This window comes from Nostoc sp. GT001 (assembly GCF_030382115.1).
Classification (GTDB): Bacteria; Cyanobacteriota; Cyanobacteriia; order Cyanobacteriales; family Nostocaceae; genus Nostoc.
This window is the reverse complement of sequence record NZ_JAUDRJ010000003.1, coordinates 3,902,877-3,960,547: the sequence shown is the minus strand read 5'-3', so window position 1 is coordinate 3,960,547 and position 57,671 is coordinate 3,902,877. Positions and strand designations below refer to the sequence as shown.

Sequence of the window (57,671 nt, the reverse complement as noted above, 5' to 3'; positions counted from 1 at the left end):
TTCTAGGGCGTTTTCGGAAGTCAGACGAGTTTCGTATAAATCAACCTGACAATAGGGGTTAATCTCGTGAATGCGGTTTTTTGCCGATTCAATCTTGGGTTTACCCACCCAGGATGTCCCGTGAATTACTTGGCGTTGCAGATTAGAAGTATCGACAACATCAAAATCGACAATCCCGATGCGTCCAACACCCGCCGCCGCCAAATATAAAAGTAATGGTGAACCGAGTCCACCTGTACCGATACACATTACACTAGCGGCTTTCAGGCGCTTCTGTCCTTCTAGTCCTACTTCCGGTAAAATCAGGTGTCGGGAGTAGCGTTCGTAATCGTCTTTGGTCAACTGGATTTCGTCCAGATTGGGATTGAGCATAGCAGTTATGATGTGGGAAAGCGGAATATTAATCCTATCGAAAAACTGGATCTTATATAGAGATAGGAGTGGTAAAGACGAATTTTCATTTGTGGTGGCGGCGAAAACCGCGATGAATGACTGTCTTTAAACCAAGTCAGTTATTTTATATTTTCAATTGCCTCTATTTGAAACTGATGAGTATCATCAAGGCTCCAACTTTTTAGTTCTCCAGCTTTGCCGTTTTGGACGGAAACTATTATATACGAGTATCCCTGCCAAGCGTATAGGCGATCGCATTCTGAGGGTATAGCAGGATGATCTGGATGGGAGTGAAAAATGCCGATAATATTCAATGAGCGATCGCGAGCTTCCCTTTGTGTTTTTAACATAACTTCGGGTGCGATCGTATATTGCCGTCTTTTACTTTCTGTTGTGCGTCCCCCTGGAAACTCAGCAGCCGCTTCTGTATTCCAAGCATTTTCTGTTGGCATGACTTTTACCACAGTTTTGCCCTCATTAGCCAGATAGCCCAAAATTATACCACAGCACTCATCTGGGTAGGTGCTTTCGGCATGAGTGCGGATGGTTTGCAAGTGTTTTTGACTAAGTTGGATCATGTCTGCGTTCGGAATTTTAATCGCCTATAGTAAATACCGTCATGCGTGGGCGAGCATTTACCGCAGGCATCACAACTCATTAGCCTTAAAGTAGTAACAACAACTTTTTGTGGAATTGCGATCGCAAGACGATGAATGCTCTAATCAATTTACTGCTTTTTTTGCTGCCGATTCTGAGTAGCTTTTCCCGGATTTCTCACCACACCTCTTAAAGCCTGCGCAAGTGCCGGGGAAAACTAATGAGTAAGAAGTAATAAGTAATAAGTTTTTACTCATTACTCATTACTCATTACTCCTTACTCATTACTCATTACTCCTTACTCATTACTCATTACTCCTTACTCATTACTCATTACTCCTTACTCATTACTTTAAAGCATTGCGTGAAGCACAGGGCTTCTCTACGAGACGCTTCGCGAACAGACCCAAAGATGTGGTGAAAAATGCGATTGTCACTTACCGATATAGCGATCATCCGGCAAAAGTATTAGCCAAAATCTCAATTAGTCAGCCAGTTGATAAAGTACTTCCAAAGAAGGATCAACCTTTTTTAATATTGTGGCGGGATAATTTTGACAGCGATGTCTCGATTAAGTTGTACGATGGGAACAAACTTATCCAAAACATTTCTTCCCGTACTGCTAGCGATGGAGTTTATGAGTGGAAACCACCTATTTCCGTAAAAGAAGGCTATTTTATTCGTATTTTTAGCTGGAAAGACCGGAATATTTTTGGGCAGTTGCAATTGTAATAAAGATTAGCGCTATTTTTAGCGGTGCGGAATGAGAAAATGAAATGGATAACTAGCTAAACGCAAACCTCTCAATAAGGTTGACGGTGTGGCAGGGATCGGAATTGTTATCGTTTCTCACAGTAGACAACTAGCTTTGGGTGTGCGGGAACTCGCCGCGCAGATGGTTCAGAACCAAGTTCCCATTGCTGTTGCAGCAGGTATTGAAGATCCGGAAAATCCATTGGGTACAGATCCGATTCAGGTTTATGAGGCGATCGCTTCTGTTTTTTCTGATGATGGTGTCTTGGTGTTGATGGATTTGGGTAGTGCTTTGCTGAGTGCGGAAATGGCAATCGAGTTTCTGCCAGAAGCACAGCAGGAGAAAGTGTATTTGTGTGAAGCACCTCTAGTAGAAGGCGCGATCGCTGCTGTGGTGGCGGCGGCGGCTGGTAGAGATATTCATCAAGTTATGGCGGAAGCACGCGGGGCACTTCTCGCCAAAGCAACTCAATTGGGTGTAGTTAGTAGGCCGTTGTCTGTTGTCAGCCCAATAACAACCAATATAGAATCCCCAACGCGAGAAATCCGGCTGCTTGTGAGCAATCGCTTAGGATTACACGCCCGCCCCGCCGCCCAGTTTGTGGCAACCGCAGCCCGGTTTCAATCTCAAATTCTGGTACGGAATTTAACGAGAAATACTGAGCTAGTCAGGGGTGACAGTATTAACCAAGTCACAACTTTAGGGGTACGTCAAGGACACGAATTGGTGATTACTGCCACTGGTTCTGATGCAGATGAGGCGCTAGCGGCATTACAGGGATTATTCGCAAATAACTTTGGTGAGGCAGCCCAGTCTTATTGTTCCAACAAAGAGGGACTGCCGAACCCGGAGAGTGAAGATAATGTTACTTTGAATTCTCCACCAGCATTTCACCATGAAGTTACACCAACAACTCACGGCGAACTTTCGGGAATTGCAGCTTCCGCTGGAGTAGCGATCGCACCTGTTGTTCATTATCAACCTACCCACATTTCTATTACGGAATACCACGTAAACGATCCTGATGCAGAGTGGCAACGATTACAGGCAGCGATCAACACTGCCCGACAAGAAATTCAAGCAGTTTTTTCCCAAGCATCTCTGCAAATTGGTGATGCTGAAGCCGCCATCTTTGATGCCCAACTACTATTTTTAGAAGATCCAGTACTGTTGGAAGCGGCTCATCAGCGCATTTTAGACAACCATATAAATGCTGAAGCCGCTTGGCAAGCTGTAGTCGATGAAGTAGCGACTTCCTACCGCGCACTTGAGGATTCTTATCTGCAAGAGCGCGTTGACGATGTTGTGGATGTCGGGCGAAGAGTGCTGCGATTACTAGGTGGGAAGGCTCCGGCTAACCTGCATCTTGAGTCACCCGCCATTTTGGTGGCGACTGATTTAACCCCCTCAGATACCGCTGGACTAGATCCGACAAAGGTGTTGGGTATTTGTACGACTTTAGGCAGTGCCACATCTCACAGCGCAATTATCGCCCGGACATTGGGTATTCCCGCAGTTCTGGGAGTGGATGCCCAGGTGTTGCACTTGGTAGATGGTACACTAATGGCGCTTGATGGTGAAAGTGGCAAAGCTTGGGTAGAACCAGAATCACATATCCTGGATTTACTGGCAGCAAAGCAGTCAGCTTGGCAAACTGCCCAACAGGAAGCACGAGCTACGGCACATCAGCCAGCAATTACTCATGATGGTCGGCAAGTTAGCGTTTTTGCCAACATTGGTAGTATTAGTGATGTGCAAGTTGCGGTGGCTAGCGGTGCAGAAGGGGTGGGACTACTCCGCACAGAGTTTCTTTATCTTGATAGGACAAGTGCCCCCACTGAAGAAGAACAACTAGAAGTGTATCAGGCGATCGCTCAAGTTTTAGATAATCGTCCGCTAATTATTCGTACCCTCGATGTCGGTGGTGATAAGCCGCTTCCCTATATCAGAGTAGGGTTTCCAGAAGCTAACCCTTTTTTGGGTTGGCGGGGAATTCGTTTCTGTTTAGATCGTCCAGAACTCTTCAAAACTCAGTTACGGGCAATTTTGAGGGCTAGTGTGGGACACCAAATTAAGATCATGTTGCCGATGATTGCTACTGTAACTGAAATACGTGCAGCTAAGGTAATTTTGGGTGAAGTGCAAGCTGAATTAACTCAAGCTGGTATCGCATTTGATGCAGCGATGAAAGTGGGGATTATGGTGGAGGTTCCCTCAGCGGTTGCGATCGCCGATCAATTAGCTGCTGAAGTAGACTTCTTTAGTATAGGTACTAACGACCTGAGTCAGTACGTCATGGCTAGCGATCGCACTAATCCCCGCGTGGCAAATTTGGTTGATGCGCTAAATCCAGCCGTGTTACGAATGCTGCAACAAACTGTCCAAGCTGCCCATGCAGCGGGGATTTCGGTAGGATTATGTGGAGAATTGGCAGCAGATACTTTAGCAACACCAATTTTATTAGGTTTAGGGCTGGATGAATTGAGCGTCAATCCCCAAAGTATACCTGGAGTGAAGCAAGCGATCGCTCGCTTAAGTATAGTTGAAAGTGAAGCGATCGCGGCATCAGCATTACAACAAGATTCCGCAAAGGATGTTAGAGAACTAATCTCAACTTCAATTACTCCCCCTGCATAATTAATTTGTAATTAATAATGAAGTTGGGAGAACGTCATTAGGGACTTCCAACTAAAAAAATATCCCATCGCTGTCTAGGCAGGGGAGCATACTTCTCTACGAGAGGCTGCACTTCGACTACGCTCTGTTACCACGCCAACGACTACGCCCTTCGGCTACGCTCAGGACAAGCTCAGTAACCGGGGGGGCAGGGGGCAGGGGGAGAAAGAAAAATATTATCTGAGTAAATTGGATAATTTATTTTCTGGAAGTCCCTTACGAATTACGAATTACGAATTAATTAAAATCTTATTCCCAGTTGCCCATTAAAGCCACGAATAGAATTGTAACCAGCACCGACAAAAACGTTATTAGTAGCACCTACCTGAACGCCACCTGAAACTGCAACACCTTTATCCTCTGAATAAAGTCCAACTCCTACATAAGGTGAAATTACAGGCAAATTGATAAATTTTAAAACATCAACTCCCGTAGCACCATCAGGGCCAGTTCCCACTTCAACCCCGAAATTCAAAGCCCTCGCTCCGACAGCATAAGTTACATCACCATCTTTTCCACCGACTGAAACCCAAGGTTGCGGTATCAGTTGAGCCGATGCTTGACTGGGGGCAAACAAAGTTAGCAAACCTATAGATGTAATTAATGTTTTAGCAATAATCGCTATTTTCACGATGTTCTCCGATTAATTGTTTTTACGATTTATACCAATTCTTTATGAAGACGCATAAAAAGAACCCCAGTGCCGTAACATCTCCTTTTGGTAATACCATTTGCAAAAAAATCTACAGATGCAAAGCTGGAAATCCAGATTAAATATAACCCCTCTTAATTACGAATTACTAATTACGTAGCTTACTTCTTACCTTTGGCAAGTATTGCGAATTACAAATTGGTATTATTATCTCAACAATTTGCTAAAAACAATTTGAGTATTGGGAATTTGGAGGGGGTTGCAGAGTGGCTGATGAACGCATAGTCAATACACAACAGATTCATCCAAAGGATTTTTCCTGGGGATTATGGCCTGTTGTGCCACTCTACCCCTATGGTAGGCGGCAGACAATTCGTCAAGAAGTGCTTAAAGACACAATCTGGAATTTTGATCAGATTCAAGGCATTTTCTACGTTGTTGTCCCGATTCGCATGACTGTTGTGAAGCTGGAAACCGACGGACTGCTCGTCTATGCGCCTGTTGCACCAACCCCAGAGTGCATCAGACTTATGAATGAGTTGGTAGCGAAATATGGAAGCATTAAGTACATCATTCTGCCAACTATCTCTGGTATAGAACACAAAGTTTTTGTTGGCCCCTTCGCCAGATACTTTCCGACTGCACAGGTGTTTGTAGCTCCCCATCAGTGGAGTTTTCCGCTAAATCTTCCCCTTAGCTGGCTTGGCTTACCCCCAAAACGAACTCAAGTACTTCCAGAAGATAGTAGCAAAACACCCTTTGCTGACGAGTTTGATTATGCAATGCTGGGCCCCATCGTCTTGAGCCCTGGTAGGTTTGCGGAAGTTGCTTTTTTCCACAAGCGATCGCATACTCTATTAGTCACGGATTCTGTACTTTCGATCCCAGAAGATCCACCTGCGATCGTTCTCTTAGATTCATATCCTTTATTATTCCATGCCAAGGATTATGCTTCTGATATTGTTGTAGATAGTCAGGCAAATCGCCGTAAGGGTTGGCAGCGCATCTGTTTGTTTGCTTTGTATTTTCAACCAAGGGCATTAGATATACGCCAATGGAGTCAGGTATTGCAAGATGCCTTGAAAGCTCCAGAACGCTCAAGGAAAGCTTATTTTGGATTATATCCCTTTAAATGGCAGTCAGATTGGCAGCGATCGTTTGATGCCCTGCGAGGTGATGGGCGTTTGTTTGTCGCACCAATTTTACAAACGTTGATTCTCAACCGCGCACCACAAGAAACCATTGACTGGGCTGATAAAGTTGCAAGTTGGGACTTCGAGCGAATTATTTCTTGCCATTTTGATTCACCAATTAAAGCTAAACCGCATCAGTTTCGCCAAGCTTTCTCTTTTTTGGAAAAACAGCCTGCTGTCAGTGGGGGTTTGTTCGGTAGTAGCAGCTATCCTTTACCAGAAGAGGATTTTAAAGCACTTAGGGAAATCGATGCAGGTTTAAATAAGTTTGGCATTGTGCCAGCAGCCAAGGAGAAGGTGTAAGAGTAAAAATAAGGGACTTCCAAATAAAAAAATATCCAATTAACTCCTGTGGGGTGGGCGACACGAGAGCCCAGTTTATATGGCGCTCATGTTGCCCACCCCACAATATAGCGGTTTTCAGTTGAGTGAGGTACAAGAACCCCACCCCCAACCCCCTCCCCGCTCTTCGCTACGGTGTACACACAAGTCTTTAAGAGTTGCCCCATAAGCTTTTGATCCCCCCCAGCCCAACCCCCCTTAAAAAGGGGGGCAAAAACCTCTCAAAGTCCTCCTTTTTAAGGAGGATTTAGGAGGATCTACAACATTATGGTTTTGTAGAGAGATGTGTGTACACCGTAGCCGCTCTTCGAGAGGAGGCTAAGATGTACCTCATGTGATTAGGAAACGCTATATTGGATAATTGATTTCTTGGAGTTTCCTAAATAAGTCGGCAAGCTTAATTTACTGGGCTGCACCACTACTATACAGTTTTAGCATTCTCATCTGATGCTTGTTCTGCAACATTTTTCAAGCGGCTCGACCTGATTTTGCGGATGCGATCGCTATTGCGGACACCACCTGCCATCTCATATTCGCGGCTGTCTTTGCCGTACTTGATAGCAACCACCATCAGCATTTTCTCAGAAAGCTGACTCAAGTTTTTTTCCATCTCTTCAATTTCAGTTCTAGAAGAGTCAACCATAGAAAGAGCAGTATTATAAACATCAAGTTTGTTATGTAACTGCTCAATTGACTCAATCAATTTTTCCAGACTAGAATTTTCATCAAATTTGATGCTTGGAACAATTGATTTTAATCCGGCAGATCTTAACTGAGCTTTTTCTAAAATGCGGGATGTGCGTTTTAGACGAGACATAAATTTATTTCTTTAAGATACTTATAGAGCTAGCTTGCCTTATTTAAACTGCATTTCGGCTCAGGGTAACTCACAATTTTTTCTAATCAACTTTTGAGGTGATACCAGTAATTTTCCGGTATTTCATCACCACATATTTGGGTCTGTTCGCGAAGCGTCTCGTAGAGAAGCCCCGTGCTTCACACAATGCTTTAAAGTAATGAGTAAGGAGTAATGAGTAATGAGTGGATGAAAAATGGGTATTTACTCATTACTTATTACTTATTACTTATTACTCCAGAATCACCGCGCCTTTAGGTCGGTGAGAATGTCAATAGATGTTGATTTTTATAGTATCAGAATGGGTAAACCTTAGCTATCCGCTAACAGGAGTCAGAATCCTCCTGACTCCTGAATTCTGTTTCGATAAAAGTTTTAAGGGAGACTGCTCCCGTGAAGCCAAAGACCGTTCTGACTTTTCACGGGATCTGGAAAACCCCTCTCCAAACCTCTCCCCTACAAGGAGAGAGGCTTTGATTTCTCCCCCTTCCCTACAAGGGAAGGGGGCTGGGGGGTTAGGTTTTCCGTTGGCTTTTCCACATGACGTGAAAACTCAGGAAGACCGTTCCCGTAAACCCGGAGACTGCTCCCGTGAACCTGGAGACCGCTCCTGTGAACCCAAAAACCGCTCCCGTGAACCTGGAGACCGCTCCCGTGAACCCGGAGACCGCTCCCGTGAACCCGGAGACTGCTCCCGTGAACCCGGAGACTGCTCCCGTGAACCCGGAGACCGCTCCCGTGAACCCAAAAACCGCTCCCATGAACCCGGAGACCGTTCCCGTGAACCCGGAGACCGTTCCCGTGAACCCGAAGACCGCTCCCGTGAACCTAAAGATTGCTTCAGTTTGTTGGGGAGTGCGTAGACGCAAAACGGCATATTGATGGATATTGTTGCGTAGTCAAAGCTTCTGTAGGTGATCGCACTATTGGTAAGCTAAACACATCTAATTTGCAGATGAAAATTTTCTCAATATGTTGTGGGGTGGGCAACATGAGCGCCCAGATTATGCAACTTGAATGCTAATTAGCTTACTTGTTGTCCACATCCTGAATAGCACGGGCAATTTCTGCATTTCCAAGTTACGCCATGATTCGGCATTATACGTACTTTAGTAGGATGAAATTTTCACTGTACAACTAGGATCGGAAGCGAAGCTTTTATCAAAAACAAACCTAGCAGAGATACTACCACTACCTCGTGAATAGCTGCCACCCAAGTAATGCCATTTATTATCTCAATACCTTAGCCAAAATAAGAGGATGAGGAGAGAGGGCCGATGTAGTAGAGTTATTGTCTCTCACAACGACAACTCAAAAACTACAATCAGCCCATGTCCGATATCTTATCACTGCTACAATGCTTGCTACCGCAGATAAACGCTACGACGATGCGGCAATTGAACCAGATAATCCTGGCTATGTTAGCGATGAGCGGACGAGTCACGATGTTGGGAATTTCCCGTTGGGCAGGCATTGGTGGTAGTTATCGGACGATGTTGCGGTTTTTTCATACAGTAATACCTTGGGCTACATTGTTTTGGCTATTTTTCCGCAAGCATTTGTTCCGTGCGAATGAGGTATATTTGCTTGCAGGAGATGAAGTTGTAGTCAGTAAATCGGGTAAAAAGACTTATGGATTAGATAGATTCTTTTCTAGCCTAGCCAATAAACCGATATCAGGATTATCTTTCTTTGTATTATCATTAGTGAGTGTTGAACAGAGGCACTCGTTTCCGATTCAGATAGAACAGGTAATAAAGAAAGATACTCAAACAAAAAGTACCTCGACAATCGAAAAACCAAACAAAAAAGAAAAGCGTGGGCGTGGACGACCAAAAGGAAGTAAAAACAAAAATAAAAAGGAAGTGATATTAACATCTGAATTAATACTAATTCAGAAAATGATTGGTTCACTATTCAAGTTATTAGCTAACTCTATTTCCCTCACCTACTTGGTAGTAGATGGTCATTTTGGTAACAACAATGCTTTGCAGATGGCACGTCTTGTCAACTTGCAGATAATTTCCAAATTGCGCCATGATTCAGCATTATACTTCCCTTATGAAAATCCTGACTCCAGTAAGCGCTCTCGTCGTAAATACGGTGATAAGCTAGACTATCGTAATATACCTGACAAATACTTATGTAAAAGTGCTATTGAGGATGATATTCAAACTGATATTTATCAAGCCACTCTTATTCACAAAGAATTTGCCCAAGCTCTCAATGTAGTGATTTTGGTCAAAACCAATCTTAAAACTAATGCTTGCAGCCATGTAATTATTTTTTCTAGCGACCTAACTCTGTCATTTGAAAAAATTATCGACTATTACAAACTCCGTTTCCAAATCGAGTTTAATTTTAGGGATGCCAAGCAGTTTTGGGGATTGGAAGATTTTATGAACCTGAGCCAAACTGCCGTGACTAATGCTTCTAATTTAGCATTTTTTATGGTCAATTTATCCCACCATCTTCTCGCTGATTTCCAGCAACTCAATCCCGGTTCTGGCATTATTGACCTTAAGGCTTACCATCGTGGTTTTCGATATGTTCGTGAAATGTTAAAAATGCTTCCCGAAATCCCTGAGCCTATTTTATTAACCCAGATTTTTGCCAAGCTTACTTCTTTAGGACGTATTCATCCCGTTTCCACTGGCGTTGAACCCTCGTAAATTGGCAGAGGTATTGTTATCTTGGATACCTGCATCTCCAGTATAGAATTTTTTAATGGGTAGGGTTCCTCCGTCACTATAACCAACATTTGCTTTATTACCGCCCCTATTTTTTCCCTTGTTAATTTTATAGTTGATTCTGATTATTGAACCTATTCTTCCGCCTAAGCCTTGATTGTAATCGATTTCAATTGTGCCTGTAAAACCTCCTTTACTGCATGAATAATCACGAATAACGGCATTAGCATTAGCTGGAGTTAAAGCAATGCTACTGCAAGCAACAGCCATTGCCGCAGTACTAATAACAAAACGGTTTGTTGCCTTTTTAATTTGACAATCAGTCAAAGTATTAACCATTTCTGACTTCCTTTTTGATTCAGTTATACTTTGCATTAATTAAATTAAAATCAATAAATACCAGAAACATTCAACACTAATAAATAATGTAAGTCCTGAAAACTGAAAATATGATTAGCCACCGATATTGATTAAGGGGGGTAATTTGACTTGTGTGTACACCGTAGCCTTCAGATATTGTAATCACCCGAACCGGATTGCAACTCCTCCTAACGTTTAATTTCCTTAAACCTTTCTTGCGCTGCCTTAAATGCTTCTTGCATCACCAACTGAATTTTCTGGCGATCGGGTTTCTTACCTCCCATTAAATCGCCAAAGTAAACACAGGCTGCTTCGCCTAGTGCCCAAGTATAAGCGGCTGCCCAAGAAGCGGCGATCGCACTCCCAATACCTGGTATAAATTTAATTAACTCCCGTGCAATTGCCTGTGCTAAAAAACCACCTGCGATCGCACTCACAACGCCTCCCGCCTGAGATGGAGTAACTGTCTGTCCATATAATTTACCCAACAGTCCCACCATTGATACTTGCAAGGCAGTGAGTACGGGCATTGTCGCAAATGGCAGAGGTACAGCCGCTAGAGTTGCAGACATGATCGCAAATGGCAAAATATAACGGCGTGCAGCATCTCGGTAAAGATTGCCAATTTGCTTCCCAACTTCTTCTCGATCTAATAGCTGATAAATCGCTTGGGCTTCTGCTTGTGGGAGTAGTTCTGCTAAGGAATCTCGCAGTGCTTCTAAACCATAAAATACTTGAGTGTAGCCATCTTCTTCTAAGGTAAAGTCAATGAGTACAGAGCGATCGCTTATTCCGGCAAAGGCTTGTTGCATTGCCGCAAATGCGCGGTTGACTTCTTCATAATCTGGCGGATAAGTGGGATGATCGACGGTATTGCCAGGATAAACTTCGTGCAAGCAGGTGACTACCAGCAGACAGGGAATGTCTGGATACTTCTGGCGCAACTGTTGAGCAATTTGTCGTAGGGTATCAGTTGCAAAATCATTGATTTTAACGGTCAAAAGCAGGATTCTGGCGGAACGAGTTTCCTGTTGTAAATCGCCAACCAACTCTTGAATAATTGTTTGAGTATCTTGTTTTACATCACCCAATCCCACCGTATCCGTAAAAATCAGTAACGGCAGGTCATTGGATGGATAAGCATAGCGCTGGGTGTGTTGTGTGTGTGGGCGAAATCCTTGACCGACAATTTCAGCAGCAACTCCCGTCAATCCGCGGACAATAGAACTTTTTCCGGCTTGAGGTTTACCAATTAAGAGGGCTTCTGTGGTTGGCAGTTCGGCTCGGATTTTCTCTAAAATCTCTGCAACCTGAGTATCACTCACACTAAACCAGTCCACAACTGTCTGTGCCACTTGTTCTACGGGTAGGAGTTGGGTAAGACGTGTTGTTGCTTTGTTCCAGACACCACCAATCTGATTTGTCCAGGAATTATCGACCGACTTGGTAATCGTTTTGTCGGTCGGTTCGCTCAATTGCTGAGAATCAGTTGGCGGTAAGTCAGCATCACGTTGCTCAGTCATTTTCATCCCAATCTAGAAGACCCTTTTTGTCATCTTATAGCGATTCTCAAAGGGATAACTAGTACCTTTAGTAGGGGACTGACAAGAAATAAATTATCCATCTTGTGGGGTGGGCATCCTGCCCGCCCTAAATAGAGGACGGGTGGGGACACCCATCCCACAAGAGAATTTGGGATGTTTTTTTATTTGTCAGTCCCTAGTGTTATAAATATGAGCGAATGACTACTTTATCAAATCAGCGATCGCTTGTACCAATTCATCTGGATCGACTGGTTTGGAAATATGCATTTGAAATCCTGCGGCTAATGCTTGCTGCTGATTCATTTCCCCTGCATAGGCTGTCAGAGCGATCGCTGGTACGTTTCCTCCTTGCCCTGGCGATCGCGATCGCACTTCCCGCATCAGCATATAACCGTCTGTTTTTGGCATTCCAATATCACTAATTAAAACATCTGGTATCGACTCAGATAGTGCTTGTAGTGCTTCTTGTGCTGATGATACGGCAGTTACTTGCACGCCGTAGTCTTGCAATATAAAGGTAACTAAATCGCGGATATCTGGTTCATCGTCCACTACCAAAACTTGAGTGTCTGCAAGTAGTGAGGATTCCGGCTCAGAATATGAAGACTGATTCTCTTCACCCCGAACCTGTTCGCTTCTAACTAAAAGCGGTAACTCGACACTGAAGGTTGCACCCAGTCCTTCTCCAAGACTTTCGGCTTGAACATTTCCCCCATGCATTTCTACAACTTTACGCACGATCGCTAGTCCTAAACCTAGCCCACCAAATGTCCGTGTAGTTGTGCCATCAGCTTGGCGAAAGTAATCGAACACGTAAGGCAAAAAATCTAGGCTAATTCCCTTACCTGTATCGCTGACCTGAATTTGAGCCTGACTATCAGCTTCCATGAGTCGAATTTCCACTCGTCCTCCTGTTGGTGTAAATTTTACCGCATTAGAAAGCAAGTTCCACACAACTTGTTGCAGCCGATTTGGGTCGCCCATCACTTGTCCCAAATTGGTATCAAATAAGGTCTGAATTTGAATTGACTTGGCTTGTGCTGCTAGTTTTACTGTTTCTAGCGCTGCTTCAACTACCATTACCAAGCTGACTGGACAGATATTCAAGTTTAATTTTCCTTGGAGAATGCGCGATACATCCAACAAATCTTCAATTAGCTGGGTTTGTAACTTTGCATTGCGTTCAATGGTTTCTAAGGCGTGATGAGTAGTTTTTTCATCAAATTTGCGAGTCCGCAGCATTTTCGACCATCCCAGAATGGAGTTGAGTGGGGTTCGCAGTTCGTGAGAGAGAACCGCCAGAAATTCATCTTTAATTTTGTTGGCGATTTCTGCTTGTTGTCGTGCTGCCTTTTCGCACTCTAGTAGGCGATCGCATTCTTGTTCAGCTAATTTACGCTCGGTGATGTCCAGTACAAAAGCAACACCATGTTCTTGAGAGTCATTCAGCAAAGCTATCCCCAAAACAATCGGTACTCGCTTGCCGTTGCGATGGATATATTCTTTCTCGTAAATTTTAGAAATTCCAGTGGTTTGCACTTCCAAAATGGCGCGATCGTCTAAATCCTGATACTCAACAGGAGTAAGTTCTTTCCAATTAATTCTGCCTAAAGTAGCAAACTCATCACGAGTGTAACCAGCTAGTTGCAGAAAGGCATCATTGGCATCAATCACAAAACCATGCACATTCCAAAAAGCGACCCCAATCAAGTTAGATTCAAACAAACGCCGAAATCGTGCTTCACTTTCGCGTAATGATTTTTCTGCGCGTTTGTGTTCGGTAATATCGCGAGAAACAGTAATTACGCCTTCAATAGTTTGGTCAGCATTTCGTAATGGTGTGAGAATATATTCATAATAATGTACGCCATCACGAGAAACATATTTACACTCATCTTTGAGCGGCTGTCCAGTTTTCATCACAGCTTCTCGTTGATGATCTACCTGCGTGATTAGGTCTGCGGGTAAATCCAGTTGTGGCAACGTTTTGCCGATAATATCTTGGGGATTTAAACCTAGTATAGTTGCTCCATCACGGCTGACATACTCATAGCAACCTTGGCGATTAAAAATATAAATATGATCGACTGAGGCGGTGAGAATGGCATTTAAAATATTTGCCTGTTCTTGGACTTGTGTTGTGAGTTCGCGAGTACTTTCTTTTGCCTGTTTACACACAGTAGTTTCCATACAAACACCGATCATTCGCACCGCTTGTCCTTGAGCGTTATAGATAAATTTTCCGTTGGCAGAAATCCAATGTGTACTTTCGTCTGAGCGAACTATACGAAATTCATCATTGTAGTCAGTCTTTTGTGCCAAAGCGTGAGCGATCGCTTGCATTACAGATTGGCTATCTTCAGGATGAACGAACTTTTGAAACGTCTCATAAGGACTATCAGAACTACTTGGAAGTACACCAAAAAGCAGTTTATAATTTTCTGACCAGATGACTTGATTGGTAACAATATTCCAGTCCCATAAACCCATCTGAGATACATCTAGAGTTAGCCTCAGCCGTTCTTCACTCTCTCTGAGAAGTACTTCTAACTGCTGACGCACCGCACTTTCTTGTTGGAGTTGCTCTAAAATTACTGCTACCTCTGTTGGCAGATTGAGATGTACAGATGTTTCCTTAACTTCAATGTAAGGATTTTCTGCTTCTCCTGGCAGCTTTCTTTTGAGTTCTGTTAATTGTTCCTCAAGTGCTGCTTGCCTTTGTTGATAAAATCTTTCTGATTGCTCTAACTCAGCTACTCGCTGCTGCAAAACTACTAATTCATCAGTGAGTTGAAAGTTTATTTTATTAATATTTTGCATATTGTACACCGCTAATATTTCACAATATCGATTTGAAGAGTAAGTATCCCCTAGTTTAATCTATGATTTTTTTAACTATCAAATGTAATCTATCAAAGGTTACATAAAGATTAAAAAATAATTACAATTATCATTTTACTATTTGAATACTTTACTATTAAGCAAAAACAGTTGAGTAATTTCAGCCAAAAGGTATATATTAGTTTCGATAAATGTAGGGTAAGCACTATCAAAAAAATCAAAATTGAGCTTCATGACATCAGTTAGTTAATAGTGCCCACCCTAAAAAATAGCTAGATAGTTAAATAAAAAAGTTTATCTCTTAAATCGAATGAAAGCTGCACCAATTAATAATCCCACAACCTGACCTAAGAAGACAACACCCGATTGATTTACGCCAACAGGAGGAATATTTAAACTACCGATACCATAAAAAAATTGTTGAACAAACCACCAAAATATATATATAAAGGCTGGTAGTTGGATAGGGATATACAAGATTATTAGCGGCAAAACAGTATCAATTTTAGCTTTAGGAAACTTCATAACGTATATTCCTAAAATAGCTGCGATCGCACCATTGCCCCCAATCAATGGAACTGTCAAACTCGGTTCAAGCAGAATTTGTATTACCCCTGTCATTACACCAGCAGCCAGATAAAACCCTAGATAGCGTCCATGTCCTAGAATATTTTCGACAGTTTTCCCAAAAACCCACAAAAATAGTAAATTTCCTAATATTTGACTAAAACTGCCATGCAGAAATATACCAAAGAATAGAGTAAATACCCGCCAAATGACAACTATCCAAGCAGCAGAGTTGAAAAAGAGAGCATTGGTAACTGCTCCACTAATCTGCGCTGGAATCATACCCCAAGTATTCACAAAATAGCCTAATTGACCGCTAAACTCTAGTTGAAGTTCCCATAAAAATACAGCCAGGTTAATGGCAATCAACCAGTAATTAATAATTGGCTTACTTCGACAACGAATATTATCACTAATTGGAATCATATAAATTTGTCATTAATCATTGGTCATTGGTCATTGGTCATTTGTCATTTGTCAATAATTCTTCTTCCCCTGCTCCAACTCATTACTCATTACTCATTACTCATTACTCATTACTCCCCTGCTCCCCTGCCTCCTCTGCCTCCCCTGCTCCCCTGCCTCACTTCCCCTTAACCTGTGGCAAGATTGAAATCAGATCGCATCGCACTTAACTAGGCAAACAAGATGCTAGGAAACACACTTGTAGGAAGATACCAAATTATTAGTAACTTGGGAGGTGGGGGTTTTGGTGAAACTTTTGTGGCTTGTGATACCCAATTACCTGGTTCACCTCTATGTGTTGTTAAGAAACTCAAACCCCAGGCCAGCGATCCGGTAACTTTGGAAACAGCTAGGCGTTTATTTGATACGGAAGCACAAGTTCTGTATAAATTAGGAACTCACGATCGCATTCCCCAACTTCTAGCTTATTTTGAGGAAAATGCCGAATTCTATCTTGTACAGGAATTAATCGAAGGTCATAACCTGAGTCAAGAATTAACATCAGGTAAAATCCTCAGTCAAGAAGAAGTTATTTCACTTTTACAAGAACTTTTAGCAATCTTAGAATTTGTCCATCAACAGAATGTAATTCATCGTGATGTCAATCCCCACAATATCCTCAGACGCCAACCAGATGGCAAATTAATTTTAATTGATTTTGGTGCAGTTAAACAAATTGCAACTCAAGTTATTACTCCCCAAGGCCAAACTATCGCAACAGTAGCTATTGGTACGCCTGGATATATTCCTGGCGAACAAGCTCATGGTACGCCAAAATTAAGTAGTGATATCTATGCTGCGGGAATAATTGCTATTCAAGCTCTCACTGGATTATCACCAGAGGAAATAGTAAAAGATGCTGATACTAATGAAATTATCTGGCATGACAAAGCCACGGTAACACCAGAATTTGCTAAATTCTTAGATAGAATGGTCTGCTACGATTTTCGGCAACGCTATCCTTCGGCAACGGTGGCATTACAAGCGCTGAAAGAGTTAAGACAACCACCCACCCAAACAATAGCGTTAACTCCTCCTCCTCCACCAAAAAATATCAACAAACCTAAACCAAAAAAAGGTATTTTAAGTAAAGTTTTACTAACAATATTTTTTATTGCTATTGGGGGAGTAGCATCAATATTTATTTGGCATTACATTAATTCAAATAATGCTATAGAATTATCTAAACAAGGAAATACGCTTTTTGATTTACAACGCTATCAAGACGCGCTAGAAGTATATGAAAAAGCCGTTAATCTTAGACCAGATTATGCTCAAGGTTGGAATGGTCAAGGCAAAACACTAAATAAATTAAGAAAATACAAAGATGCATTAGTGGCGTATGATAAAGCAATTCAAATTCAGCCCGATTATTTAGATGCTTGGATTGGACGTGGTACTGTATTGGGAAATTTACAGCGATATCAAGAAGCGATCGCCTCTTTTGATAAAGCCTTAGAATTAAAGAATGACAACTCAGAAGTCTGGAATGCTAAAGGTGAAGCTTTCAGTAATTTAGACCAATACGATCAAGCAATTAAATCTTATGAAAAGGCAATTGAACTCAAACCAGATAATTACGAAGCTTGGTATAAAAAAGGATTAGCTTTGCAGAATTCTCGGCAATATGAAGAAGCGATCGCAGCCTATCAAAAAGTCGTCGATTTAAAACCAGACTACGAGCAAGCCTGGTATAATTTGGGGAATGCACTAGTCAATTTAAAACGCTATCAAGATGCATTTGCAGCTTATGATAAATCGGTGCAATATCAACCAGATTATTACCAAGCTTGGATGTCTAGAGGTAATATACTGCTGAATCTACAACGTTATCCAGAAGCGATTGAATCTTTTAATCAAGTAATTAAATACAGTCCGAGAAGTTATCAAGCATGGTATAATTTGGGATGGTCGCTGCATCAAAATAAACGCTATGAAGAAGCAATAAAAGCTTATAATAAAGCGGCAACACTTAAGCAAAATGACTATCAACTCTGGTATAATTTAGGGAATTCACAATACATATTACAGAAATACGAAGATGCGATCGCGTCTTATAATAAGGCAGTTCGTTATAAAGTAGACCATTCTGAAAGCTGGTATAGTAGAGGCAATGCCCTATTAAATTTGAAACGGTATCAGGATGCGATCGCTTCTTACGATCGAGCAATAAAATACAAGCCTAATTACCAACAAGCAATAGACGGTCGCAATCAAGCCAAAATTCAACTGCAAGGCGAAAAAGCAAAACCTGTACCTGTACCTGTAATTGTACCAACTCTTCCATTTCCTAATTCCACCAATCCACCGCAGACGACGCCCTAAACTGAACCTGGGTTTTCATCAAGGGAGATATCCTATAGGAGTTAAAAAGAATGGAGAGACGTAGCAGTGCTACATCTCTCCAAGGATTGTGGATAATGCATATTTAATTTCACCAGATGTTTAATCAATCCTGCGACTAGGTAACTTAGTCCCGCACCTCTGACAAAACCCAGCATTTACATCATGGAAAGCTAAACCACAACCTGAACAAACTATTTCTACCTGATTAGCAGTTTTCACCACTCGCTTAATTAAATCGCCTACTTGCCAAGGAATCAGTGCAATTCCGGTAAAAATCATCAATACTGTTAGCAAGCGTCCTGTTTCCGAAATTGGAATAACATCACCAAATCCTACAGTTGTCATTGTGACAACAGAAAAATAGAATGCATCCAAAAAAGTACCATAATTTTGAGGATTAACCGGATGCTCGACTTGATAAATTAAGCCAGAGTAAATAAAAACAATTGCAAATAATGTAAATAATATTCGCGCAAAAATCATTCCATCTTCGGTGCTGACACTGGCGAATAAAAATTTCCTATCTATAAATCTAATTAATCGTAAAATCCGAAACCATCGTAATAGTCGGATAAAGCTAATATCCACCATGCCTAGAAAAAATGGCAGAATTGCCATTAAGTCAATAATCGAATAAAAGCTAAAAATATACTTAATTTTGTTTTCCGCACTCCACAGGCGAAGCAAATATTCCACAGCGAAGATGATGACGATCGCAGTATCAGCTACATTTAACTGAAACCGCATATAATCAGGAATATTATATGTTTCTGCCACAAAAATTCCTGATGATATCAGCACCAAAGAGGCAAGGGTTAAATTAATTGCTTTACCTATTGGTGTTTCTAGGTCTTCTAAGTAAAACTCTGTTTCTTGTCTGCTCAGTAACATATTCGACTATTAATACATCTTAATTCCCAGTTATAACATTAGAAATACGATATTATTAACCATTATCCTTATGTTAATCTCAGCTTATATGAACCCAGAATCTTTTATGCGTTTAGCATTGGCAGAAGCGAAAGAAGGTGATGCACCCTACGGTGCAGTGATTGTTAAAGATAACGAAGTCGTTGCCGTAGCTCATAATACTGTGAGGAGAGACAACGATCCTTCAGCCCATGCAGAAATCAATGCTATTCGTAGTTTAACAGCTAAACTGAAAAATCCCTCTTTAGAAGGTTATAGCATATATACAACTGGCGAACCTTGTCCGATGTGTGCAACTGCTTGTGTCTGGAGTGGTTTATCAGAAATTATATATGGTGCTTCAATTCAAGATTTAATTTCAGTAAATCAATCACAAATTAATATATCTTGTGAAGAGGTAATCGATAAGTCATTTCGGAAAATAAAAGTAACAAAAGATGTTTTAAAAAATGAATGTTTGGAATTATTTAAATAAGCTGAATTTAGATTACTGACTTATTTTAAAATCGTGAATCTACGGGTTGTAATTCTCAACACTAAAGTAGAATTGCTATATAGCAATCCTAAATGAGTTGTGAAAATCGAGAGACTTAGATCCCCGACTTCTCAAAGAAGTCGGGGATCTTATTGTTCACGACTGATTTAGGACTGCTATAGAGCTTAAAATTACGAATTACGAATTATTTAACTTGGCTCATTCAAATACGATAAATATGTATTTGCCCAAATCGCAGCTTGAGTGCGATCGCGCAAATTTAATCTGTTTAAAATATTCGTAACATGATTTTTCACTGTTCCCTCAGAAATGTAGAGTCCGTGAGCAATTTCTCGGTTACTAGCGCCTGTAGCAATTAACCGCAAAACCTCTTTTTCTCTAGGAGTCAGTTCAGCTAAACTAGATGGTACAGGCGGTGAATGAGTTGGTGCAACAGGAGAAAATTGAGTCAACAGCTTTTTAACTATACCTGAGCCTAATTGCGTATATCCTTTATGAACGGCACGAATAGCAACAGCTAATTCTTCTGATGGTGTATCTTTCAATAAATAACCCATAGCCCCATTCTTTAAAGCTGCTGACACATATTCATCATCATCAAAAGTGGTTAATACTAAAATTTTAGTTTTGGCAAAACGTTTTTGAATCTCTTTTGTGGCTGCAACTCCATCCATAATTGGCATTCTGATATCTAGCAAAATTACATCTGGCTGAAATTCTGCAACAAAATTAATTGCTTGTTCGCCGTTTTCTGCTTCTCCAACTATTTCTAAATCTGGTTCTAGCTCCAATAATGCTCTTAATCCTTGACGAATTAAACTTTGGTCATCTACCAGCAATACTTTAATCATTATGTTAACCTTGTTAATGGAATATTAACTGTAATTTTGCAACCAGAGCCAAGAGCGCTATTAATATTAAACTTACCCCCAAGTGCTAAAGTGCGATCGCGCATACTATGAAGTCCAAAACCAGTAGTATTTTGCCCGACATCAAAACCTTTACCATTATCCTGAATTATCAATCGCAAATTGCCTTTAGTCGTAGTCAGTTCCAATTTCACCTCTGTGGCATAGGCATATTTAGATATATTAGTTAAAGATTCTTGAGTAATCCGGTAAATAGCAGTATTTATTTCAGGTGGTAGAGAATAATCCAGGTTGATTTGATAAATTGGTAATATCCCATTAAAGCGATGAAAATTTTCTGAAAGACTAGCGATCGCATCTTCTAAAGATTGTTCTTGTAATGGATTAGAACGCATAGTAGAAACAGATTGACGAACATCTTTTAGCGCTTTTGAACCTAATTCCTTTGCAGTTGCGAGAAATGTTTCAGCCTTACCTGGATTAGATTGCCATAGTTTTAAAGCAGTTTCTAATTGCAAATTTAAAGCAGTCAGAGAGTGTCCTAATGAATCATGAATTTCACGAGCAATGCGGTTACGTTCTTCTAAAGTAGCTTGATTTTCAATTTGCATGGCATATTGACGGAGTTTGTCGTTAGCAAGAGCTAGCTTTTCTCGACTTTGCCGTTCAGACAAAACTGCATTCATCATCAACAACACAAAAACTAAACTTAAGCCAAAGACTAGCGACGAATTCAAAATTAAAAATCGATATCGCTCTTGTGCCTGTGGCGATGCTTGAAAATTGAATAACTGATATTTTAGTTGTGTCGTAACTAAAAATAAGGCAAATGACAAAGCTGTAACGAATAAACGCCCCTTTAACTGAAAAATTAGACAACTGCGAGTCACTAAAATTATATAGAGAAAAGGAAAAAGTCGAGCAAATCTTTCCCCAAAAAGCCCAATTATTAAAATCAATAAAATTTCAATAGCTGTATATATTACCTTACTCGTCTGGCTCTTCCTGGGTAATCTTAAGCCCATTGCCGCAAAAATAATCAGACTATAAATTGACAGTTCTGGCAATATGCTACAAACCGACAAGTCTGGAAATGCACCACAAATTGATAGTTCTAGACGCTTGGGACGAAAACGCCGTAACGGAGGTGGTATAACAGCTGTCAATGCGGTGATCGCCAGTAATGTCCACTCCAGATAAAGCAGAGACGGAAAAGGATGTTTCTTAATTTCAATTGGACGACTCATGAGTCGCGTTGCTCCAGTTATGAGTTATGAGTTGTGAGTTATGAGTTATGAGTTATGAATTAAAAATTTAGCAGATATTTCACTGCTTACAATTTTCACTGAGTAAAAAATCAAAAGTAAATTCAAAGAACAAAACAGTTAGTTAATCAGCTAACTAATGACTTATAAAATCATCATAATCAAAATTTTCATAATTTATAACTCCTAACTCCTAACTCCTAACTTCTAACTTCTAACTTTTAACTATCTATTGTCAATCATGACTAAAGTCATGGGTATAACCATGACTTTCTCCTCATGTAACAGCTGAAGATAAGTTCTTATGATGGTGGCATCCAACCAGGAAAAACCCACAAGAAAAGTAATGAAACTCAAAGCATTATCGCTAGTTGCTTCCGCCATCGCTCTCACTTTAACCGCAACCTCCTTTGCTGTTCACGCTCAAACAGCCTCTCCTTCACCCCTGTTACTTGCACAAACTCCACAAAAAGAAAGAGGTCCGTGGAAAGAGTTGGGTCTAACAGATACCCAAAAAGCCCAAATTCAGACGATTCGCCGCGATAGCCGCGCCAAATTTGAAGCAGTTTTGACCCCAGAACAAAAAGCAAAATTAGAGGCAGCAAAACAAGCACGTCGGGCTGAGTGGCAAGCGCGTAAGGCTCAAGGGCAAACAGGTCAAGGTCAACGCCAACCCGGCCAACGTCGAGGAAAGGGTGGTTTTGGTGACTTAAATCTAACTGAAGCCCAAAAAACCCAAATGCGGCAAATCCGCGAGTCTGAGAAACAACAGATTCAAGCAGTCTTAACCCCGGAACAGCGTCAAAAATTGGAGCAATTTCGTCAAAATGCTCCATCACGCCGTCAACAAGGCAATCCTCAATAATCATCTTTCAAAAAATAATAATTCTGGGGTGGGCAGTACTCGCCCATCTCAATCCCAAAATAGATAGATTATGATGCAACCCTTTGCGGCTTCCCCAAATTCCGCTCCTCGTCTGCAACAGGTTTTAGATGTACTCGATCGCATCGCACAAGCGCAGGGGCGAGATGTTCCCCAAATTGTGGAAATAGAGAAATTGCGTTTCCTCCCTACTGGCACTTTTGGCAGAACTTGGGCAGACTTCCTCAATGAACACAATTTAAAACCCTTTACTACAGGTAGCCGCCGTAAACAACTCCATGACGGGGTTCACGTTCTCACAGGCTATGGCACAGACTTCATTGGTGAAGCAGAAGTACAGGCATTTTTATTAGGAACAAAATTTAGCATAACTAACTTGATGCTGGGACTAGGACTGTTGCGAGTCATCCATAAAAACTTAAATTCTCGACAACAATTTACCTGGGACAGACTTTGGCAAGCATACCAACGCGGTTGTCACTCTCACTTTGACCCAGATACTTGGCAACCAGAGTTACTTTGGCACTTACCCTTGACTGATGTTCAGGCATTGTTTTCTAGGCGTTGCTGAATTAAGGGATGATTCTTGTGGGTTGCGCATCCTGCCCGCCCGTAAATAGAAGAGACGGGCAAGATGCCCATCCCACAAAAATAGTAAAATCATCCCGCAAATATGCAACCCCGTTTTCTATAGTTAAAAATTAACAGACTTCTTGCAGAAGATGCGGAAAGGGGAAAAACTTCATCCCCTTTCCCTTTCCCTATTTTGAGTGCTGTTAGCGGATAGCTAGGGTTTAGCCCGTGCTGAGTTCTGAGTTCAATTTAGTAGACTTTCAAGATCGTTTTGAGTTATGAGTTAATCAAAACTCCTAGCTTGATTAACATGTCGAAAGAATTCGCAATTGGTAGTAAAGTCCGTGTTGTGGCGCTACCAGCCTACGTCAAAACTGCTGAACCTATGCCCATGTTGCGCCCTCCCAATGTAATTCACATTGGTGAAGAAGGTATAGTCATTGACCGCAGACCCGGTGGATATTGGGGGATTCGCTTTGCTAGGGGGGTCTTTCTCCTAGATAGTCAATATATCGAAAGCACAGATACCCCTGCCGAATCTCACTTAGAATAAGATTTCTCGCAACCAAGAATTGTAAACTTGTGTAAAGTTGTGATTCTGGTTTACACCATGATTTCCCGCCGCACTTTTTTAAGCATATTATTTGCCAGCTGTATTTCTGTCATCAGCTGGCTGAATTTTACCCCTACTGCTAATGCTATGGGTGGTACACTTCCGGCAATTAATCAACCCGCACCAGAGTTTACTTTGCCAACTAACACAGGTGATGGCAAAATTTCCCTCTCTGACTTGCGCGGTAAATGGCTAGTCCTGTACTTTTATCCTAAAGACTTCACGTCTGGTTGTACTATAGAGGCTCGTCGTTTTCAGCAAGACTTACCCCAATACCTTGAAAAAAATACTCAAATTATTGGTGTTAGTGCCGATGACATTGATTCTCACGCCAAATTTTGTGATTCAGAGGGACTAAAATTCCCGCTGTTGGCTGACACTGATGGTTCAGTGAGTAAAGCTTACGGTTCGTGGCTCGGCTTTTTATCTATGCGCCACAGTTTCATCATCGATCCTCAAGGCGTCTTGCGCGAGACTTTTGTCAAAGTAAACCCAACTATTCACAGTTCAGAAGTGCTGGCACGACTAGAAAAATTACAGTCCAGAACTTCTTAAACTTCAATTAATCAGATAAGGGGCGTAAGCCCCTTGTTTTAACGCACAATAAACCCATATTTTTTGAGTACAGTTTTGGCTTCACTGCCAGATAGAAACTGGACAAATTCTTTGGCAGCAGAAGGATTTTTACTGCTTTTAATTATTGCTAGCGGATAGACAATCGGCGAGTGAAATTTATCATCAGCGGCAACTGCGACTTTTACCTTGTTGGAAATTTTGGCATCAGTGGCATAAACTAAACCTGCTTCGGCGTTACCACTTTCTACTGCTGCTAAAACTTGACGCACATTGTTAGCAAAGACCAATTTTGACTTGAGGCGATCGTAAAGTTTCAATTTCTTCAAGACTTGCTCGCCATATTGACTAGCGGGTACGCTTCTGGGTTCACCGATCGCAATTTTTTTAATCTTACTATCTGTTAAATTGTAGAAGCTATTGATGCCAACAACATCCTGAGCCACAATCAAGACTAGACGGTTATTTGCCAGGTTAGTACGGCTACCTGATAGCAATAGTCCTTTTTGTTCCAAAGCATCCACTTGTTTTTTACCAGCAGAAATAAAGATATCCGCTGGCGCACCTTGCTCAATCTGTTGCTGCAATGCACCAGAGGCTCCAAAATTATAATTAATATTGATATTTGATTTACTTTGTTGGTATAAAGGCTTAATTTCTTCTAGTGCCTCTTTTAAGCTGGCGGCTGCGGACACGAGTATGCTGGTGTTCGACTGTGCTATTACAGGAGAAGGAGGAACCAACGGTAAACCAATTGCTAGCAGCAAGCTGGCGATCGCTATACCCAGGAAGCCAAAAATTTGTCTTCTTTTCATAGAAAAGGCGTTTGAAGGGTTTCTTCCATAAAATTGATGCTAGGTAAAATAGTACCAAAGATACCAACTTATAACCAACTATATCGGTAAAAAACTGCCTAAAAAAATTTCAGTAGGTAAACTGGGCTACGAACAGCGCAGCCCTTGTCTACCACTCTGTAGCTTATGAAAGCGCTGCTACTGCTTCTTGCTTCTCAGTTTTGTTCTTCAATACAGTTGGTAGTTCGCTATTGAACGCCTCACCTTCAACCACTTGCGATCGGAAACCATCGGGCCCAACTGGAACATCGCCCGTGATGGTGGTGCGATAGAGGACGCGCTCGACTTCCAGATGATCCAAGTCTTGAGGGGCCAAATGGGAGGTGGCGCGGTTGTCCCAGAAGGCAATGTCACCGTTATTCCAGCGGAAGCGGGTGGTGTAGGCGGGCTTGGTAATCTGGTTGAAGAATAACTCAAGCAGCAGATCGCTCTCTTGTCGTGATACGTCAAGAATGTGCGAGGTGAAGCCAGGGTTGACGTACAATGCGCGTTCACCAGTCTCAGGATGAACCCTTACTACTGGGTGGATTGAAACCAGGGGATTGGCTGCGATACGCTGGGCAATCTTGCTGTTGCTGGGGAAATTCAAACGCGCATTGAAGCGATGTTCGGCTTTTAATGTGTCTGCCAACGCCCGCAGGGGTGCTGATAGACCCTCATAAGCTGCAACTAAATTTGTCCATTGTGTGTCACCACCGAAACTAGGGACATTAACCGCACGTAAAATTGACGCCGCAGGTGGGTTGACAACTGCTGTGACATCGGTGTGCCAACGGCTCTCGTAGCTGGAACGGCGTAGACCATTGCGCCGCTCGTAACGGCTACGGTCAATGGGCAGGATTTCTGAGAAACCTGCAATCGGCTCATCTTCGTGGGGATGTGCGTAAGTCACTTCGCCGAAACGAGCCGTGAAGGCAATCTGCGCCGCATGATCGATGTTTTGACCGCGAAAGAACACGACTTTCCACTTCAATAGCGCTTGACGAATTTCTTTGACTGCATCATCGTGCAAAGGACGCGACAAATCTACGCCGCTGATTTCGGCACCGATGAAACCTGCTACCTGTTTGACTTCAATGTGTTTGTTGCTCATCTCAATTCTCCATAGTTTGATCGATCGGGCGGTGTTCGCATTCGTCCGTTTACTTTAGATATGTTGCTTGCGCTTAATGGCTACATACCAAAGGAAGCGATCGCAATTTCAAATATCATACTATAAATCAATCGATTTACCGTAGTATGCGCTCACCAGATTTTAGACTGCTGGAACAAGGTCGATTTAGTCCAGGCAAGGGCAAATTAAAATTCGCAACACAGATTAACAAGCTTCTTAACAGAGGTGACAAGCAAGCTACGGATGCCGGATACTGTGGGGCAACCATATTCTTTGCTACTCACAGACGTATTTATAATAATATTTTCTGAGGAGATTAAAAACTATATGAAAAAGCAATTATCACAGAAATGGACTATTTCTAAATATTGGTTACGCTTTTTAATTATCATCCTATTAGTAATAGGTGTGTTTTTTCGTTTCGTCAATATTGACAAAAAAATTTATTGGGGTGATGAAGTTTTGTCATCATTACGCATATCTGGCTATCAGCTGTTGGAAATAAAAACGCAATTAAGTAATGGTCGTTTGATTGGCATAGAAGATTTACATAAATACCAGTATCCTAATCCTGAAAAAAATGTAATTGATACAATTAAAGGGCTGATTTTAGAAGACTCACAGATATTGCCACTATATATCTTGATGACCAGGTTTTGGGTAGAGTGCTTTGGCAATTCTATAGCAGCGATCAGAAGTTTTTCGGCATTTATTAGTCTGCTTACCTTTCCTTGTCTTTATTGGCTATGTCAAGAATTATTTGAGTCTTCACTAGTTGGGTGGATAGCCATCGGGTTAGTAGCCATTTCACCTATTCATATCGTGTATGCACAAGAAGCGCGATCGTACAGTTTAGGGATAGTAGCCATCTTAATGTCGAGCGTAGCACTGCTGCGAGCCATACGCCTTCAAACAAAAGTTAGTTGGTGCATTTATGTAGCAACATTATCAATAGGGTTTTATACTCATCTATTTTTTACCTTGGTTGCTTTTGCACAGGGAATTTATGTAATTACAATCGAACGCTTTCGATTGAGTAAAACATCGATTTACTATCTGCTATCATTGCTTACGGGGTTTATAAGTTTTGTACCTTGGATTTGGATTATTATTACCAATCCTCAGCCAGAAGCAGTCACTTGGGCGAATACTAAACAAACATTATTTATGTCAGCTACAAGGTGGGCTGGCATCTTTAGTCGTGCTTTTCTTGATTTAGGTACTAGTCCTAACGATCCTGAAAAACTGAAGTTTATCTTAATTCCTTTTATTTTAATTATTTTAGCTTTAATCAGTTACTCAATTTATGTTGTGTGTCGAATAACCTCTAAAAAAGTTTGGTTATTTGTCTTAACCTTGATTGGATCTTTAGGGGTTCCTTTACTGATAACAGATTTCGTATTTCAAAAACGATTTGCGACTAGTCGATATACACTTCCTTCAGTTTTAGGTATACAGTTAGCTGTGGCTTACCTATTTACAACTAAGATCGCGTCTATTTCTACTAAAGCTTGGCAAAAAAAGTTTTGGTCGCTTGTAGCGTTTATGGTGATTATGGGCGAAGTTGTATCTTGCATGGTTCACTCTCAAGCGCAGATTTGGTGGAACCAATTCCCTGATAAATACCAAGAATATCCGAAAATCGCTAATATTGTTAATCAAGGAAAGAAACCGCTTTTAATTAGTGATGAGGATAATATTATTCCACCGCTACAAGTACTTAGTAACTTAATCGATCCAAAAGCGAAATTTCAAATTGTAGGAAAAAATCAGTTGCCAGAGATTACTAATGGCTTTAGCGACATATTTTTGTTCTTGTTCGAGCCGTCTGATTTCTTAAAAGCTGGAGTTGAAAAAGTTTATAACTCAAAGTTACAGCAGGTAGAAGACTTTCTCTGGAAAATAACAAAATCTAATTAAACTAAGTACACGGGCATATCTAGGGGTTGGGAGACTGCAAGCTGGAAACTCAAAGCAGACAGTTGGCATTTGAATATCGCTTGTAGGTCAAAAATCAATACATGATAAATCGCGTCTCTACATCAGGGTTTTGGGTTTATCTGAACTGTATTGGGTTAAAAATTAATATCAATTAGCCTTATAAGTTACACAGTGAGAGCAAAAATATACTTTAATTAAACAAATAATTTAAGTATATACTTGTACTGCTGCCGCTTATGTCATCGCCCCTTGAGCGCCCGCTAAAAATTGAAATCAGACTACCATCTTCCCATCCTCAGTTATTAGAAGGACTGGATATATGGCTGCGTTTAGGTCTAATATCTGATGCCCAAGTCAGGCAGTTATGCCGAGAGTTTCTGGTGTGTGCGGTGGTGTTGCAACCTCAAGCTGAAGCTCAAACAAAGGTAGTATTTGCAACTTCCGACCCCGTGCAGCAGTTGCCCATCGCAGCTTTACAATCTAGTAGCGGTAAACAACTACAACAAAAACCAGCTAAACCCAACTTCATCGGCACAATGTTGCAGTCCTTGGGAGCAGAACTTAGTGTCCGTTGGCTACTTTTTCTAGGGGTTTTCCTGGTAGTCGTATCTTCTGGGGTACTGGCTGCTAGTCAATGGGCAAGGTTTCCCGCTGCTGGACAGTACGGGGTTTTATTTGCTTATACTTTGAGTTTTTGGGGATTAAGCTTTTGGGCAACTAGGCAAAATAACCTCAGATTGACGGCTCAGACATTGCTGATTGCCACTCTTTTGTTGGTTCCAGTGAATTTTTGGGCAATGGATAGCTTTAAATTGTGGCAAAATCCTGTGGATTGGATTGTAGTTGCGATCGCCTGTCCTACCCTGACTGCTATAACTGTTTTACTCTCCAAAAATCGGACTATTTTTACCAATTTACATCCTGGCAAATTACCTCTGGTAAATATTCTAGGGCTGAGTTATTTGCATTGGGGTTGGCAGTTAAAAGGATTTCCTTTAATTGCTGTTTATCTGGCAACGATCGCCACAACTATCATTACTGTTTATCACAATCTTTTCCAACAGCCTCATACTGTCAGCGATGATCGCCGTAAGCTAAGTATTAGTTTACCTGCCGCTGTAATTATTTATTCTTTAATAATATTGTTGGTGCGGGCGATTTTTGTTACCAAGGTAGATATCGCACCGTTGGGGTTAGCTATTGGCATTTGCGGGTGGTTGATGACTTGGTTAGCACAGCAGGGAGGTAGGGGAGCGGGGAGCAGGGGAGCAGGGGAAGTAACATTAATATTCCCATCATCTCCCTCATCCCTCTTACTCTGGGAAAGACTCGGCGCAATTTTACTCTTCCTGGGTTGGGTGGTATCGGTAGTAAATTATCCTTGGCAAGCAATAGCTGTCAGTGGTTTGGGTTTGTGGTTTGTGGGGAGTCGCTTGCAACGGTACAGTTTAAAGCGAGACTTTGCAGGGGTTTTCGTCATCGGCTTAGAGACGATTTTGCTGGGTTGGCGATTAGTACCCGATAACTTACAGAAATTAGTGATCGCAACTAGTACTCAACTCACCAATTCTCAAAATCAACCTTGGGCGCTACTGGGTATAGCTTTATTTCCCTACGTAATTTTGATGGTGGCGCTTACAGATAATTTGTATCGCCGCCAAAAGCGAGAATTAGCTAAATTTGGCGAACTGCTCACCCTGTTATTTGGAACTGTTTTAACAACGATCGCTATCGTAAATCCCCCATTGCGATCGCTAAATCTGCTACTTTCTACCGCCACTCTGGCATTCGTTACTCAACGCCGCTCCCCCTCATCTCTTCCCCTGGTATACCTAACTCACATCATGGGGATGCTGACGTTTTGCTTTACCATTAATTGGTTATTCCCCAGCCTGAGTCAACAAGTTTGGGCAAGTATTTTATTGGCTCTCATGGTTGCAGAATGGCGATTTAGCTTGCAGGAAGGACTATGGCAACGTAGCGCATGGGATATCGGTTTAGGATTAGCCGCAGCGAGTTTTTTCCTCTTGTGGATGAATGCAGAATCATCTTGGTATGGCATTACTGATAACCGATCTGATTGGGGAGTTTTATGGCTAGTTACGCCTTTAGCTCTCACAGGTGTTGCCAATGCCGCAATTATAGAGCGGCGGATTACTAGCCGTTACTTGAGTGTCTTGGCTGTGATAATTGCCCAGCTACTAACTTTACAACTACCAGGAATCAGATTAATTGGTTTAGCTGTAGGTGCTGGATTGATGTTTGCAAATACGCGCTATTTGCGAAACCAAGTATCTGCGGTAATTACAGAAGGATTTGTTTTAAGTTTCATTGGGGCGCTGCTGTGGACAGGTGTGCCTGGTTTGCCTCGCCTAGCGGCAGCAGGTTGGTTTGTTGTAGGAGCGATCGCAACTCTAAGTTTATGGTTAGCGCGGACACTTCGGCGCCGCTCAGTGACCACTGTTTTAAATCGACGCGGTAACGAATTAGCAATTATCTATGCAGCCGCTAGCAATAAATGGGCGATCGCTTTGTGTAGTGTTGAATTATTAAGTTTGACGCTGCACTCAGTGCTGATTTACCAAGGGTTTACGACTTCAGGATTTTTGTTCTTAATTGCCACTGTAATCACCTTGGCAGCCATTGTTTATCGCAGTTGGCGCGAACCAACAAATTGGGCATTTTATAGTATCGGTTGGTGTTTAGAATTGTTGATTGCTCAGGTGTTAGGGTTGGGGGAACATTCAATTGTGAGAATTGCGTTCGCAAACATCGCTTTGGGTTTAATTACTCAACTTGTCGGCGAGTGGTGGCGGCGACGACATCAATTAGAAAGGTTGCCTAGCAGTCTTCATATTTTGCCATTAATTTATGGTGCATTCAGTGTGTTGCTGCGTTTGAACACCTTCACCGAGTGGACAGGTTTGTATTCCTTGGGTGTAGCTTTAATTATTATTGGCGTAGGGCGACGGCACGAGAGCTTCAAACCCTTGCTGTATTTAGGAATTATTGGCGTATCAATTTCTGCTTATGAACTTTTGTTCTATCAAATGTCACAAGCTTCAGGAGGAGCATTAGGTGATGGATTGATTGCCATGTCTACCCTTGGCGCGAGTATCATGTATGCTTACCGCATTTTGTCGCCAAGGCTTGTCAGCTACTTACACCTAACTCCTCAAGAATTGAAAAGAATTGCCCATATTCACTGGGTTTGGAGTAGCTGTTTATTAATGGCTGCTATTCCTCTTCCCATTGCAGTTAACCGTTTGGTGGGATTGGGAACTGGAGTATTTTTGATTCGCTACGCCATCTTTCAGGGACGCAATTTACGCACTTCCCCCAGCATCTTGGGAAGAATTACAATCGCCGAGATGTGGGTTTACCTTGGCTTATTAGAGGTAGCTAGCATGAGAATTTATTGGCGAGAGACAGCAGTAGGGCGATTTTGGGCTGGGCCATTAGTTCCTTGGAATGGTGCGATCGCTTGTGTGGTAGCCTACTTTTTGTACATTCTACCTTGGGAAAGTTGGGGTTGGTCTAAAAGACCTTGGCAACAAGCTGCATACATCACACCACTGATAATTTTATGGGAAACCAGACTGCAAACTTACCCCATTACCTTAGTACTCGCAGCTGGGTTTTACATCTTTTTAGCAAAAGTGGGTGAAAATATCCGTTTCACTTATATTAGTGTGGCGTTGATTGATTGGGCACTTTATCGCTGGTTTGATTCCTTACGCCTAACTGATACTTTGTGGTATGTAACACCAATTGGGTTCTCACTGCTTTATATTGCTCAAGTAGATACCCAACTGAAGTTACCACAGTACAAAACATCTCGTCATATTCTGAGAGTGCTAGGTAGTGGTTTAATTTGTGGATGGGCAATTTTATTTCATCAAAACGCAGCTTGGATACCGGGGATTTTGAGTCTCATCGCCATTTTTGCCGGATTAGCTTTGCGAGTACGAGCTTTTCTCTACATTGGTACAGCCACTTTTTTAATTACGACAATCTATCAATCGGTAATTTTCAGCTTACAGTACTCGTTTTTAAAATGGGTTGTTGGCTTGCTAGTTGGCATTTTATTGATTTACATCGCCGCTAATTTTGAAACCCGTCGCGCTCAAATAACTTCCTTAATTCGTAGCGCCATTGATGAATTTCAATCATGGGAATAGGTAAGCGAAAGATTAAACTAATTAGACAGGCGATCGCACTATCTAACTACTTATATCAATTCTGTATGAAGATGCACCAAAGTATATTAGGGAACTCTAAGAAATAAATTATCCAATATTGTGGGGTGGGCAACATGAGCGCCATATAAACTGGGTTCTCGTGTCGCCCACCCCACAGAAGTTAATCTGACTTTTCACGGGATCTGGAAAACCCCTCTCCAAACCTCTCCCCTACAAGGAGAGAGGCTTTGATTTCTCCCCCTTCCCTTGTAGGGAAGGGGGCTAGGGGGTTAGGTTTTCCGTTGGCTTTTCCACATGACGTGAAAACTCAGAGAAGTTAATTGGATATTTTTGTATTTGGAAGTCCCTTAGAAACAAAGCACCAAGGGCGCATACTCCTACGGATAAGCAAGCTACGCGCAGCGTCTCGTAAGAGTTGGACACAAAAAGAAAATTTGCTGCTGCTTCATAAAGAAATGGTATTAGGTATTAAGCCGATTGCCAACATCTCTAAGTTCTCTAACTAGATTGCCAATTGCAGCTACACCGCCGCTTACAATGGCATTTGAAACAGCTTCTCCTAATCTGATTAGTGGACTTAAAATATCAAAAAAATTCTGAAATTCTTGAATTTTTGCAGCCGCTTGATCAAGAGAATTAGTAGCCTCAATTATTTTTTGGGCTGGTTCATTTATATCAGTTAAAACTTTATTTAATTCTATGCTATTGAGCTTGGCAGCAAAATCCACAAATTTTTGGCAGTCATTATTAATTGATTCCAAGTCACTCTGACTAATTTTTTTAGCCTTGAAAAGCTCTGCTGCTCTTTTTTCAAGAGTGGCCCTTAATTCATTCATTTTATCTATTAAGGACATAAATAATAACTCTCCTTTTTTTAATCATGAATTGGTAATGGGAAAATTTTAGATAAAATCTAGTTAAAAAGCGCGATCAACTTCCTCTACTAGAGGTTTGACTGAGATGACATATTCATTTAGTATTCTTTGAATACGTTTCATTTTTTTATCATCAATTTTTTTGAATGAAACTTTAGCATTAAACTGACATAATTGATTAATGTCTTTGGATTTTAGCCCTTCTGCAAATTCTTTGCTTAGTCGATTATGAGTTTTAACTGTACTCACAAGAATTTGATTGTAAGCCCTAGCTGCTTGTTCTTTTTCAGTCACTATTTTCATGGCTTCATTATAATCTTCTGTTAATTTCTCACCTACTGTAATTCTGTCAAAAACTTGTTGATAATTACTTGGATTGATTTGATCTTTGCCTAGCTCATTTAAAGTAAGAAAGTAGGATTTATAGTAAGTATCAATTGCGTCTGCTTCTATACCTAAAGTTCCTTTTTTACTAAGGTAGTTGTTGTTTACAAGAAATATTAAGCCTCCTTTAGCAGGTTTATAAAGATCAACTCCATTCTCATCACTTGCGGGAACCAAATTACCAGTAATATATTTATGAATAGGTTCATTAGTACAAACAATCGCTTTTTGCAGAGCATCCTCTCGAATTTTTTTAGTCGCTAAATCAAATAAGACTTTAAGAATTTGACTGCCTCCATCCACTGCATCAGAATCTAGTTTATTGCTGTTAATAGATAAATTTTTAAGACTTTCACCTAAGTCATCTATTGATTTATCTAAAGATAAACTTTTTCCACGTGCTATAGCACCTAGAGCATCCATATAGTCAATTAAAATACTGACTCCTGTTTTGAAATTATCAGAATCAACTCGTTCAGTTGTCTCACAACTCTCTCGCCGATCATTGCGATAAGGAATTCCATTATCGGGAACTAATTTGATATATCTAGTACGTCGTAAACAAGATTGATAAATATCTTCAGCAAAATCATTAGAAGCTCGTTGAACTATTTTTTGGCTCTTGCTAAAGTCTTCTACAGACTTAAAATTAGCTCCGCAACTTCCTAAAAAAACAGTAATCGGAATAACAACACTGATTAAAGATTTTATTTTGAACATTTTTACTTACCCTCGCACTATTGAGAAAATCGCTGTTGTTTCCTTCTCCACTCTCGAATTAGTCAATTTCGGAATTTTGCGATGGCGTTAGAGGTTTTTTATAAACTAGATGCCTCCCATGAAACCAATTTCAAACACGAGAATCCTTTCACGCCTCTTTTAGCTCCCTTGAAAGAGAAAGTATTTAGGTTTTATAAAAATTATTGAGAAAAGCTTTCATTATTGCTGAGATGGACAGACTCACAAAGCGATCGCTATTTGAAAAAACAATACGACAAATAGACCATTTGTAGAGACGCGATTATCGCGTTTTTACTTAAGGATGTATTGCAATCATTAATTGAATTGGTATTATTTATTGCAAATTCCTATAGCATTTCCTAATTACATAAGGTACATCTTAGCCTCCTCCTCGCTTGCGGGGAGGGGGTTGGGGGTGGGGTTCTTGTACTTCACTCAACCAAGAACCGCTACAATACATCAAAAAATATTGCTCCAGGGTTGACGTTTCGGTGTTTTGCGCAGTCTGTAGCAACTTCTGCCTTCCCTGTAAGAACTTCTGCCTTGACGTTTCGGTGTTTCGCGCAGCCTGTAAGAACTTCCGCCTTCCCTGCAAGAACTTCCGTCTTGACGTTTCAGTGTTTTGCGCAGCCTGTAAGAACTTCTGCCTTGACATTTCGGTATTTCGCGCACTCTGTAGCAACTTCCGTCTTCCCTGTAAGAACTTCCGTTTTTGCGTTAGCAACTTCTGCTTTAACTTCGTTTAGGGACTTCCAGAAAATAAATTATCCAATTTACTCAGATAATATTTTTCTTTCTCCCCCTGCCCCCTGCCCCCTGCTCCCCTGCCTAGACAGCGATGGGATATTTTTTTAGTTGGAAGTCCCTTATCTTTGTTGGGTTGCGCTTTGCTTTACCCAACCGACAATTTTTTTATAACCCAAGCGTATTGGGTTATAAAAGGGAGAGAAAGAGGTTGTTGAGCGGCTTGCCTTGAGCGAAGTCGAAAGGAGTCGAAACACTGCCTCCTGCCTTCCTCGATAAAAATTGGTGAAAATACTCAAATTTGAGTCTTTAAAAAAAATAAATAATTTTACTCAGGACAACCTTTTAAAAAATTGTCCACTATAGAATTACTAAAAGTTTACGTTATCTTTTCAGGTGAAGGAGTATTAATTAATGGCAAGGCCAAAACGCGATTCACGTATTCTTAGCAAAGCTGAGATGCGCTTGGCAAGTATTAAATCTATCAGTCTTACTCTAGATGTCGGAGACAGTTTAACAGTTAAAGATTATACTGACAAAATTGAAAATCTCCGTCAATCTTTGGAAGCTTACAATACTACCCTCTCTAATATTGATGTTTTATTAACCCAAATTATTGAAAATGAACAAGATTTAGCAGATTATTCTGAAAAAATTTTGCTTGGTGTTGCTCATAAGTTTGGTAAAAATAGCCATCAATATCAGATGGCTGGAGGTACTCGTAAAAGCAATCGCAAGCGTGCTGTGCGCCAAGGTGTTGTTTTGACTAACAGCTAAAGACAAGACAGTTAAACAGATAAAGAGAATGAGGAAAATTAGGAAGATAAGGAATACAAAGATTTTACCCACTCCCATTCCTGCGTCAAACCCTCTTTTAGGGAGACTTGCGGCTGATATCCAAGAATTTTCTGCGCTTTAGATACATCAGCCGCCGTGTGGCGCGCGTCTCCCATCGCTTTTTCTATGTGGTTTCTTTTAATTGGCTTCCCAACAATTTCTTCAATCGTATCTAAAACTTCTGCTAAAACTACCCTGCTACCACCACCGATATTAAAGATTTCTCCCACTGCTTGAGATGCCGTAGCGGCGGCTAAATTAGCGGCGACAATATCACTAACAAACGTAAACTCCCGCGTTTGCTGGCCATCGCCGTAAATAGGAATCGCCTCATTGTGCAAAATGGATTGAAAGAACTTATGAAATGCCATATCTGGGCGCTGTTTGGGGCCATAAACTGTGAAATAGCGCAATGTCACACAGGGCACACCAAAGTTCTTGTAATACAGTTCACACAAAAACTCTGCTGCTAGCTTTGTAATGCCGTAAGGAGAAACCGGTTGAGGACAAATCCTCTCATGGGTAGGTAATGTTTCTGCATCACCATATACACTTGATGAAGAGGCAAAAACTAATCTTTTAAGGTCTTTAGCATCCTTAGCTGCTTCCAGCAAAACTTGTGTAGCGTTAACATTTCGTTCTGTATAGCCTCGAAAAGCTTTACCCCAACTTGCTCTGACCCCTGCTTGTGCCGCTTGATGGTAAACTACATCAACATCTTGTAAGAGTTTCTGCCAATCTAAAAACTGCATATCTCCTTCAATTAATGCAAAACCAGGTAAACGATACAAATGTGCAATATTGTTTCGCTTTAACATCGGATCGTAATAATCATTAAATTCATCAATCCCGATTACTTCATTTCCTTGTTGTAACAATCTTTCTGCAAGATGAGAACCAATAAAACCTGCGACTCCAGTAACGATAATTTTAGCCATGTTGCCGATTTTTTATATCCTGATTAACCGCGATATTCACAAGTTAATAATTATAATCAAAAATTGGTTATTGATTGATGATTTTTTCAGAGATTATTGAATTTGTATCAGCAAAAAAGATAATTTAACTAATACACTGATGCCAAAAAGATGTTACTAGCTTTATTTAGTAATTGTTAACAATAAAAATTCAAATTATACTAATTAGTTAAATTTAATTTTTAAGACAAAACTTACAATTCAGATAAACCCAAAATACTTGTAGAGACGGCGATTTATCGCGTCTCAAGTGTATGTGGGACAAGGATTTGACCTTAAATTGACGCCAATGAGCCTATTTTGACTCCTAAATCCTGAATTCTTTTGTAAACCAGAAGAAACTTGCATAAGTGCGAGAATTGATGGAAAAATTGATCCGCGAGAGCAGTTAAGGTATTCTCATTTTGCAAGGGACACACGAGGAAATCAGTGAAAGTTTTAGTTGTCGGTAATGGGGGGCGCGAACACGCTCTGGTATGGAAACTGTTGCAATCTAAGCAAATTGAGCAAGTTGTCTGTGTACCAGGGAATGGGGGCACAGCAAGTATGGAACGTTGCCAGAACTTGTCTTTAGCTGTAGATGATTTTGAGGGGATGAGCCGATATGCTCTAGAACATGGCATAACTCTAGTGATAGTTGGGCCAGAAGTCCCCCTCTCTAAGGGAATCACAGATTACCTCCAAGATAAAGGATTGATGGTATTTGGCCCAGTCAGAGCCGGAGCGCAAATTGAGGCGAGTAAAGCTTGGGCAAAAGCCTTGATGCAAGAAGCAGGGATTCCGACGGCACGGGCTGCGGTATTTACGGAAGCTGCGGCAGCAAAATCTTACGTCAAATCTCAGGGAGCGCCAATTGTTGTTAAAGCTGATGGCTTGGCCGCTGGTAAGGGTGTAACGGTAGCTGAAACAGTTGCACAGGCAGAAAGTGCCATTGATGCAATTTTTCAAGGACAATTTGGCAGTGCTGGTGAATTTGTCGTCATTGAAGAATGTTTGATTGGGCAAGAGGTGTCAGTTTTAGCGTTGACTGATGGGTTAACAATTAGACCCTTGTTGCCAGCTCAAGATCATAAGCGAATTGGTGACGGCGATACGGGCGAAAATACTGGCGGGATGGGAGCATACAGCCCAGCACCCATCGCTACACCAGAGTTGATGGCACGCATTCAAACAGAAGTATTAGAAAGAGCGATCGCCACCTTACGAGCTAAAGGCATTGACTACCGAGGTGTACTGTATGCTGGATTAATGATTGCACCCGATGGCGACTTGAAGGTTTTGGAATTTAACTGTCGCTTTGGCGATCCCGAAACCCAGGTGATTTTGCCACTGTTAGAAACACCCCTAGAAGAGTTGATTCTAGCCTGTGTACAGCAGCGTTTAAGTGAATTGCCGCCCATTGCTTGGAAAGGGGGAGCATGTGCAACTGTTGTTGCCGCTTCTGGTGGTTATCCAGGAGAATATGAGAAGGGGCAGGTGATTACTGGCATTAAGCAAGCAGAGGCAGCAGGAGCAACTGTATTTCATGCAGGGACGAAATTGAACCAGCAACAAGAAATAGTCACAGATGGGGGTCGAGTATTAAATGTGACTGGAATCGGAGAAAATTTTGAGCAAGCGATCGCTCAAGCCTACGCTAGTATCAAACATATCCAGTTTCAGGGGATGTATTACCGGAGAGATATCGGCCATAGAGTAGCGAGTGGGAAGCAGGGGAAGCAAACCCCATAAGCCAGACAGCAAGTCCGACTTATACTTAAGCTATGCCCAAGTTAGACATTATCCATAATGCGGTAAAAAACGCACTCATCAAGGACGGTTGGGTGATTACAGACGACCCCTACGTAATTCAGTATCGAAGAACAACTTTATACGCCGATCTCGGTGCTGAACGCCCAATTGGGGCTGAACGAGATGGGCAAAAACTTGTTGGCAAAATGGCGAACGCATTACTGGTATGACTGTCTACGTTCGGATTCGAGATGGCAAATTCTGGATTGAGGAAGATTGGACTGAAGATGGAATCGCAACTGACCTAGTTCGTGCAGGTGTTGCCAAAGAAGATATAGTTTTGGCATTCCATGAGCCTAAAATGCGGCAGTACACAGATTTTGCAGTAGCATCCTAGCGATCGCGCCCTCTTACAATCGGGTATTTGGGACAATAAAAATATTTTGCTACTAATGCCCCATTCCCTCTTTCTCTAACATATTTGTCAAATTAACTGTTAATTTTTAAGTTGTTGGGCTTTATAACAAAGACTACTAACAACTTTATTTAAGATGCTAAATCTGTTAAAAACAATTCGACATGCGATCGCAAGTTGGTGGTCGGAGTTCACTCTCCAGACTAAACTGCTGGCTGTAGCTACAATGGTAGTTTCGTTGGTAATGAGTGGTTTGACCTTCTGGGCTGTGAATACAATTCAGCAGGATGCGCGGATGAATGACACCCGCTTTGGTCGTGATTTAGGGCTGTTACTTGCTGCCAACGTTGCCCCTCTAGTCGCGGACAATAATCTCACCGAAGTTGCCCAATTTTCCCAACGCTTCTATAGCAGCACCTCTAGCGTGCGTTATATGCTCTACGCCGATGAAACCGGGGAAATCTTTTTCGGCATTCCTTTTTGGGAAGCTGAGGTAGAAAACTCTCTCACCATTAAACGGCGGATACAACTGCCAGATGATTACCCTGGTGGTGATGGGGAAAAGCCGATGGTGCGGCAACACATGACCCCAGATGGAACAGTCACCGATGTATTTATTCCCCTGATCGTCAATAAAAAATACTTAGGTGTATTAGCGATCGGGATCAACCCCAATCAGACCGCTGTTATCTCCACCAATTTTACCCGCGATGTCACCATTGCCGTTTTTATCACAATTTGGGTAATGGTGATTTTGGCCGGAGTGATTAATGCCTTAACCATTACCAAGCCCATTAAAGAACTACTGGTGGGGGTGAAGCAAATTGCTACCGGGAATTTCAAGCAGCGTATTGATTTACCTTTAGGGGGCGAACTAGGGGAATTAATTTTAAGCTTTAATGAAATGGGAGAGCGATTAGAACGCTATGAAGAACAAAATATTGAGGAACTAACCGCAGAAAAAGCCAAGCTAGAAACCCTAGTTTCCACGATCGCAGATGGGGCTGTATTGATTGATAACAACATGCAGGTGATTTTAGTCAACCCCACAGCAGAGCGAATTTTTGGCTGGGAAGCCGCTAATGTAGTAGGTTGCAATGTCTTGCATCACTTGCCAGCATCAGTACAAATCGAAATCACCCGTCCCTTGTACGAAATGGCAGCAGGGGAATGCGAAAGCGCCGAATTCCGAATTTTTATTAACCAACCCATCCCACGGACGATTCGCATTCTCTTGACTACAGTACTCAACGTGCAAAGAGAAAGTATCAAAGGTATTGCGATTACTATTCAAGATATAACCCGTGAAGTCGAACTAAACGAGGCAAAAAGTCAATTTATCAGCAACGTTTCTCACGAACTGCGAACGCCTCTATTCAACATTAAAACCTATATTGAAACCCTGCACGACTACGGCGAAGACTTAGCTTTACAAGAACGGCAAGAGTTTCTGCAAACAGTCAACCATGAAACCGATCGCCTAACCCGCCTAGTTAATGATGTTTTAGATTTGTCAAAACTCGAATCTGGTCGCAACTACAGCTTCGATGGCGTAGATTTAGCCCAAGCGATCGAGCAAACCCTGCGTACTTACCAACTCAATGCAAAAGATAAAGGTGTTGAACTTGTTCAGGAAGTTGCCCCTAATTTGCCGCTAGTATTAGGTAATTACGATCTGTTAGTACAAGTGTTTGGCAACCTGATTGGTAATGCCCTTAAATTCACCAAAGTCGATGGTAAAGTAGCAATCCGCGCCTACCAACTAGATTTCAAACCCAGTCACACCGAATCTGCTCCAGTGCGGATTGAAATTTCCGATACTGGAATTGGCATCGCTACAGAAGATCAGCACTCAATTTTTGAACGCTTCTTTCGCGTAGAAAACCGAGTTCACACCCTAGAAGGCACGGGTTTAGGTTTATCGATTGTTAGAAATATCATCGACAGACATCGTAGTAAAGTCCATCTAGTGAGTGAAGTCGGCATTGGTACTACCTTTTGGTTCGACTTAGCCACCTTTGAAGAAAAAGCGCCACCGATACAAGTTGAACCTATCGCAGAAGCATCCAAAATTATCACAGCTTAAAGACAAGGGACTGGGTATGTTTGCTTGTGATGCTTTTTTTAATAAAGTTACGATAAAAAGTATGATAATTGTCACAAGATAGAGGAATTATGTGATAGAAAACTGTTAAAGGTAATATAGGCGAATCAGACCTTTTCTAAAAAAGTGACTTTGTGTGACTAAAATGACCCTATCTTATAGATTGAGAAATTTCTGGGGTTTGCTGCGGAGTAAAAATAAGGTATCTGCAACTCAACAAAGGTTGCAGAACAGTACCGTAAGCTCAAGAGAGGTTGATGATATTGAGGGTACTGTTCAACTTAAAAATGGTCAGGCAGTTCAAGTAAGGCTAGACGAATTGAAACAGTTTATAGAGGACAACCGCAGCCAAATAGCAGTCCAGAAGATTCCTAATATGGGAAAGCGGAGAAGTTAATTCTTTAGTAAAGGTTGTAAGTTACTTAGTGCTGATTCGTAAAGAAAATTTTAAGTATACTCAACTCCTTACTAGGTCTGAGTTTCAGCGAATAAGTGCTTTATTGACTCAAATTCCTGAAACCCTTACAAGACAAGTACTTTACTTGAGTTTACAAATTAGCTCTTACACCTTGCTTGCAAGCTCAAGTTAATTCTTCAGCAGAATATCCTTACTTTAATTTGTGGAATTATTTCTATATACTTTTCGCTATCAAGTTCTTCATCTGTTTCGGCAATGTAAACAGTGCAGCTTACAAAAGTTCTAAAGTCAGTATTTTTGTCGTCTAATGGCGATGAAATATACTCTTGTTCTTTACCAAGAGTGACATAAACAGGAAATATATCTTTGCGTACTATATAGCCATAAACGTACCCATAGGATTCTGCGTTATCAAATTCGGCTTTTATAGTTCTTACTGTCAACATTATTTTATCCTGGCAATTATTCCTCTAAAATCCATTGCGTTAGTCTCATAATGCTCCTCTAGCAAGCTTTAAGCGCTTATAAACTACATAGGTATGAAAACGTTGTGGAGGGTAATCGAAACCCTCAGCACTGAGTTTAGGAGACCTGTCTAGCATTAAGCGCCGCCCATGAGTTCACTAAGCGCTAAGACTAATACCTCGCCCCTTTGGCTAAAATTTTTCTGATTCCAGTTCAGCTATTAGTTCTTCAGCATCTTTGCCACCAAGCTCGCGCAATTCTTTATGTATAATGCTGACTTTGCGCTCTATTATGCTAACTTCGCGGCGAAGTACCAACAATTCCTTAATCTTCGACATGATTTCTCCAGCCATTAATAGATTATTTTCTGAAGATGCTGATGGAGCGGTAGCTTTTTGCTGAGTTGCTTCGGATTTCATAAAAATATTTGCATTGCTATCGTCTAAGTTGTCCTTAAAATGATTTTCTGACATCAGTTTACCTGGAGATGTTAACTGGATATCAGATGGAATAGCGTTAGTATTTGAAGAGACAAGCTGAAATACATTGTCATAATCGTAATGCCCATTTTGTGAGTGAATTAATGCGCTGTTTGAAGCTTGGTCACTGTCTTCTAATAAAAATTGAATTAATTCAGCATTAATTCCAGCAACGGGAAAATAAGCGTAACCACTTCTACCTTGGGTTTTGGTATTGGATACTTGCCTACAAAGCCAGCCTGACTCTACAAGATATTTTAAGTGCTTATTGACTGTCGTATTATCTAAGCCAAGTATATGAGCAATCTCGGCTGACCTGATTCCAACATCTGGAATCAGCTTCAAAATAGATTGAACAGTGGGTGACAACTCTAAAGCTAAATGTCTCAAATGAAAGAAAAATAAATTTCTCTCTTCTGTAACATCGTTATTTAGATTAGTATCTGACAAAACCGATTCCAGTAAATTTTCTGCAACAGACTTAGGAAGCTTTAAACTTTTTTTGCTTTTGTACTCTATGGCAGCATTAATTGTATCAGATGAAAAATCATGTGCAAGCTCATACAAACGCCTTGGTCTTATTGCTCCTAATCCTGCACTAACTTCTCTGTAATTTGCATATTTGAGACTGGAAAGCTCTTTCAAATCTTTTGCAACAGTTGACCTAGAACGATGTTTTATTTCGGCAATTGCTCTGGCACTGCTCTCGCCTTTGATTGCCAAACACTGCAAAATCTCCAGTTTTTGGTTTGTCAGTTTTGCTAGCTCAATGATTTTAGGCGCTCTTTCAAGCTTTTGACGATGTAATTCAATTAGGGCAGTCCATTGACTTTGCAAGACAGACTCTTCTAGACTTAATGACATAAGTCTAGACATAAGCTCACCTCCTTAAGGGTAAGTTTTTAGACTCCCCCTCTGAGTAGAGCAAGTGTGGTAGGTCGGCAAACTTTACATCACTTGTCTACTTAGAGTGGAACTTTGTTTTTTGCAGAACAGACCCTCCTATTTCTAGGCAGGGTCTGTTCTAATATCTCAAAATAACATGGACAAATCCAAAATAGATCCCCAAAGATCGTCAAAATTTCCAAAAAAGCAAGATTAAGTTTTATTTATTGCCGCACAATCTTGTTACTGATGACTAATCCCCCAGATAAGGGGGGATTGTTTTAAACTCATCTAAGTTACTAGACTGAAGAACAAACAGACCAATAATAAACCTAATAGCAACAGCAAAGCCTGATTGCGTTTTACCCAACTTTTCACACTTACTACAAAATTGTTAGTGTAACGGTGCTGTTCCAACTCTAATTTTGTCTCTTCAATATTTTGGTAGAGGGTACAGTCTTTGGCGTAGGGACGTTTAGGAAAATTGCAAGTATCATCAGCGTGATAGGTGCAGGTGTCGCACAGATACCCATCCCCTGCGGCGCGGTGCAATGGAATACCGGGATGACCGTAAGCTTTAAGTGTAGTCCGGCAATAAGGACAACTAATAGCTTGACTCTCAACAAGTTGATGGCAGTGGGGACAAGATACAGTAGCCAAAACCTTTAGCGCAAATAGGTAAACACTATTGATTCTAGCCATTTACAGCGATAATGGGGAAATACATACGTAGCCTGTTAATTTTGAATATGGCTAGCTCTCAAAATTGGTTACTTTATCAGCATCAGTACTAGTTTTGTGATAATTTTTTATATTTTCTAAGTGATTTATATCACTCAACATAATTAAGGCTATGCCATAATCTAGCAAATATCAGGTTTTGTCCCCAGTCAAATAATTATTTAGAGGTAGAAAAATATTGCCTTTTAATCCTGAGATGTGCCGTAACGAAAGCGAAGTTGAAAGCAAACTCATAGTGCAATATTTGCTACCACAGCTAGGTTATACTCCTGACACCTGGCATCAAGAAGTTGCCATTGGTAGCATCCGCTTAGATTTTTTAGCATTTGCCGCCCAAGTGATTCCCTTTGTCTTAGATGCCAACTCCCCGCTGAGTGTCGTCATGGAGGCAAAGCATCCCAAACAAAACTTAAATCATCATGTTCCCCGACTCAGGCATTATTTAACCAGTTTGAATGTCAGGCATGGATTGTTGACTAATGGCAAAGAGATTAGAATTTATCAAAAATTACAGACTGATATTCAATTAATATTTCAATGTTCTGGCAAAGAAGTTGAAATTAAGTTAGATCAAATTAAAAGTTTAATTGGTCGAGAGAGTCTTAAAGAAGGACAGCTAGTAAATAAGCCAGAAGTCCAAATAACTGAAAATAATTTAAATTTTGAAATAAAGAGGCAACATTCCATGAAAACGATTGCAATCTACCACAATAAAGGCGGTGTAGGTAAGACTACTGTTGCAGTCAATCTCGCAGCGGCATTACGTAAAAAAGGTAAAAATGTACTTTTAGTTGATATAGATTCCCAGGCGAATACTACTTTTGCTACAGGATTAATCAAATTTCAATTTGAAGAAGATGATAATTTAAGAGAGTTAAACGTATATCATTTATTAGAGTCAGGAGATTTTAACTTTATTCCAGAAGTAGTACGTACATCTGATTATTTCAACAATCCAGAAATTGATGTTATTCCTTCACATATTACATTAATTGAATATCAAGATAAACTGAATAAAATATTAGCTAGTAGGAGTAGGCTAGTAACAAAACTAAAAAAGGTAGAAAATAACTATGATATTGTAATTATTGATACTCCTCCCTCTAGAGATTTGTATGCTGAAGTTGCACTGATTGCTACTGATTACCTGATAATTCCATCTGATTTGAAACCATTTGCTAACCAAGGTTTACCAACGGTTAAAAATTTTGTTAATCAAATTAATGAATCGAGAGAAATGATGGGTAAACCGCCTATTAGTATAATGGGCGTTCTTGCTTCTAAAATCTCAACAAATGCTAAATTTTTACAATACAATTTTCCTAAGCAGAGAGAAGTAGTTTCAGAGCGTTATCAACTGCCACTTATGGAAGCTGTAATTTATGACAGAACAGCGTTATCAGAATGTATGAATCACACTATCCCAGTTGGAGATTTAGAATATCCTGACCCTAAATCTATTATAAAATTTGCCGAGTTAAAAACTTCGGCTCAAATTTCAGCTGAAGAATTTAATGTATTAGCAGATGAAGTTATCCAAAAAATGGGGGTTTATTAATGATTAATTTTTCTTTAGTGGATGTCAAAAGCATTGCTTCTAATGAACCTCGTTCAAATTTTGCAGAATCTGATTTAGAAAACCTGGCAGACATAATTATAGAAACTGGAGGAATTATCAGACCATTGGTTGTGAAAGTGACAGGAGTAGAGAGCTACACAGTTGTTGATGGACATTTTGAATATTATGCTGCTGTCAGAGCAAGAGAAAAAAATCCTCGACAAGGTGAGATGGTTAATGCTTTTGTAATTGCTCCAAAATTAGAGGATTTAGTAGTAAAACAAGTTGCATCTCTCAAAGGAATTGATTTTTCTACTAAACAAGTAACACCACAGCCTGAAACAACAAAGTTAGAACCACGTCTGGCCAATTTAGAGTTACGTCTTGAGAAGCAATTTAATGAGTTTAAGTCAGAATTTTTACAAGAAAGACAGAGGATAGATAGTCAGTTCAAGCAACTTGAGAACCTTATTCCCCAAAAGGGTGAACAGAGTAATCCGCTTACTTTATTGAACACTTTAGATAAAGACGAGTTATCTATAAAGTTACAACGCTCTAGGATTTCTGGGGCGGAAAAACTTGCGAAAGCTATAGAAGATGCTCGACATAAGAAGCCAAAGCAAGAGTTTGAAGATTATCGTGATGTAGTAAAATCTGTTAAAAACTTGGGTGATAAAACAATTTTGACTATCATTGATGAGTGGTCAAGAAATTAGTAGTTAGCTAGTAGGTTGGGTTGAACGAAATGAAACCCAACAATTAACGCTTAATGTTGGGTTTCGTTTCTCAACCCAACCTACACAGCTTTTCTAGATGACGTGAAAAGTAAGTTGCACAATATATCAATCTCTAACCCTGCATCTGTCGCAGTGCATTAAACGCCTTACCTCGCAAGCCAACTGGTAACAACGATAAAGCTAAACCAGTCCAAGCTTTAGCAGTCGAAAAAGACTGTCCTGCTAAAAGTAGCTCTCTGCCTTTTTGCGTTTCACCCTTTTCAATTAAACGTAAACCTAATAATAGTTGCGTTTCAGTTAAACGATTTTTCCTGACTTTCTCTAATTTTTCAGACTCAAATTTATAATTTTCTAAATACTGAATTTTATCAAATAAATAAGGAATGGCTCGATTAATACCTTGCTGCTCTGCATGGTAGCGATATTCCATTAATAATTCTGGTAAGTAATAGCCCTTTTTTCCAGCCAAAGCCAGACGCACAAATAAATCATTATCCTCACAATTTTGCATATTTGGCTGCATATATCCTAATTCTTGCAAGGTTTTACGGCGAAATAATGTCGCTCCAACTTGAAAGCTTTGCTGAATAAATACGACTTCCAACAAATTATTTACAACACCTGCGGGTAAATTCTTCCTACCCCAGCGATGAGAATTTTCTTGAGTTTTTACCTCATCCCGGACATTGTTAATATCAATTATCCAATGGTCTGTACCAACAAAATCAATGCTAGAGTCTTGAGCAAGAATAGCTGCTGTACTTGCGAGAAAATCGGGTGTTAGTCGGTCGTCATCATCAAATTTAATAAAATATTCACCAGTGGCAGCATCAAAGCCAGAGCGCATATTATTACTTTTACCAATATTTTGCTGATGACGGATATATTTAATCCGATTGTCTGTGTATTGTGACATCAATTCGGGTGTGCGATCGCTAGAACCGTCATCACAAATAATTAGCTCAAAGTCTTGCTCAGACTGGTTGAGTACACTGTCAATTGCAAAAGGCAGTAAATTAACTCGATTAAACGTAGGAATGGAAACACTAACTTTAGGCATTTTTGCAATATGTAGAGTGGACATTGCTCACGAACTAAACGCATAATACATATTCTTGCAAAAGCCCTTAACACGCCACCCCTTAACCCCTACTTTTAGCAAGGAGCTACAGTGTATACACAAGTCCTTCCCACCCCCTCTAACTCCCTCCACCAGATATTTCCCCCCAAGGCATCACTACGGTGTATACACAAGTCCGAAATAGCTGATTAACCAGCGTTTTAACCAATGAGCAAGGCTGGGCAAAAGCTAAGTGTAGGAAATAGTTTGATTAATTTTATTCCAAACTTTTTTGATAAATCGATTGCTTCTAGCCGCTATACTAGGTGGCTTTAATCGCTTCGGTTTTTGCTCTGGTTGCTTCAGAAAGCGATAGTGTAAAAATTCATTTTTGTAACAAATATTAACATCCTCACCTTTACACAAGCGGGCAAATTCAATAGCACCATAGCCCATATAGTGAAGACGATGAATTGGTTTTAATCCCTGTTGGTTGTAAAGAACATTATCAATGTTCACAAATAGATTTACACTAGCACAGTTGCCAGTTCTATCTTCGCCATTAGGACTGAGTGTAAAGTTAAATAGCGACCGAGCAATTCTGAAAGTCATGTAACTAAATAAATCTGCGTCACACCACCAAGCAAGTTCATTAATCCATTCGACTTCTTTATCTTCTATCAATCGCTTTTTGAGTATTTTTAACTCTTCAGTGCCTAAAATACCCCTTTTTGAACCAAAAAAACTAGAACAGTGTATTTTTCGTCTGATTTCAGATTCAGACAAAGACATTTTTTGTTCTAACTTCGGCAAGTCGAAAGCTGCAACTGAAGTTTGTTTTGTGTGTTCCCAGTCATCAAACACAAAGTCGTATTGGTCTAGTTTTTCTAAAACCTTGTCCAGCTTATTCATTGCCAAACTATCAGCATCATAAAACACAAATTTTTCAAACTCACCATCAAAAGCACACATTTTTCTGATTAAATTATTTTTTTTGTTCCATTCCATAGAAGGCTTATTTTTCCGGCTATTTATTGGATAAGCATTCCAAACTTGAACGGCAAAATCATCCCATTTTTGAATCGAGCTTTTATCGTCAAATAGGGTAACATTAGATCGAGAATGTATCTCCTGCTTAACTCGCTCTAAGCGGTCATCATAGGGAATGATACAAATAGGAATATCTGCACTAACATTCACCTCAATACTATTTAGCAAGGCTACTAGTTGGTCAAATACCACGTCATTAGCAAGTGTGTAAATCCCAAAATTATCCATTGTAATTAAATTATTTTTATCTTTGATTTACTGAGTAATACCAATTCTCTGTGAAGCTGCACATTATTTTGAACCTTCCCAACTCCCGCGAACTTGCGGGGAAGTGCCGCAGGCAGTGAGGTTCTTTCTACGCATCTTTATACAGAAATGGTCTAACGCGAATAATGCGATCGCTATTTTTTGACCGATTATTCTCAAATAATAATATACACATTTTCAACCTTCTGCTGAAGTAAAGGAACAAGCTATTTTGGTTAGTTTTGATGATACTAAACATTACCCACTTACTTAGAAGTGCCTAAAACTCTAGCTGTTAAACAATTGCCTCCTAGAGAATAATCTCAGCAACCCGGCGGTTCCCACGCCCCAAGCACCGTTAACCAATAAACCTGTCACTATTCCCACAAGTTTCCAGCCGCCAGCGATGGGTTGACCCTTGAGTGGTGCAACCACAAACCAAGCCACTAGCGTCGGAGCAATTGCACCAAAGACTAAAGCTCCTAACCAATAGTTTTTATCATGTCGAAAACGAGGTGCAATTACTACCAAAATCAGTCCCCAAATTCCTCCCCAGAAAGCATTTGACCAAATTTGCGGGATTTCTAATGGTTGTGTTGGTGCAGTTGAATAAGGAGCGCGAGGTGTAAAATTTACTGCATGTAGCAGCGCCAACACACCTTGATGAAATAGCAAAACAGACACAAAGCCTGCAATAAATCCTAAAGCAAATTGAGATAAGGCAGCTTTTTGAGTCATTGCTTATACAAAAACGTACTTATTTGCAGTTGCACATGTGACTTTAATAATTGACATTTCCCATTCCCTATTCTCCATTTTCTTTAGAGCTTGCTTCTGAGAGTTGTCTATGATAGTTTGCTAACTAGTCTCAATTACAGTAACTCCATCAAATTACCGTACTTTGTTGAATACTATTGTTGATATAGCCGAAGGAGTGCAAAGTTAAGAGTACTTAAGTACTCTACCAAATATATGACAAGTGGAAAAGCCGCCTTGCCGATGGAGAACTAGATACCTGACATAAACCGGAATTTTTCAATTCATCCAGAGCATTTCTCAAGGAAGTGCTTGCTGCGATCGCTACGCCCGCCGCAGGCATCGCATTCAACAAAATCGCCAATGTTAGGGAATTTAGTTTCCTTAACTTAGTAGCGAGAATAGCATCCTACAATGAATATACGTATGCAAACTATTCACAACCGTAAAGTCAAAGGTGGAGGCTAAACGTTGGCACAATTCCAAGCAGAACCTCTGGCTTTATCAGGCTCTCAAAAAAATTGGGTCTTACTCGGTGTCGGACTTGGGGTATTCATGTCTACCCTGGATGTGGGCATCATTAATGTTGCTTTGCCCACATTAGTACAAGCCTTTGGCACTAATTTCCCTACGACTCAATGGGCTGTATTGAGTTACCAGTTGGTCAGTTCCGGTTTAGTTTTGGGAGCAACCCGCTTAGGAGATATGTGGGGTAAGAAGTCCTTATACCAGGGGGGACTTGTTCTATTCACTTTCAGTTCGCTATTGTGTGGTTTTGCACCTAGTATCGAGTGGTTGATCGCCTTTCGGGCACTTCAAGGATTAGGCGCTGTGTTCATTTCTGGACTGGGTTTAGCAATCATCGCAGAAGTTTTTCCCTCTTCCGAACGAGGTCGGGCTGTTGGCGTCATCGGTAGTGTAGTGTCACTGGGAATTGCTTTTGGCCCCTCTGCTGGCGGATTGCTTTTAAGCTGGTCAGGCTGGCATAGTATATTCTTCATCAATGTACCCTTGGGGATTATCGCTAGTTTCTTAATAGCTCGTGTGGTACCACCTTCTGCACGCATTGAAGGTAAACAGAAATTTGACTTTTTGGGAGCCATATTGGCTTTATTGACTCTAGGTAGTTTTGGTTTAGGTATGACGCTAGGGCAAAGCCAGGGCTTTGGCAGTACCAATGCATTAGTATTATTAGCGATCGCCACTGTAAGTTTCACGACTTTTTTGGTAGTTGAAGCGATTCTAAAGCAGCCACTATTAGAGCTAAAGCTGTTTCGCAATCTTCAGTTGAGTATGGGTTTGCTAAGTGGCTGGCTAGCATTCATTGTTATTGGCGGTTCGCTACTCATCGTCCCTTTCTTTCTAGAGAGGGTCAAGCAATATCCGACGGTAAAAGTAGGGCTATTACTAGCCGTGTCACCTGTACTTAGTGGGTTAATTGCCCCACTAGCTGGAATACTTTCAGACCGTTTTGGCGCTCGACTAATCAGTTCAATTGGGTTGGGGTTGATGATTGGCGGCTGTCTGGGGATTAGCACCTTTGACGCTCAAATTACTGAGTTAGGTTATGTATCGCGCTATTTTATTTACGGCATTGGTCTGGGTTTATTCCAATCGCCCAATAACAGCACTGTTATGGGATCAGTACCGAGGGAACGGCTAGGGATTGCTTCTGGGCTGCTGTCTTTATCACGTACATCAGGTAACACCGTAGGAGTTTCTGTAATCGGGGCAGTATTTGGAGCCTTAATCGCAAGCATGTCTGCGGGTGCAGATGTCTCTGTCGCCCCTCCTGATGCGATCGTTGCAGGGTTCCAAGGAACTTTTCGCTTCGCAGCCCTAATACTGTGTGGGGCAGCTGTTGCGTCTGTTTTAAGGATCGGTAGAGGGGGGGCAGGGGAGCAGGGGAGGACAAGGGGACAAGGAGATAAACAAAACTCCTAACTCCTAACTCAGCACTCCTAATGCCCAATTATCAATTACTAAGGAGTTAGGTAAATGACAGGAAAATTAGAGGGAAAAGTAGCAATTATCACTGGTGCTTCAGCGGGAATTGGAGAAGCAACTGCGATCGCCTTGGCAACTGAAGGAGCAATAGTAGTGCTTGCTGCTAGGCGTGGCGATCGCATTCAGGCGTTAGCAGAACGCATTGAAGCTAATGGTGGCAAGGCATTGCCTATTGTCACCGATATGACTGATGAAACTCAGGTAAATAACTTGGTGGCAAAGGCAAATGCAGAATTGGGAAGGGTCGATATCCTTGTAAATAATGCAGGGATTGCCTTACTGGGCACTATTGAAGCTGGAAATAGCTCAGACTGGCGGCGATCGTTTGACCTCAACGTATTAGGACTGCTATATGCTACTCATGCCGTTTTGCCTCTGTTGAAGGCGCAAAAATCGGGGCATATAGTCAATATCTCCTCTGTGGCTGGCCGGACAGCACGGGCGGGCGTTGGTGTTTACAATGCTACCAAATGGGGTGTTAATGCTCTGTCTGAAGCATTGCGTCAAGAAGTCCATAAAGACAACATCCGCGTCACGATAATCGAACCTGGTTTGGTGGATACGGAAATTGACAGCCAAATTACCGATCCCGTTGCCAAACAACGGATTGAAGAACGACGCAAGGCAATTACACCTCTGCAAAGCGAAGACGTTGCTGCTGCGATCGTTTATGCCGTTACCCAACCGCCACGCGTTAATGTCAACGAAATCCTCATCCGACCAACGGGACAAGAACATTAAAGCTAACTTAGGGATCTGCGGGTTAATAGTGTCCCAGCCAGGAGGGTTTCGACACTTCGACTGCGCTCAGTGCATCGCTGCGCTCAACTCTCGACATCTGAGGGTTGAGCGCAGTCGAAACTCGATTTATTGGTACTTTATTTTCACTCAAGTCCCTTACTAAACTCTAGAAAGAATGGCTTGGGCAGCGGCTTCATCGGTAATCAGCCCTGTAATTAACTTGCCATGTAGAGCAGCCAAAATCGCCTCCGCCTTTTTCGCACTGCCTGCCACACCAATAATTAGTCGATGAGCCGGTTGTTCGAGGGCTACACTAGCAACTCGACTGTTTGTCCCTTCTTGCAGTAATACTCCGCGATCGCTGTAAGCCCAACCTGCAATTTCTCCGACTGCTCCCAGTTCAATCAATTCAGCCACCTCATCGTCATTGATGAAGCCGTCTTGATGTAATGGGGCATTCCAGGCAATGTGACTAATTCCGACAAAGGTTACTTTGGCTTGCTCGGCAAGAGTTTTGACGGTGATAAACGATCGCTGAGTCTGCAAAAGTTCTCGTTCTTCAATGCTAGTCGCAACAACTGGAGTCGGCACTGGGTAAGCTTGGGAACCGACGCGATCAGATAAATGCATGACCACTTCGTGGCGACCTGCACGCCCAGAGTGGGACATGTTCCCAATAATTGACACAATCTTATGCTGGGGTTGGTTCATTGAGGGAATCTGCTCCACCATTGCTCGCAATGTCCGACCTGATGACAACGCTAGTATCGTTGGGGTTTTAGCCATCAGATAAGCCTCTAAGTGGGTGGCAGCACATATACCAATTCCGTATAATGTATCACCACTGCCTGCATCAGTTGGTACTACTTCACAAAGCGACAGAGCAAAGCGATCGCGTAATGACTCAGCCAAAGCAATACATTCACTCAAAGGATGATCGAGTCGAAATTTAATCAATTTTTCACTGACTGCCAGTGCCACTAGGCGTTGTGCAGCTTGCCGGGACACATTGAGCTTTGCGGCAATTTCTTCTTGGGTATTGCTAGCGATGTAATAGAGCCAAGCAGCATGAGCAGCCAAGTCTAATTTGCGAGCACGATGGGGCGCATCGCGCCGCTCCAAAAAAGGTTCTCCCATATACCACCTGCAAAAGCTATGTATCTATCAAAGGTATGTTTGAATTTTTTAGATTATATGCCCAAAGATAGAATATTTGCTCAAATATATTTAAAATTCTATTCTCCCCCAGTAACCTCCAAGTTAAACCCAGTAATGTAGCTTGCCTCTTGGCTCATCAGAAACGCTACCCCACTCGCCACCTCCTCCAAGCTTCCTAGACGCCGCATTGGGACTGAATTGATCATCTGTTGCTCAACCACTTTGGGATCGGCGTCAAAGTACTGGGAACCTACTGCTGCTTGTAATTCTGTTTGCCGCGTCCACATAAAACCAGGGCCGATGAGCGCAGGTGAGAGTGCATTCACCCGAATGCCGTAAGGAGCCAAATCTTTCGCTGCTGTCTGAGTCATTCCAATCACCGCAAACTTGGAAGCACCATAAGCTAGCATATTTGGCGGCCCGACTACGCCTGCATAACTCGCCATATTGACGATCGCACCTCCACCCGCATCACGTAGTTGCTGGGCAGCCGTCTTGAGAATGTGGAAAACGCCGATAACATTGATGTCAATCACCTTTTGAAAGTCGTCTTCAGGATATTCGTCGGTTTTGGCAAACACTCCTTGATAACCTGCGTTGTTAAATACATAATCAATCCGCCCAAGCTGCTCTACAGCACCAGTAAAAGCTTTGGCAACATCATCAGCAGATGTAACATCACAGCGAAATGTGCCAACTGGAACGTTGTAGTTTTTTAGTTCCTGAGCCACATCTGCCATCTTCGGTTCATTCAAATCTAGGAGCGCTACACCTGCACCATTGGCGGCAAAACGCTGTGCAGTTGCCTTGCCAATATCTCCCGCACCGCCCGTAATTAGGATGGTCTTACCCGCAAAGTGATAGGTTGCTTTCGCTGTCATAGTTTAAACCTCTTATTGAAGAATTGTTGCAAATCGTCGTCATTCAAATGAGATTGGTATGATTTCTATTATTGAGCTTTTGCCCAAAAATAGAGCATAAAATCAAAAATTTATTTCGTTCGGTTTCTTTACTTTAAAGGAGTCATGCGATGCGTATCCCCCGCTTCGCTAAAGTGCTGGTTGCATTTCTCGCTGGAGTGATGCTGGTGCAACTTCTACACGCTTGTTCACCACGTTCGCAAGCCGCAGAGAAAACTAGACTGACGATCGCCACAGTTAATAATGGCGACATGGTGGTGATGCAAGGGCTTTCTCGCAAATTTGAGTCAGCTAATCCTGATATTCAACTCAGGTGGGTTGTGCTGGAAGAAAATGTGTTGCGTCAACGCACAACTACAGATGTTGCAAGCCAAGGTGGGCAGTTTGATGTGATGACCATTGGTTCCTATGAAACACCAATCTGGGCTAGGCGGGATTGGTTAAGACCCTTGGATCTAGGCGCAAACTATGACGTAAATGACCTGCTCAAACCTATACGCGAAGGACTTTCCAACGATGGCAAACTCTATGCCGTGCCATTTTATGGGGAAAGTTCCATGCTGTACTACCGAAAAGATTTGTTTGAGAAAGCCGGGATTACGGTTCCTCAACAGCCAACTTATCCCCAGATGAGAGAATGGGCAAGCAAAATCCATAATCCAGCAAATGGGGTTTATGGAGTTTGCCTGCGCGGAAAACCCGGTTGGGGTGAAAACATGGCATTTGTTTCCACATTGGTTAATACCTATGGTGGACGGTGGTTTGACATGAAGTGGCAACCGACAATTAATACTCCACCTTGGAAAGAGGCGATCGCCTTTTATGTTGATTTGCTTAATAAATATGGGCCGCCGGGAGCCAGTTCCAATGGATTTAACGAGAATCTGGCGTTATTCTCGACAGGCAAATGCGGGATATGGGTAGATGCAATCGTCACCACCNNNCTCNNNATGAATCCAATGAACAGCAATATCATCAGCACAGGATCAGCAATCAAACTGAATGAAGCATCTCTGTTTAATTTAGGAAATAACGTTCGCGTACCCAATTACGATCGCCATCAAATCACTAATGGTATTGTCCATATTGGTGTGGGTGGGTTCCATCGGGCACATCAGGCGTTATACCTGGATAATTACTTTCATCAAAATCTCGGTAATGAATGGGGAATCTGCGGAGTTGGGCTACTAGAATTCGACAAACGGATGCGGGATGCACTGGAATCACAAGATTGTTTATATACCTTGGTTGAAAAGTCACCAGAAGGCGATCGCGCTCGTGTGATTGGGGCAATTACAAAATATCTGTTTGCCCCAGATAACCGCCAAGCTGTGATTGACACCTTAGCAGATCCCAAATGCCGCATCGTCACCCTCACCATTACCGAAGGAGGCTACTACTATATTGAAGGTAGCGGTGAATTCGATGCCAATCACCCGACAATTCAATACGATTTGCAGCATCCTGATGAACCAATTGGAGTATATGGCTTTTTGACAGCAGCCCTCGATCGCCGCCGTCAACAGGGAATAGCACCATTTACCGTATTGTCCTGCGACAACTTGCAAGGTAACGGCAACATTGCCCGCAAAATGTTAACCGCATTTGCCCAAATGCAGAACCCAGAATTGGGGCATTGGGTTGCCGAAAATGTAGCGTTTCCCAACTGTATGGTCGATCGCATTACCCCTGCCACCACCCCAGCAGATATCAAAATGGTGGCGGAACAATTCAACATCGATGATGCCTTTCCAGTTGTTGCCGAACCGTTTCTTCAGTGGGTAGTCGAAGACAATTTCAGCGCAGGTAGACCCGATTGGGAATCAGTTGGTGTGCAGATGACTAAGGATGTTCATCCTTATGAAATGATGAAAATCCGGCTGCTCAACGCCAGTCACTTGTTGATTGGCTATCTCGGCTCCTTGGCAGGCTACACTTACGTTCATGAAGTCATGGCAGATCCATTGATTCGCCAAGCCGTTGATAATTTGATGGCAGAAGTTACGCCCACACTCCAACCTGTACCGGGGATTGATTTAGATAATTACAAAAAAACCTTAATTGAACGCTTTGCCAATCCTAAGATTCGAGATCAACTCCCGCGTCTTTGCTTGAATAGCTCCGCCAAAATGCCAAAATTTGTTTTAGGCTCAGTTCGTGATGCGCTGCACCAAGCAAGGGCGATTGATTACATGAGCCTCACCGTTGCAGCTTGGTTCCGTTATCTCAATGGGCTGGATGACCAAGGTAACGCCATTGCCATCGATGATCCAATAGGAGGTACTCTGACTCAACTAGCTCATTCAAGTGGTGGCGATGCCAAACCATTGCTTAACCTAACTGAGATTTTTGGCGATCTATCGCAGTCCCCGCTTTTTGTTGATGCAGTTACGAACTATTTACGCAGGTTGTATGAGTTTGGAGCAAAAGAAACACTAGCCAGATTCTGAGAGAAAACTTAAAGAAAGATAAAAGCCTTTAATCCTTTGCCCAAAATTTAAAATGTTTTGGGCTATTTTATTTGTTTTTTTTGGCGTTGCATAATTGTGAACAAAGGGTGCTGAAACATGACTTGTCCTTAATGCGGCTCGAATCATATCCGTAAAAATTTCTAATTACGTAGCTTGTACACCCAATAGCGGTATTATAAATTACGAATTATGTAACTTGCTTCTTGCATGATTGCACTCGCAAGGAATGTTTACTAAAAAATGAAAGTTCAAAAATCTGACTTAACGCAGATTATTGCTCAAGCTAGCTGTTTATCTGAACGCCTGGGCAAAAAGTTACAAGTTACTGATAGCGAAGAACAGCTAACATCACGTCTTCAGCGATGGTGTAAGGTAAGCGCTCATGGAAACTGGGAAAAATTCCAGAAGCGGCTACTTTGGGACGGCTTAGATGTTGAGCAAGTACAGCAGGCTTTGCGATCGCTCCCTGTAGTGGATAGTCAAATTTTACCAGTTTGGTCAGAGACTTTAAGGGCGATGATTGAAACTGCTTCTAATTTTCATCCCCCATCATTGACTCCGATTAATCCCCAAACCTTAGCA

General features: G+C 41.4%; 50 protein-coding genes (2 of these 50 cut by a window edge). 25 read left to right on the top strand and 25 right to left on the bottom strand.

The window, feature by feature from the left end; genetic code table 11:
- Positions 1 to 372, bottom strand: partial view of a molybdopterin-synthase adenylyltransferase MoeB gene (gene moeB, locus QUD05_RS19770; protein WP_289797559.1) — the beginning only. 801 nt of this gene lie to the left of the window's left edge; the window shows 372 of its 1,173 coding nt (coding positions 1-372); the start codon lies at positions 370 to 372; the stop codon falls past the left edge of the window.
- 140 nt (positions 373 to 512) lie between these two features.
- On the bottom strand, positions 513 to 971 hold the full coding sequence (locus QUD05_RS19765) for a M67 family metallopeptidase (protein ID WP_289797558.1): 459 nt from the start codon (positions 969 to 971) through the stop codon (positions 513 to 515).
- A 433-nt stretch (positions 972 to 1,404) separates the two neighbouring features.
- Here QUD05_RS19765 and QUD05_RS19760 point away from each other — a divergent pair, with 433 nt between their 5' ends.
- Both QUD05_RS19760 and ptsP read left to right on the top strand, forming a co-directional pair.
- Positions 1,405 to 1,722 carry a hypothetical protein gene (locus QUD05_RS19760; protein WP_289797557.1) on the top strand — a complete coding sequence of 106 codons (318 nt, stop codon included), beginning with the start codon at positions 1,405 to 1,407 and terminating at the stop codon, positions 1,720 to 1,722.
- 88 nt (positions 1,723 to 1,810) lie between these two features.
- Positions 1,811 to 4,381, top strand: a complete 2,571-nt coding sequence (ptsP, locus tag QUD05_RS19755) for a phosphoenolpyruvate--protein phosphotransferase (protein WP_289797556.1) — start codon at positions 1,811 to 1,813, stop codon at positions 4,379 to 4,381.
- 280 nt (positions 4,382 to 4,661) lie between these two features.
- On the opposite strand, the gene QUD05_RS19750 is transcribed toward ptsP, so the two are convergent.
- A complete protein-coding gene (locus QUD05_RS19750) occupies positions 4,662 to 5,051 on the bottom strand; it encodes a hypothetical protein (RefSeq protein WP_289797555.1) in 390 nt (129 codons plus the stop codon).
- A gap of 287 nt (positions 5,052 to 5,338) precedes the next feature.
- On the opposite strand from QUD05_RS19750, the gene QUD05_RS19745 reads away from it, so the two are divergent.
- Positions 5,339 to 6,568, top strand: coding sequence for a DUF4336 domain-containing protein (locus QUD05_RS19745; protein ID WP_289797554.1), 1,230 nt, complete (start codon positions 5,339 to 5,341; stop codon positions 6,566 to 6,568).
- A 460-nt stretch (positions 6,569 to 7,028) separates the two neighbouring features.
- On the opposite strand, the gene QUD05_RS19740 is transcribed toward QUD05_RS19745, so the two are convergent.
- Positions 7,029 to 7,424, bottom strand: coding sequence for a hypothetical protein (locus QUD05_RS19740; RefSeq protein ID WP_289797553.1), 396 nt, complete (start codon positions 7,422 to 7,424; stop codon positions 7,029 to 7,031).
- Between the two features lie 317 nt (positions 7,425 to 7,741).
- Between QUD05_RS19740 and QUD05_RS19735 the strand changes: the two genes are divergently transcribed.
- Together QUD05_RS19735 and QUD05_RS19730 are read left to right on the top strand one after the other, a co-directional pair.
- Entirely contained in the window at positions 7,742 to 8,326 is a 585-nt protein-coding gene (locus tag QUD05_RS19735; protein ID WP_289797552.1) for a hypothetical protein, read from the top strand.
- A 468-nt stretch (positions 8,327 to 8,794) separates the two neighbouring features.
- On the top strand, positions 8,795 to 10,135 hold the full coding sequence (locus tag QUD05_RS19730) for a transposase (RefSeq protein ID WP_289794346.1): 1,341 nt from the start codon (positions 8,795 to 8,797) through the stop codon (positions 10,133 to 10,135).
- On the opposite strand, the gene QUD05_RS19725 is transcribed toward QUD05_RS19730, so the two are convergent.
- The 4 genes from QUD05_RS19725 to QUD05_RS19710 form a co-directional block, all read right to left on the bottom strand.
- On the bottom strand, positions 10,091 to 10,492 hold the full coding sequence (locus QUD05_RS19725; protein WP_289797551.1) for a hypothetical protein: 402 nt from the start codon (positions 10,490 to 10,492) through the stop codon (positions 10,091 to 10,093). The two genes, QUD05_RS19730 and QUD05_RS19725, sit on opposite strands and share 45 nt — an antisense overlap.
- 209 nt (positions 10,493 to 10,701) lie before the next feature.
- Positions 10,702 to 12,036: a GTPase family protein gene (locus QUD05_RS19720; protein WP_289797550.1), complete on the bottom strand. Its 1,335-nt coding sequence runs from the start codon at positions 12,034 to 12,036 to the stop codon at positions 10,702 to 10,704.
- Between the two features lie 222 nt (positions 12,037 to 12,258).
- Positions 12,259 to 14,877: a PAS domain S-box protein gene (locus tag QUD05_RS19715; protein ID WP_289797549.1), complete on the bottom strand. Its 2,619-nt coding sequence runs from the start codon at positions 14,875 to 14,877 to the stop codon at positions 12,259 to 12,261.
- A 315-nt stretch (positions 14,878 to 15,192) separates the two neighbouring features.
- Complete coding sequence (locus QUD05_RS19710; protein ID WP_289797548.1) at positions 15,193 to 15,891, bottom strand: rhomboid family intramembrane serine protease; 699 nt, start codon at positions 15,889 to 15,891, stop codon at positions 15,193 to 15,195.
- A gap of 222 nt (positions 15,892 to 16,113) precedes the next feature.
- Here QUD05_RS19710 and QUD05_RS19705 point away from each other — a divergent pair, with 222 nt between their 5' ends.
- Positions 16,114 to 18,255 (top strand): serine/threonine-protein kinase, encoded by a 2,142-nt coding sequence (locus QUD05_RS19705; protein ID WP_289797547.1) that lies wholly within the window; start codon positions 16,114 to 16,116, stop codon positions 18,253 to 18,255.
- A gap of 120 nt (positions 18,256 to 18,375) precedes the next feature.
- On the opposite strand, the gene QUD05_RS19700 is transcribed toward QUD05_RS19705, so the two are convergent.
- Positions 18,376 to 19,167 carry an ion transporter gene (locus QUD05_RS19700; RefSeq protein ID WP_289797546.1) on the bottom strand — a complete coding sequence of 264 codons (792 nt, stop codon included), beginning with the start codon at positions 19,165 to 19,167 and terminating at the stop codon, positions 18,376 to 18,378.
- 88 nt (positions 19,168 to 19,255) lie between these two features.
- Between QUD05_RS19700 and QUD05_RS19695 the strand changes: the two genes are divergently transcribed.
- Positions 19,256 to 19,681, top strand: coding sequence for a nucleoside deaminase (locus tag QUD05_RS19695; protein ID WP_289797545.1), 426 nt, complete (start codon positions 19,256 to 19,258; stop codon positions 19,679 to 19,681).
- Between the two features lie 209 nt (positions 19,682 to 19,890).
- On the opposite strand, the gene QUD05_RS19690 is transcribed toward QUD05_RS19695, so the two are convergent.
- Both QUD05_RS19690 and QUD05_RS19685 read right to left on the bottom strand, forming a co-directional pair.
- Positions 19,891 to 20,553: a response regulator gene (locus QUD05_RS19690; protein WP_289797544.1), complete on the bottom strand. Its 663-nt coding sequence runs from the start codon at positions 20,551 to 20,553 to the stop codon at positions 19,891 to 19,893.
- A complete protein-coding gene (locus QUD05_RS19685; protein ID WP_289797543.1) occupies positions 20,553 to 21,818 on the bottom strand; it encodes a sensor histidine kinase in 1,266 nt (421 codons plus the stop codon). The genes QUD05_RS19690 and QUD05_RS19685 overlap by 1 nt, the downstream gene beginning before the upstream one ends.
- A 364-nt stretch (positions 21,819 to 22,182) precedes the next feature.
- Here QUD05_RS19685 and QUD05_RS19680 point away from each other — a divergent pair, with 364 nt between their 5' ends.
- The 4 genes from QUD05_RS19680 (at position 22,183) to QUD05_RS19665 (ending at position 24,460) form a co-directional block, all read left to right on the top strand.
- A complete protein-coding gene (locus QUD05_RS19680; protein ID WP_289800020.1) occupies positions 22,183 to 22,701 on the top strand; it encodes a Spy/CpxP family protein refolding chaperone in 519 nt (172 codons plus the stop codon).
- 70 nt (positions 22,702 to 22,771) lie between these two features.
- Positions 22,772 to 23,290: a Coq4 family protein gene (locus QUD05_RS19675; protein ID WP_289797542.1), complete on the top strand. Its 519-nt coding sequence runs from the start codon at positions 22,772 to 22,774 to the stop codon at positions 23,288 to 23,290.
- 312 nt (positions 23,291 to 23,602) lie between these two features.
- Positions 23,603 to 23,845, top strand: a complete 243-nt coding sequence (sipA, locus tag QUD05_RS19670) for a regulatory protein SipA (RefSeq protein ID WP_289797541.1) — start codon at positions 23,603 to 23,605, stop codon at positions 23,843 to 23,845.
- Positions 23,846 to 23,902: 57 nt separating this feature from the next.
- Positions 23,903 to 24,460, top strand: coding sequence for a peroxiredoxin (locus QUD05_RS19665; RefSeq protein WP_289800019.1), 558 nt, complete (start codon positions 23,903 to 23,905; stop codon positions 24,458 to 24,460).
- A 38-nt stretch (positions 24,461 to 24,498) separates the two neighbouring features.
- Here the strand turns inward: QUD05_RS19665 and modA are convergent, their stop codons facing one another.
- Together modA and QUD05_RS19655 are read right to left on the bottom strand one after the other, a co-directional pair.
- Positions 24,499 to 25,293, bottom strand: a complete 795-nt coding sequence (gene modA / locus QUD05_RS19660; RefSeq protein WP_289797540.1) for a molybdate ABC transporter substrate-binding protein — start codon at positions 25,291 to 25,293, stop codon at positions 24,499 to 24,501.
- A 163-nt stretch (positions 25,294 to 25,456) separates the two neighbouring features.
- Positions 25,457 to 26,425, bottom strand: a complete 969-nt coding sequence (locus QUD05_RS19655) for a TauD/TfdA dioxygenase family protein (protein WP_289797539.1) — start codon at positions 26,423 to 26,425, stop codon at positions 25,457 to 25,459.
- Positions 26,426 to 26,773: 348 nt separating this feature from the next.
- On the opposite strand from QUD05_RS19655, the gene QUD05_RS19650 reads away from it, so the two are divergent.
- Entirely contained in the window at positions 26,774 to 28,366 is a 1,593-nt protein-coding gene (locus QUD05_RS19650; protein ID WP_289797538.1) for a glycosyltransferase family 39 protein, read from the top strand.
- A gap of 257 nt (positions 28,367 to 28,623) precedes the next feature.
- The gene (locus QUD05_RS19645) at positions 28,624 to 32,568 is read left to right on the top strand and encodes a DUF2157 domain-containing protein (protein WP_289797537.1); all 3,945 of its coding nucleotides are present in this window, start codon (positions 28,624 to 28,626) and stop codon (positions 32,566 to 32,568) included.
- Between the two features lie 482 nt (positions 32,569 to 33,050).
- On the opposite strand, the gene QUD05_RS19640 is transcribed toward QUD05_RS19645, so the two are convergent.
- Both QUD05_RS19640 and QUD05_RS19635 read right to left on the bottom strand, forming a co-directional pair.
- Complete coding sequence (locus QUD05_RS19640; RefSeq protein ID WP_289797536.1) at positions 33,051 to 33,443, bottom strand: hypothetical protein; 393 nt, start codon at positions 33,441 to 33,443, stop codon at positions 33,051 to 33,053.
- A gap of 63 nt (positions 33,444 to 33,506) precedes the next feature.
- Positions 33,507 to 34,568, bottom strand: coding sequence for a hypothetical protein (locus QUD05_RS19635; RefSeq protein ID WP_289797535.1), 1,062 nt, complete (start codon positions 34,566 to 34,568; stop codon positions 33,507 to 33,509).
- 1,179 nt (positions 34,569 to 35,747) lie between these two features.
- Here QUD05_RS19635 and QUD05_RS19630 point away from each other — a divergent pair.
- On the top strand, positions 35,748 to 36,110 hold the full coding sequence (locus QUD05_RS19630) for a hypothetical protein (protein WP_289797534.1): 363 nt from the start codon (positions 35,748 to 35,750) through the stop codon (positions 36,108 to 36,110).
- Between the two features lie 38 nt (positions 36,111 to 36,148).
- Here the strand turns inward: QUD05_RS19630 and QUD05_RS19625 are convergent, their stop codons facing one another.
- The gene (locus tag QUD05_RS19625; protein WP_289797533.1) at positions 36,149 to 37,108 is read right to left on the bottom strand and encodes an NAD-dependent epimerase/dehydratase family protein; all 960 of its coding nucleotides are present in this window, start codon (positions 37,106 to 37,108) and stop codon (positions 36,149 to 36,151) included.
- Positions 37,109 to 37,576: 468 nt separating this feature from the next.
- Here QUD05_RS19625 and purD point away from each other — a divergent pair, with 468 nt between their 5' ends.
- The 5 genes from purD (at position 37,577) to QUD05_RS19600 (ending at position 41,794) form a co-directional block, all read left to right on the top strand.
- On the top strand, positions 37,577 to 38,878 hold the full coding sequence (purD, locus tag QUD05_RS19620; RefSeq protein ID WP_289797532.1) for a phosphoribosylamine--glycine ligase: 1,302 nt from the start codon (positions 37,577 to 37,579) through the stop codon (positions 38,876 to 38,878).
- A 32-nt stretch (positions 38,879 to 38,910) separates the two neighbouring features.
- Positions 38,911 to 39,108 carry an element excision factor XisH family protein gene (locus QUD05_RS19615; RefSeq protein WP_289797531.1) on the top strand — a complete coding sequence of 66 codons (198 nt, stop codon included), beginning with the start codon at positions 38,911 to 38,913 and terminating at the stop codon, positions 39,106 to 39,108.
- Complete coding sequence (locus QUD05_RS19610; protein WP_409880174.1) at positions 39,105 to 39,275, top strand: element excision factor XisI family protein; 171 nt, start codon at positions 39,105 to 39,107, stop codon at positions 39,273 to 39,275. Before QUD05_RS19615 ends, QUD05_RS19610 begins: the two co-directional genes overlap by 4 nt.
- A gap of 154 nt (positions 39,276 to 39,429) precedes the next feature.
- Positions 39,430 to 41,379, top strand: coding sequence for a two-component system sensor histidine kinase NblS (gene nblS / locus QUD05_RS19605; RefSeq protein ID WP_289797530.1), 1,950 nt, complete (start codon positions 39,430 to 39,432; stop codon positions 41,377 to 41,379).
- Between the two features lie 154 nt (positions 41,380 to 41,533).
- A complete protein-coding gene (locus tag QUD05_RS19600) occupies positions 41,534 to 41,794 on the top strand; it encodes a hypothetical protein (protein ID WP_289797529.1) in 261 nt (86 codons plus the stop codon).
- 197 nt (positions 41,795 to 41,991) lie between these two features.
- On the opposite strand, the gene QUD05_RS19595 is transcribed toward QUD05_RS19600, so the two are convergent.
- From QUD05_RS19595 to QUD05_RS19585, 3 genes are all read right to left on the bottom strand, one after another.
- Positions 41,992 to 42,261, bottom strand: coding sequence for a hypothetical protein (locus QUD05_RS19595; RefSeq protein WP_289797528.1), 270 nt, complete (start codon positions 42,259 to 42,261; stop codon positions 41,992 to 41,994).
- 210 nt (positions 42,262 to 42,471) lie between these two features.
- Complete coding sequence (locus tag QUD05_RS19590; RefSeq protein WP_289797527.1) at positions 42,472 to 43,623, bottom strand: hypothetical protein; 1,152 nt, start codon at positions 43,621 to 43,623, stop codon at positions 42,472 to 42,474.
- 312 nt (positions 43,624 to 43,935) lie between these two features.
- The gene (locus tag QUD05_RS19585) at positions 43,936 to 44,304 is read right to left on the bottom strand and encodes a zinc ribbon domain-containing protein (protein ID WP_289800018.1); all 369 of its coding nucleotides are present in this window, start codon (positions 44,302 to 44,304) and stop codon (positions 43,936 to 43,938) included.
- A gap of 259 nt (positions 44,305 to 44,563) precedes the next feature.
- Here QUD05_RS19585 and QUD05_RS19580 point away from each other — a divergent pair, with 259 nt between their 5' ends.
- On the top strand, positions 44,564 to 45,943 hold the full coding sequence (locus tag QUD05_RS19580; protein ID WP_289797526.1) for an AAA family ATPase: 1,380 nt from the start codon (positions 44,564 to 44,566) through the stop codon (positions 45,941 to 45,943).
- Positions 45,943 to 46,659, top strand: coding sequence for a ParB N-terminal domain-containing protein (locus QUD05_RS19575; RefSeq protein WP_289797525.1), 717 nt, complete (start codon positions 45,943 to 45,945; stop codon positions 46,657 to 46,659). Before QUD05_RS19580 ends, QUD05_RS19575 begins: the two co-directional genes overlap by 1 nt.
- Positions 46,660 to 46,792: 133 nt before the next feature.
- Here QUD05_RS19575 and QUD05_RS19570 read toward each other — a convergent pair whose 3' ends face one another.
- From QUD05_RS19570 to QUD05_RS19555, 4 genes are all read right to left on the bottom strand, one after another.
- Entirely contained in the window at positions 46,793 to 47,740 is a 948-nt protein-coding gene (locus QUD05_RS19570; RefSeq protein ID WP_289797524.1) for a glycosyltransferase family 2 protein, read from the bottom strand.
- A 249-nt stretch (positions 47,741 to 47,989) separates the two neighbouring features.
- Positions 47,990 to 49,018: an Npun_R2821/Npun_R2822 family protein gene (locus QUD05_RS19565; RefSeq protein WP_289797523.1), complete on the bottom strand. Its 1,029-nt coding sequence runs from the start codon at positions 49,016 to 49,018 to the stop codon at positions 47,990 to 47,992.
- Positions 49,019 to 49,324: 306 nt separating this feature from the next.
- Positions 49,325 to 49,774, bottom strand: coding sequence for a hypothetical protein (locus QUD05_RS19560; RefSeq protein WP_289797522.1), 450 nt, complete (start codon positions 49,772 to 49,774; stop codon positions 49,325 to 49,327).
- A gap of 223 nt (positions 49,775 to 49,997) precedes the next feature.
- On the bottom strand, positions 49,998 to 50,156 hold the full coding sequence (locus QUD05_RS19555; protein WP_289797521.1) for a hypothetical protein: 159 nt from the start codon (positions 50,154 to 50,156) through the stop codon (positions 49,998 to 50,000).
- A 107-nt stretch (positions 50,157 to 50,263) separates the two neighbouring features.
- Between QUD05_RS19555 and QUD05_RS19550 the strand changes: the two genes are divergently transcribed.
- Both QUD05_RS19550 and QUD05_RS19545 read left to right on the top strand, forming a co-directional pair.
- The gene (locus QUD05_RS19550) at positions 50,264 to 51,736 is read left to right on the top strand and encodes an MFS transporter (RefSeq protein WP_289797520.1); all 1,473 of its coding nucleotides are present in this window, start codon (positions 50,264 to 50,266) and stop codon (positions 51,734 to 51,736) included.
- 54 nt (positions 51,737 to 51,790) lie between these two features.
- On the top strand, positions 51,791 to 52,540 hold the full coding sequence (locus tag QUD05_RS19545) for an SDR family NAD(P)-dependent oxidoreductase (protein WP_289797519.1): 750 nt from the start codon (positions 51,791 to 51,793) through the stop codon (positions 52,538 to 52,540).
- 159 nt (positions 52,541 to 52,699) lie between these two features.
- Here the strand turns inward: QUD05_RS19545 and QUD05_RS19540 are convergent, their stop codons facing one another.
- Together QUD05_RS19540 and QUD05_RS19535 are read right to left on the bottom strand one after the other, a co-directional pair.
- A complete protein-coding gene (locus QUD05_RS19540) occupies positions 52,700 to 53,677 on the bottom strand; it encodes a sugar-binding transcriptional regulator (protein WP_289797518.1) in 978 nt (325 codons plus the stop codon).
- 98 nt (positions 53,678 to 53,775) lie between these two features.
- Positions 53,776 to 54,579 carry an SDR family NAD(P)-dependent oxidoreductase gene (locus tag QUD05_RS19535; RefSeq protein WP_289797517.1) on the bottom strand — a complete coding sequence of 268 codons (804 nt, stop codon included), beginning with the start codon at positions 54,577 to 54,579 and terminating at the stop codon, positions 53,776 to 53,778.
- A 149-nt stretch (positions 54,580 to 54,728) separates the two neighbouring features.
- Here QUD05_RS19535 and QUD05_RS19530 point away from each other — a divergent pair, with 149 nt between their 5' ends.
- Together QUD05_RS19530 and QUD05_RS19525 are read left to right on the top strand one after the other, a co-directional pair.
- A complete protein-coding gene (locus tag QUD05_RS19530; RefSeq protein ID WP_289797516.1) occupies positions 54,729 to 57,068 on the top strand; it encodes an extracellular solute-binding protein in 2,340 nt (779 codons plus the stop codon).
- A 261-nt stretch (positions 57,069 to 57,329) separates the two neighbouring features.
- Positions 57,330 to 57,671: the 5' portion of a type 2 lanthipeptide synthetase LanM family protein gene (locus QUD05_RS19525; protein WP_289797515.1), read on the top strand. It continues 2,823 nt past the right edge of the window; 342 of the gene's 3,165 nt are visible here — the first part of the coding sequence; it begins with the start codon at positions 57,330 to 57,332; the stop codon falls past the right edge of the window.

Coding starts and splice junctions, on each gene's coding strand:
- QUD05_RS19765 (WP_289797558.1), bottom strand. CDS start 971: ATGATCCAACTTAGTCAAAAACACTTGCAAACCATCCGCACTCATGCC.
- QUD05_RS19740 (WP_289797553.1), bottom strand. CDS start 7,424: ATGTCTCGTCTAAAACGCACATCCCGCATTTTAGAAAAAGCTCAGTTA.
- QUD05_RS19735 (WP_289797552.1), top strand. CDS start 7,742: ATGTTGATTTTTATAGTATCAGAATGGGTAAACCTTAGCTATCCGCTA.
- QUD05_RS19730 (WP_289794346.1), top strand. CDS start 8,795: ATGTCCGATATCTTATCACTGCTACAATGCTTGCTACCGCAGATAAAC.
- QUD05_RS19725 (WP_289797551.1), bottom strand. CDS start 10,492: ATGGTTAATACTTTGACTGATTGTCAAATTAAAAAGGCAACAAACCGT.
- QUD05_RS19720 (WP_289797550.1), bottom strand. CDS start 12,036: ATGACTGAGCAACGTGATGCTGACTTACCGCCAACTGATTCTCAGCAA.
- QUD05_RS19715 (WP_289797549.1), bottom strand. CDS start 14,877: ATGCAAAATATTAATAAAATAAACTTTCAACTCACTGATGAATTAGTA.
- QUD05_RS19710 (WP_289797548.1), bottom strand. CDS start 15,891: ATGATTCCAATTAGTGATAATATTCGTTGTCGAAGTAAGCCAATTATT.
- QUD05_RS19705 (WP_289797547.1), top strand. CDS start 16,114: ATGCTAGGAAACACACTTGTAGGAAGATACCAAATTATTAGTAACTTG.
- QUD05_RS19700 (WP_289797546.1), bottom strand. CDS start 19,167: ATGTTACTGAGCAGACAAGAAACAGAGTTTTACTTAGAAGACCTAGAA.
- QUD05_RS19695 (WP_289797545.1), top strand. CDS start 19,256: ATGAACCCAGAATCTTTTATGCGTTTAGCATTGGCAGAAGCGAAAGAA.
- QUD05_RS19690 (WP_289797544.1), bottom strand. CDS start 20,553: ATGATTAAAGTATTGCTGGTAGATGACCAAAGTTTAATTCGTCAAGGA.
- QUD05_RS19685 (WP_289797543.1), bottom strand. CDS start 21,818: ATGAGTCGTCCAATTGAAATTAAGAAACATCCTTTTCCGTCTCTGCTT.
- QUD05_RS19680 (WP_289800020.1), top strand. CDS start 22,183: ATGAAACTCAAAGCATTATCGCTAGTTGCTTCCGCCATCGCTCTCACT.
- QUD05_RS19675 (WP_289797542.1), top strand. CDS start 22,772: ATGATGCAACCCTTTGCGGCTTCCCCAAATTCCGCTCCTCGTCTGCAA.
- sipA (WP_289797541.1), top strand. CDS start 23,603: ATGTCGAAAGAATTCGCAATTGGTAGTAAAGTCCGTGTTGTGGCGCTA.
- QUD05_RS19665 (WP_289800019.1), top strand. CDS start 23,903: ATGATTTCCCGCCGCACTTTTTTAAGCATATTATTTGCCAGCTGTATT.
- modA (WP_289797540.1), bottom strand. CDS start 25,293: ATGAAAAGAAGACAAATTTTTGGCTTCCTGGGTATAGCGATCGCCAGC.
- QUD05_RS19655 (WP_289797539.1), bottom strand. CDS start 26,425: ATGAGCAACAAACACATTGAAGTCAAACAGGTAGCAGGTTTCATCGGT.
- QUD05_RS19650 (WP_289797538.1), top strand. CDS start 26,774: ATGAAAAAGCAATTATCACAGAAATGGACTATTTCTAAATATTGGTTA.
- QUD05_RS19645 (WP_289797537.1), top strand. CDS start 28,624: ATGTCATCGCCCCTTGAGCGCCCGCTAAAAATTGAAATCAGACTACCA.
- QUD05_RS19640 (WP_289797536.1), bottom strand. CDS start 33,443: ATGTCCTTAATAGATAAAATGAATGAATTAAGGGCCACTCTTGAAAAA.
- QUD05_RS19635 (WP_289797535.1), bottom strand. CDS start 34,568: ATGTTCAAAATAAAATCTTTAATCAGTGTTGTTATTCCGATTACTGTT.
- QUD05_RS19630 (WP_289797534.1), top strand. CDS start 35,748: ATGGCAAGGCCAAAACGCGATTCACGTATTCTTAGCAAAGCTGAGATG.
- QUD05_RS19625 (WP_289797533.1), bottom strand. CDS start 37,108: ATGGCTAAAATTATCGTTACTGGAGTCGCAGGTTTTATTGGTTCTCAT.
- QUD05_RS19615 (WP_289797531.1), top strand. CDS start 38,911: ATGCCCAAGTTAGACATTATCCATAATGCGGTAAAAAACGCACTCATC.
- QUD05_RS19610 (WP_409880174.1), top strand. CDS start 39,105: ATGACTGTCTACGTTCGGATTCGAGATGGCAAATTCTGGATTGAGGAA.
- nblS (WP_289797530.1), top strand. CDS start 39,430: ATGCTAAATCTGTTAAAAACAATTCGACATGCGATCGCAAGTTGGTGG.
- QUD05_RS19595 (WP_289797528.1), bottom strand. CDS start 42,261: ATGTTGACAGTAAGAACTATAAAAGCCGAATTTGATAACGCAGAATCC.
- QUD05_RS19590 (WP_289797527.1), bottom strand. CDS start 43,623: ATGTCATTAAGTCTAGAAGAGTCTGTCTTGCAAAGTCAATGGACTGCC.
- QUD05_RS19575 (WP_289797525.1), top strand. CDS start 45,943: ATGATTAATTTTTCTTTAGTGGATGTCAAAAGCATTGCTTCTAATGAA.
- QUD05_RS19570 (WP_289797524.1), bottom strand. CDS start 47,740: ATGCCTAAAGTTAGTGTTTCCATTCCTACGTTTAATCGAGTTAATTTA.
- QUD05_RS19565 (WP_289797523.1), bottom strand. CDS start 49,018: ATGGATAATTTTGGGATTTACACACTTGCTAATGACGTGGTATTTGAC.
- QUD05_RS19560 (WP_289797522.1), bottom strand. CDS start 49,774: ATGACTCAAAAAGCTGCCTTATCTCAATTTGCTTTAGGATTTATTGCA.
- QUD05_RS19545 (WP_289797519.1), top strand. CDS start 51,791: ATGACAGGAAAATTAGAGGGAAAAGTAGCAATTATCACTGGTGCTTCA.
- QUD05_RS19540 (WP_289797518.1), bottom strand. CDS start 53,677: ATGGGAGAACCTTTTTTGGAGCGGCGCGATGCGCCCCATCGTGCTCGC.
- QUD05_RS19535 (WP_289797517.1), bottom strand. CDS start 54,579: ATGACAGCGAAAGCAACCTATCACTTTGCGGGTAAGACCATCCTAATT.